At 63.1% G+C, this 57671-nt stretch carries 53 protein-coding genes (1 of these 53 running past the window's edge); 28 read left to right on the forward strand and 25 right to left on the reverse strand.

Annotated elements, in window-relative coordinates:
- Positions 1-195, forward strand: a 195-nt coding sequence (locus tag AC1RJY_RS07265; RefSeq protein WP_146116699.1) for a hypothetical protein, incomplete at its 5' end; no start/stop codon positions are given.
- Between the two features lie 85 nt (positions 196-280).
- Here AC1RJY_RS07265 and AC1RJY_RS07270 read toward each other — a convergent pair.
- Positions 281-472, reverse strand: coding sequence for a YegP family protein (locus AC1RJY_RS07270; protein ID WP_081589157.1), 192 nt, complete (start codon positions 470-472; stop codon positions 281-283).
- Between the two features lie 161 nt (positions 473-633).
- Between AC1RJY_RS07270 and nboR the strand changes: the two genes are divergently transcribed.
- Both nboR and AC1RJY_RS07280 read left to right on the forward strand, forming a co-directional pair.
- A complete protein-coding gene (nboR, locus tag AC1RJY_RS07275) occupies positions 634-1272 on the forward strand; it encodes a nicotine blue oxidoreductase (protein WP_498601987.1) in 639 nt (212 codons plus the stop codon).
- A 20-nt stretch (positions 1273-1292) separates the two neighbouring features.
- Positions 1293-1760 carry a GNAT family N-acetyltransferase gene (locus tag AC1RJY_RS07280; RefSeq protein WP_011776014.1) on the forward strand — a complete coding sequence of 156 codons (468 nt, stop codon included), beginning with the start codon at positions 1293-1295 and terminating at the stop codon, positions 1758-1760.
- 48 nt (positions 1761-1808) lie between these two features.
- On the opposite strand, the gene AC1RJY_RS07285 is transcribed toward AC1RJY_RS07280, so the two are convergent.
- The 5 genes from AC1RJY_RS07285 to AC1RJY_RS07305 form a co-directional block, all read right to left on the reverse strand.
- Complete coding sequence (locus tag AC1RJY_RS07285) at positions 1809-4616, reverse strand: molybdopterin-dependent oxidoreductase (protein ID WP_014922710.1); 2808 nt, start codon at positions 4614-4616, stop codon at positions 1809-1811.
- Positions 4606-5544 carry an FAD binding domain-containing protein gene (locus AC1RJY_RS07290; RefSeq protein ID WP_498601988.1) on the reverse strand — a complete coding sequence of 313 codons (939 nt, stop codon included), beginning with the start codon at positions 5542-5544 and terminating at the stop codon, positions 4606-4608. Before AC1RJY_RS07290 ends, AC1RJY_RS07285 begins: the two co-directional genes overlap by 11 nt.
- Positions 5535-6764: an XdhC family protein gene (locus tag AC1RJY_RS07295; protein ID WP_498601989.1), complete on the reverse strand. Its 1230-nt coding sequence runs from the start codon at positions 6762-6764 to the stop codon at positions 5535-5537. Before AC1RJY_RS07295 ends, AC1RJY_RS07290 begins: the two co-directional genes overlap by 10 nt.
- Positions 6765-7125: 361 nt before the next feature.
- Positions 7126-8709 (reverse strand): NCS2 family permease, encoded by a 1584-nt coding sequence (locus AC1RJY_RS07300; protein WP_011776018.1) that lies wholly within the window; start codon positions 8707-8709, stop codon positions 7126-7128.
- Positions 8710-8715: 6 nt separating this feature from the next.
- On the reverse strand, positions 8716-9210 hold the full coding sequence (locus AC1RJY_RS07305) for a nucleoside deaminase (RefSeq protein WP_011776019.1): 495 nt from the start codon (positions 9208-9210) through the stop codon (positions 8716-8718).
- Positions 9211-9623: 413 nt separating this feature from the next.
- On the opposite strand from AC1RJY_RS07305, the gene AC1RJY_RS07310 reads away from it, so the two are divergent.
- Complete coding sequence (locus AC1RJY_RS07310) at positions 9624-10970, forward strand: 8-oxoguanine deaminase (protein WP_498601990.1); 1347 nt, start codon at positions 9624-9626, stop codon at positions 10968-10970.
- Positions 10971-11069: 99 nt separating this feature from the next.
- Here AC1RJY_RS07310 and AC1RJY_RS07315 read toward each other — a convergent pair whose 3' ends face one another.
- A complete protein-coding gene (locus AC1RJY_RS07315) occupies positions 11070-12119 on the reverse strand; it encodes a hypothetical protein (protein WP_498601991.1) in 1050 nt (349 codons plus the stop codon).
- A gap of 124 nt (positions 12120-12243) precedes the next feature.
- On the opposite strand from AC1RJY_RS07315, the gene AC1RJY_RS07320 reads away from it, so the two are divergent.
- Positions 12244-12555 (forward strand): hypothetical protein, encoded by a 312-nt coding sequence (locus AC1RJY_RS07320; protein WP_498601992.1) that lies wholly within the window; start codon positions 12244-12246, stop codon positions 12553-12555.
- A gap of 473 nt (positions 12556-13028) precedes the next feature.
- Positions 13029-13967, forward strand: a complete 939-nt coding sequence (locus tag AC1RJY_RS07325; RefSeq protein WP_210065983.1) for a type IV toxin-antitoxin system AbiEi family antitoxin domain-containing protein — start codon at positions 13029-13031, stop codon at positions 13965-13967.
- A gap of 243 nt (positions 13968-14210) precedes the next feature.
- Here the strand turns inward: AC1RJY_RS07325 and AC1RJY_RS07330 are convergent, their stop codons facing one another.
- Positions 14211-14387: a hypothetical protein gene (locus AC1RJY_RS07330; RefSeq protein WP_014922716.1), complete on the reverse strand. Its 177-nt coding sequence runs from the start codon at positions 14385-14387 to the stop codon at positions 14211-14213.
- A gap of 370 nt (positions 14388-14757) precedes the next feature.
- Here AC1RJY_RS07330 and pucL point away from each other — a divergent pair, with 370 nt between their 5' ends.
- The 3 genes from pucL to AC1RJY_RS07345 all read left to right on the forward strand — a co-directional run bounded on the left by pucL (position 14758) and on the right by AC1RJY_RS07345 (position 17986).
- Positions 14758-15672, forward strand: a complete 915-nt coding sequence (pucL, locus tag AC1RJY_RS07335; RefSeq protein WP_011776023.1) for a factor-independent urate hydroxylase — start codon at positions 14758-14760, stop codon at positions 15670-15672.
- Positions 15673-15863: 191 nt separating this feature from the next.
- The gene (locus AC1RJY_RS07340; RefSeq protein ID WP_011776024.1) at positions 15864-17372 is read left to right on the forward strand and encodes a nucleobase:cation symporter-2 family protein; all 1509 of its coding nucleotides are present in this window, start codon (positions 15864-15866) and stop codon (positions 17370-17372) included.
- Between the two features lie 131 nt (positions 17373-17503).
- Positions 17504-17986, forward strand: a complete 483-nt coding sequence (locus AC1RJY_RS07345) for a DUF2867 domain-containing protein (RefSeq protein ID WP_498601993.1) — start codon at positions 17504-17506, stop codon at positions 17984-17986.
- A gap of 63 nt (positions 17987-18049) precedes the next feature.
- Here AC1RJY_RS07345 and AC1RJY_RS07350 read toward each other — a convergent pair whose 3' ends face one another.
- A complete protein-coding gene (locus tag AC1RJY_RS07350; RefSeq protein ID WP_011776026.1) occupies positions 18050-18805 on the reverse strand; it encodes an IclR family transcriptional regulator in 756 nt (251 codons plus the stop codon).
- A 221-nt stretch (positions 18806-19026) separates the two neighbouring features.
- Between AC1RJY_RS07350 and AC1RJY_RS07355 the strand changes: the two genes are divergently transcribed.
- Genes AC1RJY_RS07355 through AC1RJY_RS07370 form a run of 4 tightly spaced genes read left to right on the forward strand, consistent with a single transcriptional unit; the run spans position 19027 to position 24135 of the window.
- Positions 19027-20427 (forward strand): NAD-dependent malic enzyme, encoded by a 1401-nt coding sequence (locus AC1RJY_RS07355; RefSeq protein WP_011776027.1) that lies wholly within the window; start codon positions 19027-19029, stop codon positions 20425-20427.
- Positions 20428-20445: 18 nt separating this feature from the next.
- Entirely contained in the window at positions 20446-22044 is a 1599-nt protein-coding gene (aceB, locus tag AC1RJY_RS07360) for a malate synthase A (protein WP_014922717.1), read from the forward strand.
- A gap of 1 nt (position 22045) precedes the next feature.
- Entirely contained in the window at positions 22046-23308 is a 1263-nt protein-coding gene (locus AC1RJY_RS07365; RefSeq protein WP_210065979.1) for a DUF6986 family protein, read from the forward strand.
- 14 nt (positions 23309-23322) lie between these two features.
- Positions 23323-24135, forward strand: coding sequence for a bifunctional allantoicase/(S)-ureidoglycine aminohydrolase (locus AC1RJY_RS07370; protein ID WP_011776030.1), 813 nt, complete (start codon positions 23323-23325; stop codon positions 24133-24135).
- A gap of 73 nt (positions 24136-24208) precedes the next feature.
- On the opposite strand, the gene AC1RJY_RS07375 is transcribed toward AC1RJY_RS07370, so the two are convergent.
- Positions 24209-24505, reverse strand: coding sequence for a hypothetical protein (locus AC1RJY_RS07375; protein ID WP_498601994.1), 297 nt, complete (start codon positions 24503-24505; stop codon positions 24209-24211).
- Positions 24506-24515: 10 nt separating this feature from the next.
- Positions 24516-24824, reverse strand: coding sequence for an MmcQ/YjbR family DNA-binding protein (locus AC1RJY_RS07380; protein WP_498601995.1), 309 nt, complete (start codon positions 24822-24824; stop codon positions 24516-24518).
- 136 nt (positions 24825-24960) lie between these two features.
- Here AC1RJY_RS07380 and AC1RJY_RS07385 point away from each other — a divergent pair, with 136 nt between their 5' ends.
- The 5 genes from AC1RJY_RS07385 to AC1RJY_RS07405 all read left to right on the forward strand — a co-directional run bounded on the left by AC1RJY_RS07385 (position 24961) and on the right by AC1RJY_RS07405 (position 31031).
- On the forward strand, positions 24961-25548 hold the full coding sequence (locus AC1RJY_RS07385) for a DinB family protein (protein WP_498601996.1): 588 nt from the start codon (positions 24961-24963) through the stop codon (positions 25546-25548).
- Positions 25549-25907: 359 nt separating this feature from the next.
- Positions 25908-27347 carry an MFS transporter gene (locus AC1RJY_RS07390; RefSeq protein WP_017200651.1) on the forward strand — a complete coding sequence of 480 codons (1440 nt, stop codon included), beginning with the start codon at positions 25908-25910 and terminating at the stop codon, positions 27345-27347.
- A complete protein-coding gene (locus AC1RJY_RS07395; RefSeq protein ID WP_498601997.1) occupies positions 27337-28035 on the forward strand; it encodes an aspartate/glutamate racemase family protein in 699 nt (232 codons plus the stop codon). Before AC1RJY_RS07390 ends, AC1RJY_RS07395 begins: the two co-directional genes overlap by 11 nt.
- Before the next feature lie 198 nt (positions 28036-28233).
- Positions 28234-28734 carry a sensor histidine kinase gene (locus tag AC1RJY_RS07400; protein WP_167532112.1) on the forward strand — a complete coding sequence of 167 codons (501 nt, stop codon included), beginning with the start codon at positions 28234-28236 and terminating at the stop codon, positions 28732-28734.
- Positions 28735-28841: 107 nt separating this feature from the next.
- A complete protein-coding gene (locus AC1RJY_RS07405) occupies positions 28842-31031 on the forward strand; it encodes a transglycosylase domain-containing protein (protein WP_498601998.1) in 2190 nt (729 codons plus the stop codon).
- A gap of 220 nt (positions 31032-31251) precedes the next feature.
- On the opposite strand, the gene AC1RJY_RS07410 is transcribed toward AC1RJY_RS07405, so the two are convergent.
- On the reverse strand, positions 31252-31983 hold the full coding sequence (locus AC1RJY_RS07410) for a glutamine amidotransferase (protein ID WP_498601999.1): 732 nt from the start codon (positions 31981-31983) through the stop codon (positions 31252-31254).
- A 150-nt stretch (positions 31984-32133) separates the two neighbouring features.
- Here AC1RJY_RS07410 and AC1RJY_RS07415 point away from each other — a divergent pair, with 150 nt between their 5' ends.
- Both AC1RJY_RS07415 and AC1RJY_RS07420 read left to right on the forward strand, forming a co-directional pair.
- The gene (locus tag AC1RJY_RS07415) at positions 32134-33375 is read left to right on the forward strand and encodes an MFS transporter (RefSeq protein ID WP_498602000.1); all 1242 of its coding nucleotides are present in this window, start codon (positions 32134-32136) and stop codon (positions 33373-33375) included.
- Positions 33376-33549: 174 nt separating this feature from the next.
- The gene (locus tag AC1RJY_RS07420; RefSeq protein WP_498602001.1) at positions 33550-34875 is read left to right on the forward strand and encodes an ammonium transporter; all 1326 of its coding nucleotides are present in this window, start codon (positions 33550-33552) and stop codon (positions 34873-34875) included.
- Between the two features lie 68 nt (positions 34876-34943).
- Here the strand turns inward: AC1RJY_RS07420 and AC1RJY_RS07425 are convergent, their stop codons facing one another.
- Positions 34944-35540: a DnaJ family domain-containing protein gene (locus tag AC1RJY_RS07425; protein WP_011776041.1), complete on the reverse strand. Its 597-nt coding sequence runs from the start codon at positions 35538-35540 to the stop codon at positions 34944-34946.
- A gap of 237 nt (positions 35541-35777) precedes the next feature.
- Complete coding sequence (locus AC1RJY_RS07430; RefSeq protein ID WP_498602002.1) at positions 35778-38060, reverse strand: SulP family inorganic anion transporter; 2283 nt, start codon at positions 38058-38060, stop codon at positions 35778-35780.
- Between the two features lie 107 nt (positions 38061-38167).
- Here AC1RJY_RS07430 and AC1RJY_RS07435 point away from each other — a divergent pair, with 107 nt between their 5' ends.
- The 4 genes from AC1RJY_RS07435 to AC1RJY_RS07450 all read left to right on the forward strand — a co-directional run bounded on the left by AC1RJY_RS07435 (position 38168) and on the right by AC1RJY_RS07450 (position 41853).
- Positions 38168-38545 (forward strand): FG-GAP repeat domain-containing protein, encoded by a 378-nt coding sequence (locus AC1RJY_RS07435; protein WP_043470661.1) that lies wholly within the window; start codon positions 38168-38170, stop codon positions 38543-38545.
- Between the two features lie 103 nt (positions 38546-38648).
- The gene (locus AC1RJY_RS07440) at positions 38649-39734 is read left to right on the forward strand and encodes an acyl-CoA dehydrogenase family protein (protein WP_498602003.1); all 1086 of its coding nucleotides are present in this window, start codon (positions 38649-38651) and stop codon (positions 39732-39734) included.
- Positions 39728-41092: a PIG-L family deacetylase gene (locus AC1RJY_RS07445; RefSeq protein ID WP_498602004.1), complete on the forward strand. Its 1365-nt coding sequence runs from the start codon at positions 39728-39730 to the stop codon at positions 41090-41092. Before AC1RJY_RS07440 ends, AC1RJY_RS07445 begins: the two co-directional genes overlap by 7 nt.
- 2 nt (positions 41093-41094) lie before the next feature.
- Entirely contained in the window at positions 41095-41853 is a 759-nt protein-coding gene (locus AC1RJY_RS07450) for a glycosyltransferase family 2 protein (RefSeq protein ID WP_498602005.1), read from the forward strand.
- 26 nt (positions 41854-41879) lie between these two features.
- Here the strand turns inward: AC1RJY_RS07450 and AC1RJY_RS07455 are convergent, their stop codons facing one another.
- The 4 genes from AC1RJY_RS07455 to AC1RJY_RS07470 form a co-directional block, all read right to left on the reverse strand.
- The gene (locus AC1RJY_RS07455) at positions 41880-42458 is read right to left on the reverse strand and encodes an adenylate kinase (protein ID WP_014922733.1); all 579 of its coding nucleotides are present in this window, start codon (positions 42456-42458) and stop codon (positions 41880-41882) included.
- 101 nt (positions 42459-42559) lie between these two features.
- A complete protein-coding gene (locus AC1RJY_RS07460; RefSeq protein ID WP_498602006.1) occupies positions 42560-43057 on the reverse strand; it encodes an SRPBCC family protein in 498 nt (165 codons plus the stop codon).
- Positions 43054-43416: an ArsR/SmtB family transcription factor gene (locus tag AC1RJY_RS07465; protein WP_011776049.1), complete on the reverse strand. Its 363-nt coding sequence runs from the start codon at positions 43414-43416 to the stop codon at positions 43054-43056. The genes AC1RJY_RS07460 and AC1RJY_RS07465 overlap by 4 nt, the downstream gene beginning before the upstream one ends.
- Positions 43417-43485: 69 nt before the next feature.
- A complete protein-coding gene (locus tag AC1RJY_RS07470; RefSeq protein WP_014922735.1) occupies positions 43486-44364 on the reverse strand; it encodes a MurR/RpiR family transcriptional regulator in 879 nt (292 codons plus the stop codon).
- Positions 44365-44472: 108 nt separating this feature from the next.
- Between AC1RJY_RS07470 and AC1RJY_RS07475 the strand changes: the two genes are divergently transcribed.
- The 4 genes from AC1RJY_RS07475 to AC1RJY_RS07490 all read left to right on the forward strand — a co-directional run bounded on the left by AC1RJY_RS07475 (position 44473) and on the right by AC1RJY_RS07490 (position 48485).
- Entirely contained in the window at positions 44473-45861 is a 1389-nt protein-coding gene (locus tag AC1RJY_RS07475) for an MFS transporter (RefSeq protein ID WP_011776051.1), read from the forward strand.
- 5 nt (positions 45862-45866) lie between these two features.
- Positions 45867-46352 (forward strand): GAF domain-containing protein, encoded by a 486-nt coding sequence (locus AC1RJY_RS07480; RefSeq protein ID WP_014922736.1) that lies wholly within the window; start codon positions 45867-45869, stop codon positions 46350-46352.
- A 1-nt stretch (position 46353) separates the two neighbouring features.
- Complete coding sequence (locus tag AC1RJY_RS07485; RefSeq protein WP_498602007.1) at positions 46354-47586, forward strand: metal-dependent hydrolase family protein; 1233 nt, start codon at positions 46354-46356, stop codon at positions 47584-47586.
- A 206-nt stretch (positions 47587-47792) separates the two neighbouring features.
- Positions 47793-48485, forward strand: coding sequence for an SRPBCC family protein (locus AC1RJY_RS07490; protein ID WP_014922738.1), 693 nt, complete (start codon positions 47793-47795; stop codon positions 48483-48485).
- Positions 48486-48601: 116 nt separating this feature from the next.
- On the opposite strand, the gene AC1RJY_RS07495 is transcribed toward AC1RJY_RS07490, so the two are convergent.
- The 7 genes from AC1RJY_RS07495 to AC1RJY_RS07525 all read right to left on the reverse strand — a co-directional run.
- A complete protein-coding gene (locus AC1RJY_RS07495) occupies positions 48602-50635 on the reverse strand; it encodes a rhamnogalacturonan lyase (RefSeq protein WP_498602008.1) in 2034 nt (677 codons plus the stop codon).
- Positions 50636-50869: 234 nt separating this feature from the next.
- A complete protein-coding gene (locus AC1RJY_RS07500) occupies positions 50870-52525 on the reverse strand; it encodes a dipeptide ABC transporter ATP-binding protein (RefSeq protein ID WP_498602009.1) in 1656 nt (551 codons plus the stop codon).
- Positions 52522-53469, reverse strand: coding sequence for an ABC transporter permease (locus tag AC1RJY_RS07505; protein ID WP_498602010.1), 948 nt, complete (start codon positions 53467-53469; stop codon positions 52522-52524). Before AC1RJY_RS07505 ends, AC1RJY_RS07500 begins: the two co-directional genes overlap by 4 nt.
- A gap of 10 nt (positions 53470-53479) precedes the next feature.
- On the reverse strand, positions 53480-54424 hold the full coding sequence (locus tag AC1RJY_RS07510) for an ABC transporter permease (protein ID WP_498602011.1): 945 nt from the start codon (positions 54422-54424) through the stop codon (positions 53480-53482).
- 7 nt (positions 54425-54431) lie between these two features.
- Entirely contained in the window at positions 54432-56069 is a 1638-nt protein-coding gene (locus tag AC1RJY_RS07515) for an ABC transporter substrate-binding protein (RefSeq protein ID WP_498602012.1), read from the reverse strand.
- Positions 56066-57481 (reverse strand): NtaA/DmoA family FMN-dependent monooxygenase, encoded by a 1416-nt coding sequence (locus AC1RJY_RS07520; protein WP_498602013.1) that lies wholly within the window; start codon positions 57479-57481, stop codon positions 56066-56068. The genes AC1RJY_RS07515 and AC1RJY_RS07520 overlap by 4 nt, the downstream gene beginning before the upstream one ends.
- A 49-nt stretch (positions 57482-57530) precedes the next feature.
- Positions 57531-57671, reverse strand: partial view of an LLM class flavin-dependent oxidoreductase gene (locus AC1RJY_RS07525; RefSeq protein ID WP_498602014.1) — the 3' end only. It continues 957 nt past the right edge of the window; the window shows 141 of its 1098 coding nt (coding positions 958-1098); its start codon lies beyond the right edge, outside the window — the gene reads right to left on this strand; the stop codon is at positions 57531-57533.

Consider the following 57671-nt stretch of genomic DNA (forward strand, 5'->3'; position numbering starts at 1 on the left):
TTCGGCTTCTCCGACACCCGCCAAGCCGCACGCCGCTACTTCAAAAACGACACCCACTCCATCGTCGCCAAAACCCTGCAGTTGCTGGCGGCGAGGGGCGAAGTGGAGGAGGGCGCGCCGTCGTACGCCATTGACCGCTACAAGCTGCTGGACGTAAACGCCGGCACCACCGGCGGAGCAGGCGGCGACGCCTAACAACCCGCATCAACACAAATTGGCGGCAGTGTTCGTGAAGAACACTGCCGCCAATTGTCGTTTTGTTGGTGTTGCTTACCCAGGCTTACGTGCCCAGGTTCCTCCGATCGACCACAAAGCCTGTTGCCGCGTTCTCGCGGACGGCGTTGATGCCGGCCACAACGGCTTTGAGACTTGGAAATTGTGGCGACACTGCCACAACCGTGCCGTCCTCGGCTGTGAGCCGGAATCGGAATGTGTTGGTTCCTGCCTTGAGAATCTCGAAACTGCCCGCCATGTTCCCCTGTTCTTCCACGCGTCGTTGCGTATTCGAGCTGACTGCATAGCTCCCCCACCGACAATAATGGCCATTTCCGGCCACCAAAAGACCTACCCACGGGTAATCTGCAACCGATTTAGGTAGATGTAACAGAAAGCAAGCTAGGAGCTAGAGACCGCATGGAACCCCGCGCGTATCGTGAGGATATGACTGACTCCAGCATGGCCCCGACCACGGGCGTGCTGCTCGCTGCGGGTGCCGGCACCCGCTTGGGCCGCGGCCCCAAAGCGCTGCTCCCCTTCCGAGGCCGGACCTTGGTGGAGGTACTCGCCGATACGCTTTTCGAAGGCGGCTGCCGCGAGGTGGTGGTGGTACTTGGCGCGGAAGCCGACCATGTCCGGCGAAGCACCGATTTAGGCACACACCTGGTTGTGGAGAATGAGAACTGGGCCAAGGGCATGGCCGGGTCCTTCCGTGCCGGCATCGAAGCGGCCACGCCAGGGAACAGCATCATGGTGGCGCTGGTGGACCAACCCGGATTGACCCCGACGGCGGTGAGCAGGTTGCTGGGCAGCCACCGTCCCGGCAGGGTCACCGCAGCCGCCTACCCCGATGAGTCCGGCCACCTGAAGCGTCGGCACCCGGTGATTTTCGACGTCGGGCTACGCGAGCAAGCCGCGGCAGCGGCCAATGGCGACACGGGTGCGAGATCATTCCTCAAAGCCCATCCCGGGCTGGTGGACCTGGTGGACTGCAGCGACCTCTGCTCCGGCGAAGACCTGGACACGAAGGATCAACTGCATCTTTTGGACGGGTAGCGGCGGGTAAGTTAGGGTCCATGATCCGCATCGAAACTGATGATCCCGCACGCCCTGATGTCCACCGGCTCCTCAGCGAGCACTTGGCCGACATGTTCGCGACCTCCCCGGCAGAAAGCGTCCATGCGTTGGATCACTCAGCGTTGTCGCACGAGTCGATCACGTTCTGGACGGCCCGCGAGGACGGGGTCTTGTTGGGATGCGGGGCGCTGAAGACGCTGGCCCCGGGGCATGCGGAGATCAAGTCGATGCGTACCACCTCCACCGCACGCGGACGCGGCGTGGCCACCCTGATGCTGGAGCACATCGTGGCCGAAGCTGCCCGGCTGGGTTACGAGCGGCTCAGCTTGGAAACGGGCACCGAGGAGTACTTCGCCCCCGCGCGCCGACTGTACGCCCGGCACGGATTCACGGAATGCCCGCCGTTTGGTGACTACACCTTGGACCCGCACAGTGTGTTCATGGAACTCGCCGTTTCACCCAAGTAGCTGGCATTAGTGGTTGTTCCCAGGGCTGGGAACAACCACTAATGCGAGTCAGTTGGGAATCAGGGTGCGGTCGCGGAGCGCCAGATAGATCTTGTCCCGCGCGAGGGGTAGCTCACCGAAGCGAATCCCGGTGGCGTTGCGAATCGCGTTTGCCAGCGCAGGAGCCACGGGGTTGAACGGGCTCTCGCTCATGGACTTGGCACCGAGCGGGCCGGTGGAATCGTTGGTAGTGGCGAAATAGACCTCGCTCCTGGGCACGTCCGCGAACGACGGGATGTGGTACTGCCGCAGGATGTCCGTGGTGACGCGTCCGGCGTCGTCCACTTTCACTTCCTCGTACAGCACCGCACCGAGCGCCTGCGCAATGCCGCCCTCGATCTGGCCGCGGCACTGCCGCGGATTCACCACAACGCCGGCATCAGCGGCCTGGACACTTTGCAGAATCCGCAGCTCGCCGGTTCCCGTATTAACAGCAACCCTGAAGCCGTGCACGTTGAACGCGACCGACCGCGGCGTTCCTCCCCAGTTGCCGTCCGTGGCGAGCCGAACGCCTTGCAACCGTGCGGCGTCGACGATTTCCTTCAGCTGCACCGTGCGATCACCGCACTGAACCGCGCCGTCCACCAAACGGCAATCCGTCAGGGCGGCTCCCGTCAACGACGCCGCAACCGTCTGGATCCGCGTAGCGAGTTCCAGCGCCGCCCCGAGCGTCGCCTTCCCGGCCACCACCGTGCCGGCTGAACCGAACGCACCGGTGTCGTGCTCCACGAGGTCGGTATCTGACTGACGCACGGTCACCTTGGACGCCGTCGTCGCCAGCGCGGTGGCAGCCAGCTGCGCATGGACAGTTGTGGTGCCGTTCCCGAACTCGGCAGTACCGACGTCGACGGCGAACCTTCCGTCCGCTTCCAAGCTCACCCGGGTGTGGGCGAAGTGGCCCCGGGGCGGGACGGTGTCGATCATGGACAGGGCTGAGCCCTCCCCGACCACCCAGTCCGGCCCGAGATCATCCAGCCCGGCAGCCCGGTAGCGTTCCTTGCCACGGTCCAACGCGTCCCGCACCAACGCCACGCACTGGTCCAGGCCGTAGCTGCCGTAGTGAACGTCTTCCTCGGGCTCGGGTGTTGTGGAGAGCATGTGATCGCCGGGCCGGACCATGTTCTTGAGCCGGAACTCGAGCGGATCCATGCCGATGCCGATGGCAAGTTCGTCAATGGCGGACTCGATCGCGAAGATCATCTGGCTCAACCCATAGCCCCGGAAAGCACCTGCGGGCACGGTGTTGGTGTAAACCGCGTGCGCGTCCACCTTCTTGTTCACGCACTTGTAGACGGCCAAGGACTCGCCGCAGCCGTGGAACATCACGCCGGGAGCATGGTTTCCGTAAGCGCCGGTGTTGGTGAGGACGTTCAGCTGCAGGGCAGTGAGGTACCCATCGCGGCTGGCACCCGCCTTGAGGTGAATGGTGAAGGGGTGCCGGGTGGTGGTGGCCGTAAACTGCTCGGTGCGGGTGAACTCCAACTGCACCGGCCTGCGAAGGGCCAAGGCCGCGAGGGCTACAAGATCCTCAGTGAGAACTTCCTGCTTTCCGCCGAATCCGCCGCCGACCCGCCCTGCCACCACGCGGATGGTCTCCGGGGCCAGGTTAAACACCCGGCTCAGCGTCCGCTTCACCAGGAAGGGGACCTGCGTGGAGGAACGGATCATCAAACGGCCGTCCTCATCCAGCCAGGCAATGGACGCGTGGGTTTCCATGGCTACGTGCTGGACCCGCTGCGTCTGGTATGTGTGCTCATGGATAAAGTCTGCAGCTGCGAAGCCGTCGGTCACGCTGCCCAGTTCCGCGTGGACCTCGGCCACCACGTTGTGATGCGGGCGGGAAATGCGGGAGAAGACGCCGTCCTTTTCCCCATGAATCGCCGGTGCGCCGGGAAGGATGGCCTCCTGCGGAGTGAACACCGGCTCCAGGAGTTCGTACTGCACGGCCAATGCACGGGCACCGGCCTCGGCAGCACCCACAGTTTCGGCCACCACCGCGGCAACCCGCTGCCCGATGAACCGCACCACGTTATCCAGGACACGGGTGTCGTCGGGGTCGTCGGCGAAGTTCTCGTGTTGGGCCGTGGAGAACAGCAGCTGCGGCGCATCTTCATGAGTGAAGACCGCCACGACGCCGGGAACTGCCAAAGCTGGCGCCTTGTCGATGGACACGATCCGGGCATGCGGGTGCGGCGAACGCAGCAGCTTCATATGCAGCAGGCCCGGGAGTTGCTCCGCCGGAACATCAAGGGTGTAGCGGGCGGTTCCGGTGACGATGGCCTGGCCGGCGGGTGCGGGGACGTTGTCGCCGAGCTGGCCGGGGGTCGCTTCCACAGAGGCTGGTGCCTGCGCCCCCGAAACGTCCGCACCGGCGTCGTGCTTGTGGTCGTCTCCGTGACCACAGACCGCGTCGGCGATGGAGCGGTAGCCGGTGCAGCGGCACAGGTTGCCCTTGAGGTTGCGGGGCAGGTTGGCGCGCTGCTCGTCATCGAACGTTGCCGCGGTCATCATCATGCCGGCGGTGCAGAAACCGCACTGGAAGCCTTGGCTCTCCAGGAACTGCTCCTGCACAGGGTGCAGCCCATCAGCGGAGGCGAGGCCCTCGATGGTGGTGACCGCTTTGCCCTCCGCGCGGACTGCAGGGTAGATGCAGCTGTGGACGGGCGTGCCGTCAACGTGCACGGTGCAAGCACCACAGTCGCCGCCGTCGCAGCCTTTCTTGACGCCGAAGTTGCCTTCCTCCCGGAGGAAGGTACGGAGGCATTGTCCGGGGCGGGGTGTGGCCTGCGAGGCAGCGCCATTGATCTCAATTGCCATTCCGGGCCTCCTTCTGCTTGATGGTTGTTGCGGCTGGCTGGGTTGACGGCTGGGGCGAGGTGGCGTGCGGCGGCCAAAAATCGCCGGACACAGTCATTGATTCGCCCAGCAGTTCGGCCCGGATTTCCTCGGCCAACTTGAAGGTCATGTCCCGCCGCCAGGCAGGCAGCCCGTGGATGTCGTCGTGGTACAGCGGCCACGGAATGGAATCGCCGACGGCGTCAGCCAGCGTCCCGGCCTCGGGAACCTGCCCGGCGGGGAACCGCAGCTGTACCGGCCTTTTGGTGGACGCGGTCACGGTGATGACCAGGCCGCCGTCGGGGTCGAGCCGGCCTATCAGCAGTACGCCCGAGCGGCCAAGGTTGCTCAGCGACAAGCGCCGGAAAGCGACCCGGGCTGAGAGCGCGCTTGCGGGCAGATGGATGCTGCGCAGCAACTCCCCCGGCGCGAGGACGGTCTGCATATCCCCGGTCACGACGTCAGCCACCGGGACGTCCCGGCTGCTGCCGTCCGGTCTGAGGATGGTGGCCACGGCGTCGAGTCCGGCGCAAAGCGATGTCATGGGCCCTGCCGGCAGGCCCGTGCAAATGTTGCCGCCCACCGTGGACATGTTCCAGATCTTGAACGAGGCCACGAACGAGTCGCAGCACGGGCGGATCAGTGCCAGGCCCGGCCATTCACGGTTGGCTGTTTCTGCGGCCAGCGGAAGGGAATAGAGCTCGGCGACCGTGCAGGTGGCGGCCAGTTCGAGGCCTTGGTCAGTGACAGTGATGGCGGGCCAGTCGGCTTGGCCCAGGTCAAGGAGCCGTTTGAGGACGGTGCTGCCGTAGGAGAAGAGGACCGTTCCTCCGGCGAGCCAGGCATCGCCGTCGCGCCATTGTGCCGGGTCCGTGGTGGGGACCACGGCCTCGATGGTGTTCATGTCCATGAGTCCTCCTGAGTGAGGTGTTGAGGTGCCGGGTGAATCGGGCCGGTGCTGTCCTTCAGGGAAGGGAAACCGGGTGTAGTGCCTTTTGTGCCGGCTCCGCGCTCGGCGATGATTTCGGCCGTGATGGACACCGCTACTTCCGCGGGAGTCACGGCGCCGAGGTTCAATCCGATGGGTGAATGGAGGCGTTCCAAGGCTTCCGGCGGTGTGCCTGCCTCAAGCAAGGCGTCCACCCGTTGGCGGTGGCTGCGACGCGAACCCATCGCGCCGACGTACGCCAGGTTCAATCGAAGGGCGCTTTCGAGCAGGGGGATGTCGAACTTGGGGTCGTGGGTCAGGATGCACACCACGGTGCGGGCGTCGATGCGTCCTGCAGCGGCTTCGGATTCCAGGTAGCGGTGCGGCCAATCGGTAACCACTTGGTCTGCTCCTGAGAAGCGGCTTTGCGTCGCGAAGGCGGGGCGGGCATCGCACAGGGTGACGTTGTATCCAAGGAGTTGCCCGGCGGGTAGCAGGGCTGCACCGAAGTCGTTGGCACCGAAGACCAACATCCGCGCAGCGGGCAAACGGCTTTCCACAAACAGAGTGATCGGTTCCGGCTGCACTTCTTCGCGTGGAGGCAAAGCCAATCTCTCGGTGGTGACCCAGCCGTCGATGCAACCCTCGGGTGCGGCGAGGCGGACCAAACCGGCTCGGCCACCTTGGAGCAGCGGCTCTACTTGGGCCGCGGCGGCGAAGAGCGTGGCGGGGTGGTCCCCCACCAGCTTGGCCAGTTCCTCCGATTCCATGGCACGGAACCTCGCAGGATCATTGACCACCATGACTCCGCCGCCGGCATCGAGCCGACGGATCAGGGCCGCAGGGCGCTTCGCTTCAGCAAACACGGAAAGTTCGGGCGATCCAGCCATGAGCGGCTGGATGTGGACTTCCAGCTCTCCTCCACAAGTGAGTCCGACGGCGAACGCGTCCTCGGAACTGTAGCCAAAAGACTCAAGGCGAGGGCCGCCGTCGCGCATTGCTTCCAGGGCCGCCTCAACGACGGCACCTTCCACGCAACCGCCGGACAAGCTGCCCAGGATTTCGCCTTTTTCGGAAACCATCATGGAGGTCCCCATGGGCCGCGGCACGGAGCCGCCAGTCCCCACGATCGTGGCCACAGCACACAGTTGGCCAGAGACCGCAGGCCGCCAGCTGCCCAGCGAAGGCATCAGATCCAGCATGGCAACACATCCTTATTCCAGGTGTCCCAGCCAGGAGGCCCGGCCGGAGCAGTGCGCGATCTTGCCTCATATTCTCATTTCCAGAGGATGTTGAGGGGGAGTCGCGGGTAATCAGTAAAAGTTCAATCAGTAAGAGTTCATAGGAACGGGGGCAAGGGCTTCATCTCCCTGCCCCCGTTCCCTGACGGAGCGTCGGCGCCCTTCCCTGAATCATCAGGGCCGCCGCCCGCCGTCGTGCCTGTTGAGAGGGACGACGACGACGGACGCCTATTCGTGCGGTGGGTACCGACGGACCGTCGATCGGAGTACCGGAATTGTGCCCGCCGGTGCGGGGTGCGCCCGGTTACCGGGCAGGTGTGGGCTAGACGCCCATCAGGGCATTGATGGGGCCCCGGGCGAAGTAGATGATGAAGCCCGCCGTGACCACCCACATGAGCGGGTGGACCTTCTTGGCCTTGCCCGACGCCGCGCTGATGACGGCGAAGGAGATGAATCCGACACCGATGCCGTTGGCGATGGAGTACGTCAGCGGCATGGTCACGATAGTCAGGAACGCCGGGAGTGCTATGGAGAACTTGGTGAACTTGATCTCGCGGATCTGCGCCATCATCATCGCGCCAACCACTACAAGTGCTGCAGCAGCTACTTCCAGCGGCACCACCGAGGTGAGCGGGGTGAAGAACATGGAACCCAGGAACAGCAAGCCGGTAACCACCGAAGCCAAGCCGGTCCGTGCGCCTTCGCCGATGCCCGCCGCCGAATCGATATACACGGTGTTGGACGAACCGGACGTTGCGCCACCCACCACTGCGCCCATGCCTTCAACGATGAAGGCCGACTTCAGCTTGGGGAACGTGCCGTCCTTGTGAGCCACGCCTGCGCTCTTGGCCAGACCGGTCATGGTCCCCATGGCGTCGAAGAAGTTGGTGAACACCAAGGTGAAGACCAACATGGTGGCAGCCAAACCGCCGATCCTGGCGAATGAGCCGAAGAGATCGAACTGACCCACCAAGCTCAAATCCGGGACCGAAACCAGCTGGCTCGACAAGATGGGGACGTTGAGGTGCCAGCCGCCGGGGTTGTCGGCACTGCCTGGGCCAATGTGGAACACAGCCTCGACAACTGCGGCGAGGACGGTGGTAGCGACGATGCCGATCAGCAGGCCGCCCTGGATCTTGCGTGCCACGAGGATGCCCATGGTCAGCAGTCCAACAATGAAGACAAGGGTGGGGATGGAGGTAATGGAGCCGTTGTCTCCGAGCTGAACCGGCGGACCGCCCGTGGTGGCGCGGACAAAGCCGGAGTCAACGAAGCCGATGAAGGCAATGAACAGGCCGATGCCAACAGTGATGGCGGCCTTGAGCTCCTTGGGGACTGCCTTGAAGATCGCCGTCCGGGCTCCGGTAGCACCGAAGAGGACAATCAGGATGCCGTTGATGACCACCAGGCCCATGGCTTCCGGCCATGTGACTTCCTGAATGACCGCGACGGCAAGGAAGGAGTTGATGCCCAGACCGGCTGCAAGGCCGAAGGGCAGGTTGGCCACCAGACCGAAAATGATGGTCATGACGCCGGCAGTCAGGCCGGTGACGGCGCCAACCTGTGCAGCCGAGAGCCAGCCGCCGGCAACGTCCGTAGGGGCGTTTTCTGCCGAGAAGCCGCCCAGGATGAGCGGGTTGAGGATGACGATGTACGCCATGGTGAAGAACGTGACCAAGCCGCCGCGGAATTCGCGGGCCAACGTGGAGCCACGCTTGGAGATCTGGAAAAACTTATCCAGGAAGGAGTTCGACACCGGGGGCTTCTTGTTGCCATCTGCCAGGCCGGTTGCCGTGTGCTTTGCCGCTGTGGGCTCTGCGCTCTTGCCACCGTTGGGGAAGAGCGCAGCCTGCTTTTCAGCTGCTTCTTGCATTTCTGCGGTATCCAGGCTTTCCATGTCAGCCACCGGGCCCTAGTAATCAATCCTGGAATCAAGCGTGTTCCATGTGTTGAACGGCTGGAGGGCCTCCGGAGCCTGGGGGTCGCCCAGTTCCAGCTTGGCTACCGGCATCAGCGCGTCCCGGTTGTCGTTCTCGAAGTACTCGTAGAAGACGGCGTCGTCGAAGCCGACGGATGCGGCGTCGTGACGGTCTGCGGCAAAAAACACGCGGTCAACGCGTGCCCAGAGTGCAGAGGCCAGGCACATGGGGCATGGCTCGCAGCTGGTGTAGAGGGTTGCTCCGCTGAGATCGAAAGTTCCCAGTTCGCGGCAGGCATTACGGATGGCCGTGACTTCTGCGTGGGCGGTGGGATCGTTCGTGGCGGTGACGCGGTTGACGCCTTCGAAGGCTCGTCCGTCCGCGGTGACAATGACGGCGCCGAAGGGGCCTCCACTGTTGAGGACATTGGCTGTTGCCAGCTCAATGGATGTGGCCAGGAATTGCTCGGCCGTGACGGTTGTACTCATGTTGCGACTTCCTTAGTGCTGAGGAAGCCAGGTGACCTGTTTGGGGGCGCTACAGAGAGGAGCTCCAGTTAGCTTGGTTACCAGGCTTCAGCATGTGCGATGAAGGTTAAGTTGCGCCTGGTAGATAGCTTCCCGAGGTCCGGGTGCCCGCCTTTGGCAGTTAGAGCGTAGCACCATGTTTGTGAGCCGCGCCATAGTTTTTTGAAAATTTAATTTCGTCATGCGAAATTACTTACTCAGCGGTCCTGGTGCCCGAATGTGACCGCAGCCCGCCCGCAGGCGTTGACGGCCGCCGTCGTGCATTTTACGCTGAGGGGACCGGACCGCTCTCTGGCGGGGCCGGAAACCTGGATCAGCAGACAGGGCCTAACTGAGCTGGAACGCGTACACGCCGACCAGACAAGGAACCTGCAATGACCCCCCTTTGGATCAAGAACCCGCTGGGTATCTTCACCGCGAACGACCTCGACGCCGGCGGCGGCTTGGTGGTTTCCGACTCCGGCACCATCATTGAACTGGTGCCTTCGGGCGGGCAGCCGTCTTCCCCCGCAACCGTTTTTGACGCGTCCGGGCATGTTGTCCTTCCCGGGCTCATCAACACGCACCACCACTTCTACCAAACCCTCACCCGCGCCTGGGGTCCGGTGGCCAACGCACCGCTGTTCCCGTGGCTGCAGAACCTCTACCCCGTCTGGGCACGACTCACCCCACGGAGCCTTGAGCTCGCCGTGCAGGTCGCGCTGGCCGAGCTGCTGCTTTCGGGCTGCACCACCGCCGCCGACCACCACTACCTCTTCCCCGACGGCATGGAAGACGCCATCGACATTGAAGTGGCCGCCGTCCGGGCCATGGGGATGCGAGCCACACTGACCCGCGGGTCCATGACCTTGGGAGAGGACGACGGCGGGCTGCCGCCCAGGACCACGGTCCAGTCACCCGAGGCGATCCTTGCGGACAGCGAAAGGCTGATTCGCCAGTACCACGAAACGGGTGACGGGGCTGTCGTGCAGATCGCCCTTGCCCCGTGCTCCCCGTTCTCGGTGACCAAGGAAATCATGGCCGAGAGCGCAGCCATGGCCGAACGATTCGATGTCCGGCTCCACACCCACCTTGCCGAGACCATCGACGAGGAAGACTTCTGCCGCTCCATGTTCGGGCTGCGGACCGTGGACTACCTGGAATCCGTGGGCTGGTTGGGCTCCCGCACCTGGCTTGGACACGGCATCCACTTCAATGACGACGAGATCGCCAGGCTGGGAGCCGCGGGCACCGCCGTCGCGCATTGCCCCACCTCCAACATGCGCCTCGCCTCCGGGACCGCGCGCGTCTTGGAACTGGAGGCCGCAGGTGTTCCTGTGGGGCTGGGGGTGGATGGGTCGGCGTCGAACGATGCTTCCAACATGATCCTCGAAGCTCGGCAAGCCCTGTATCTGCAGCGGCTCCGCTACGGCGCCTCCGTTCCCGTGGAGCGGGCTCTTGGTTGGGCTACTCGTGGATCCGCTGCCGTATTGGGGCGCTCCGACATTGGCCAGTTAGCCCCGGGGATGCAGGCCGACCTTGCGCTGTTCAAGCCCGATGAGCTGCGATTCTCCGGCAGCCACGATCCCGTCGCTGCGTTGCTGCTCTGCGGAGCGGACCGCGCCGACCGTGTGATGGTGGGCGGTTCCTGGCGCGTGGTGGACGGCGCGATCCCCGGACTGGACGTGGCCGGGCTCATCGCTGAGCACTCGGCCGCGGCGCGGAAGCTGGTGGCGGGGTAGCCCTGGTGTCCTGAGGCCTCGCCCGATTCGATGGTTCCCTGCTCAGGATGCCGATCGCCCGGCACTTTTTGCAGGGAACCATCGAATTGCTCGGCTCAGCTAGATCGTGATCTTGTAAATATGATGCGTGTACTCGTTCGCGAACGAATCAGTGAACTTGCCTTCCGTTACCTGGATAGTCCGGCCTTCGCCCACCACTTCCACCTGGTTACCGGTGATCCCGGCGGGAAGCGTGAACGTCTTTGAGCCCGGAGCACCGTTTAGCCCGATGCCTGCGAAAAGGTACGCGCTGCCGTCCTTGGCCTTGAGCATGGTGTCAGTGCCCGCAGCTCCCGCGTTCCACTCATAGCTTTGTGTGTTGAGGACAGGAGCCAACGCTTGGATCCCTGCCAGCGCGGCCTTGATCTTCGCCCTGCGCTCATCAGGAATGTCCACCAAAGAATAGTTACCGTACGCCGGATCATTGTTGTGTTGGAAGATGCTGATACCGCGCGCTTCGTGGATGATGCCGGACCACATGGCACCCTCCATCTGCTCCGGGGTTATGGTCCTGGCGTTCGACTCACCCAGGTACGGCCGAGCCGATTCCACGAACAGCCAATTCGGTTTCTCGCCAGGGGTTGCCTGGAAGGACCGCATCCGGTCAACCTGCCAGCCATACGCTGCACTGACCGCCGGGTTGGCACCTTCGGGCCACGCAGGGGAAGCTCTGAAAGCATCTCCCACAGGCGGGCTGGTATAGGCATAGTTATCGACGGAAGCGAAATCCACGGCCGCCAAGAAATCGTCCATGGTCCCGCTGGCCCACCACGTCCCCAAGATGCCTTTGCTGTAATTGGCGTTGATGGGCCGGCCGTCACCATACGCGCGTATCTTCTCCACAAGATTGGTCATCTGCTGCAAGTTCTCCTGGGTATTGCTCCCGGAACAACCCAAGCCCATGTCGCACTCGTCAAAGGTCGCCCAGGCGACAACGCCGTCGTTGGCGCCCACCTCGGAACGTGTCCACTCCTGACCGGCGATGACGAGCATTCCGGTGTCAGTGATGGACGTCATCGTGGAGCCATCGTGCTCTGCCTCCTGATACACATTTACGCCAAGGTCCTTCAACCGGGCGGCGTGCTCCGGTTTCCCGAAAAAGACGCTCACGGGGAACAGGTTGGGGTTGTTCAGCCTGGCCGCACCCGGGAACTTGGTCCAGTACCCTGGTCCACCATCCCAGGGAATCCGAGCCAGGTTGGAGAGGGTGCCCGAGGTCGGGGTTGGGGTCGGCGTGACGGTCGCCGTCGGGGTCGGCGTGACGGTCGCCGTCGGGGTCACCGTCGGGGTCGGGGTGACCGTCGCCGTCGGAGTGACCGTCGCCGTCGGGGTCGGGGTGACAGTCGCCGTCGGGGTGACCGTCGCCGTCGGGGTGACCGTCGCCGTCGGGGTCGGCGTGACGGTCGCCGTCGGGGTCGGGGTAACCGTCGCCGTCGCCGTCGGGGTGACCGTCGCCGTCGGGGTGACCGTCACCGTCGGGGTCGGGGTAGTGCTACTGGACGGTATAGGTGCCGAGGTAGTTACCGACGGCGTGGGCTGCGGCTGAGGCGTTGTGCACCCGGAAAGAGCCAACGCCATCACCGCCACGAATATTGAGACCTTGAGTTTCATGACTTGTATTTCCTTTTGCAGGGCAGCCACATTGAGCTGCCTCGGTGCCGTCTCCCCAGCCGGCTCTTTCGCCACCTGCCTTGGCAGGGTTTCAGCCGGGACATTGCCCGGCACGGCGCGGCGATGCGCGTCGGATTCTCGATCTCTGCCGTGCGCCGCCTGTAGCCGGTGCCGTTCGAGCGAGATGTTGCGGCCCGTGTCCGGTCAGGGCCGCGACGACCAAATGCCCGTAGGTGGTCGTCGACTCAGCATACGGGAAGCCCACATCCGCCATGCCGCTGGTTTAGATGGTTCCCTGCTCAGGATGCCGTGCTCACGGCATCCTGAGCAGGGAACCATCTGAACGGGTTCTCCACATAGACAAACCCGCCCCTGTGCCGGCTTTCCCGCTCGTTCCAGTCTTGACCCATGACCAACAGCACTCATGACCAACTGCCCCCGGGAATGGATTTGTGGCGAACCAACGAGCTGTATGAAGCGGGGATCCACCATCGAAGAATTGCCATGCTTGTCCGTTCCGGCGAGCTGGTGCGCCTACGGCGCGGTTGCTATATCCGAGGCAGCACCTGGACAGCCCAAAAGCCATGGATCCGCAGTCTGCAACTCATTGCCGCGCACGCACACGGGACACTTACGACGTCGGCCGGAAGCTTGGTCTACAGCCACACCTCGGCCGCGCGCCTCCATGGCCTCTTCCTATGGAACGTGGATGACAAAATCCACATCACCACGGAGACAACCACCTCATCCACGTCACACGGCGGGGATGTTGTTCCGCACACACGTTCGCTGGCGGTGACTGGCGACGTTGTTTTTGTGAGGGGCATGCCTTGCACCACCGTGGAACAAACCGTGGTGGATTGCTGCCGGATGCTGAGCTACAAACAAGCCTTGGTCCTGATGGACCATGCTCTCAGAAAGGGCGCAGATCCTGTGAAGCTTCAGCAAATGTGCACGTTGATGGCCGGCCGCAACGGAGTGCTCACTCTTCGCCGGGTCCTGGAGAATGCGGATGCCAGGTCAGAGTCCCCCGGGGAAACCCTCACCCGGGAGTTGCTCCAGCGGTTGGGGATCGAACTTCCCGAATCGCAGGTGGAGGTCGCGTCACCGGAAGGTCGCCATCGGCTGGACTTTGCGTGGAAGAAAAGGAAGGTTGCCTTGGAGTTCGATGGGAGGGTGAAGTACTTCGACTACGCCCCTACTGACGAGGTGATCTACCAGGAGCGGCTGCGCGAAAAGGCCTTGACCGAGCTTGGCTGGAGGTTCATTCGCATCAAGTGGCAGCAACTGTTCAAGGAACAGGAGTTCAAGACCAGCGTGCTGAGAGTTTTGCGGGGAACAAGCTAGCGCCGGATTCGGGGGTTTACTGCCAACAGTGCCGTGGGCACGGCATAGTGAGCAGGGAACCCACGAAACGGCGGCGGAGAGGAAGGGGCGCAAGGGCAACGGAAAGGCGGGCAATACCTCCCCAGGTATCGCCCGCCTCTTTGGCTCTGTTGCGCAGAGTCCGCGCTCCTGAAAATTCCCGCAGCGGCAGAGTTCCCTGTCCGAGCTTGCGAGGAAAGGGGGGCCGCTGAGGACGGAAAGATCCTAGGGGCGCTGCCGGCCGAACACCGGGAGTGCGCGCAGCCAGCGGGAGAACCCGCCGGCTTTGCGGTCACAGTCGGCCGGAATGTAGAAGTCCGGATCTGTCGCACCGAAAGGCAGGTACAGCTCCTGACCCGGCGCCGGGAATTCCACGACGTTGTTCGTATCCTTCGAGTCCATCTGTTCCTCCTCTTTCTCATGCAAGCAGTTTCCGCTCTTCGGAAAACTTTTATTGTTATGTGGAAAGTGTAGGCAGGCGTCAAAGCAAGCGTCAAGACCCCCGAGGAACCAAACTGAGTTGCCCCGGTCACATTTGGATGGTTCATAACGATCCGCCGGAACCCGTATACACAAGTCGAATTAGTGCGCTACTCTCGAATGAGTTCGTGGCGTACGTCACGTAACCTGAGAGCAGCAGGCAGGGTCGTAATGAGCTGGCATCAATGGATGTCGGCTCTTTTTTGTTGGGTCGGCTCCACCAGAAACGCAGTGGAAACACGCGCTTAATTTCATTGATGGAACCTAGGTTCCACCTCACAGAAGTTGGGATATGACCATGAGCAACAACATCGTCCTCGGCGAAAACCAGTACGGCAAAGCAGAAGTCCGCGTCGTCAAGGTCACCCGGGATACTGACCGCCACCACATCGAAGACTTGAACGTCACCTCGCAGCTGCGCGGCGACTTCCAGGCGGCCCACCTCGAAGGCGACAACGGACACGTCGTTGCCACCGACACTCAGAAGAACACGGTCTACGCCTTTGCCCGTGAAGGCATCGGCTCACCCGAGTCCTTCCTGCTTCGCCTCGCAGACCACTTCACCGGCGGATTCGACTGGGTCACCGGCGGCCGCTGGGAAGCCGAAGCCTACAGCTGGGATCGCATCCAGGCCCACGGCGAGGGACACGACCACAGCTTCGTCCGCAACGGACAAGAGGTGCGTACCGCCGTCGTCGTCCGTGATGGCGCAACCACACACCTCATCAGCGGCCTCAAGGACCTGACCGTCCTGAAGACCACGCAGTCCGGTTTTGTCGGCTACCCGCGCGACAAGTACACAACCCTGCCGGAGACCACCGACCGCATCCTGGCCACCGACGTATCCGCCCGCTGGCGCTACAACACCAACCTGGACTTCGCCGGCACGGACTTCAACAAGAGCTACGAGGACATCAAGGCACTCCTGCTTGAAGGCTTCACCGAGAACTACTCCCACGCACTGCAGCAGACGCTGTTCGACATGGGCAAGAAGGTCCTGGAAGCTCACAGCGAAGTGGACGAGATCAAGTTCTCCATGCCCAACAAGCACCACTTCCTGGTTGACCTGAGCCCGTTCGGCCTGGACAACCCCAACGAGGTCTTCTTCGCCGCGGATCGCCCGTACGGCCTCATCGAAGCAACCGTCCAGCGCGAGAACATCGAGGCTGCACCGGTGGCATGGAGCGGCATCGCCGGCTTCTGCTAAACCCGCACCAAACGCGGACTAAGCCGGACTAAACCCGCACCATCTCAAGGGTTTGTGTGCAGGTCCCCCCAACGGCGCCCCGTCAAGGCCGGACCTGCACACAAACCCAACCCCAAAAACAACCCAAAGATTTGTTAGCCAGACACAGTTAGCCAGACGAAGACGTCTGCCATGAACCCAGAAAGTCTGCCATGAACATCAAGAAGAAATCCCGCTCTGCGAATACCACCGCTTCGCAGACGAACAAGCCGGAACGGCCCGAGGACAAGCGACTCTCCATCGGAAGCACCTTCGCCTACGGCTTCCAGCACGTCCTCACCATGTACGGCGGAATCATTGCGCCCCCGCTGATCATCGGTGCCGCTGCAGGCATGTCCTCGCAGGACATCGGCCTCCTCATCGCCGCTTGTTTGTTCGTGGGCGGCCTGGCCACCATCCTTCAGACGGTGGGCATCCCGTGGTTCGGCTCGCAGTTGCCGCTGGTTCAGGGTGTTTCCTTCGCCGGTGTCTCCACCATGGTGGCAATCGTCCAAGGTGGCGGCGGGATCCAGGCGGTGTTCGGCTCCGTGATCGTGGCCTCGCTGATTGGCCTGGCGATCACTCCCCTGTTCTCCAAGATCATCAAGTTCTTCCCGCCTGTGGTCACCGGCACGGTGATCACCACCATCGGCCTCACGCTGATGCCGGTGGCGGCCAACTGGGCCATGGGCGGCAACGCCAAGGCTGACAACTACGGCAGCATGGCCAACATCGGTCTCGCAGCAGCCACCATGGGCGTGGTCCTTCTCCTCAGCAAGGTTGGCAACGCCGCCATTTCCCGACTCTCCATCCTGCTGGCCATGGTCATCGGTACCATCATCGCTTTCATCGCCGGCATGGCTGACTTCTCCAAGGTGGGCCAGGGTGACATCGTCGCTTTCCCCACGCCCTTCGCTTTCGGCGCTCCCACCTTTGAAATCGCTGCCATCATCTCCATGCTCATTGTCATCCTGGTGACCTTGACCGAAACCTCGGCCGACATCATCGCAGTGGGCGAGATCGTGGACACCAAGGTTGACTCCCGCCGCATCGGCGACGGCCTCCGCGCCGACATGCTCTCCAGCGCCATCTCCCCGTTGTTCAACTCTTTCACCCAGAGTGCCTTCGCACAGAATGTTGGACTCGTTGCCATCACGGGCATCAAGAGCCGCTTCGTTGTCAGCGCCGGCGGCCTCATCCTGGTGGTCCTGGGCCTCCTGCCGATCCTGGGCCGTGTTGTCGCGGCGGTTCCGACGCCCGTCCTGGGCGGCGCCGGCGTCGTGCTTTTCGGTACGGTGGCAGCCAGCGGTATCCGCACCCTGGCCAAGGTGGAGTACAAGAACAACATGAACCTGATCATCGTGGCGGCCTCGATCGGCTTCGGCATGATCCCCATCGCGGCACCTTCCTTCTACGACGAGTTCCCGTCCTGGTTCTCCACGATCTTCCACTCCGGTATCAGCTCGGCAGCCGTCATGGCCATCCTGCTGAACATCCTCTTCAACCACTTCAAGGCCGGCAACTCGGACAACCAGTCGGTGTTCGTGGCGGGCACTGACCGGATCGTCAGCGAAGAGGACATCAAGTGCCTCAGCGAGGGCGACCGCTTCGAGAACGGCAAGCTGATCGACGCCGACGGCAAGGAAGTCCCACTCAAGGCATCCAGCGCGTCAGAGCACTAGCTTCCGCACGCGCGGATGACAGCAGGCGGCAGTGTTTTCCTTGGGGGACACTGCCGCCTTTTGTCGCCTCGCGGGGGGAGGGTCGCCCCTCGGGGCATGTACGACGCCGGCACTCACCGTAGGATCAGGCCATGACCGAGAAGCCCATGACCAACCACGCGCCCTGCTTCCACTCGCTGGCCTTCCGCGAGATCCCGAGGCCGGACTATGCGGACGTTTGCCTGGCCACTCTCCCGAACGGCGCCGGCACGGACCCCACGGAATGGGCGGAGCGGTTGTTCTCCTTGGAGTCCATGCCCCGTTGGGTCGCCGGGGCAATGGGCTTGCGTCAGGCGCTTGTGCCCTTGATCGGAATTCCCAGGGCGCCTCAGGACACGTTCAAGGTGACCGACCAGTCGGGCGAAGAAGCCCTGATCTTTGTCCGGGACAAGCACCTGAACTTCGCGGCCGCCGTCGGGGTTGATCCTGTGAGCCGACTGATCAGGGTGACTACCGCCGTCGAACTTAAAGGGTGGCGCGGGAGACTGTACTTCGGCGTCGTGCGGCCCGTTCACCCGATCGTGGTGAACTCCATGCTCAAGAAGGCCACCCGCTCAAAACCCTCGCCGACATAACAAAAGATGGCAATGTTCGCGAAGAACATTGCCATCAAATGCCAACTCGACGAAGTGGGAAAGCTAGTTTTGATTGAGCTCCGCGGAGATCGCCATGGCAGCCTCGCGCAGCATGGGCACGGCGCGGTCAGCGAAGCTCTGGTCAACGCGGGTGATCGGTCCGGACACGGAGATCGCGGTGGGCGTTGGCGCGTTGGGCACGGCCATGGCGAAGCAGCGGACGCCGAGCTCCTGCTCTTCCTCGTCAATGGAGTAGCCGCGTTCGCGGATGAGCTTGAGATCTGCCAAGAGGGAGTCGATGTCGCCGATGCTCTTGGCCGTGGGAGTGGGCATGCCGGTGCGGGCCACGATGCCGCGGACAACTTCGTCATCCAGCTGGGCGAGGATGGCTTTTCCGACTCCGGTGTCGTGCGTGTGGGCGCGGCGCCCAACCTCGGTGAACATGCGCATGGAGTGCATGGACGGGACCTGGGCCACGTAGATGACCATGTCCGAGTCGAGGACGGCCATGTTGGAGGTCTCGCCGAGGCGCTCCACCAGAGTCTTCAGCTGCGGCCGGGCCACGGCTCCGAGCTGCTTGCTGGCACCTTCACCCAGGCGGATGAGCCGAGGGCCCAAAGCGTAGCGGCGGTTGGGCAGCTGACGGATGTAGCCGAGGGACACCAACGTGCGGAGCAGGCGGTGGATGGTGGGCAGGGGGAGGTCCGTGGACGACGAAAGTTCGCTCAGGGTGACGTCGCCGCCTGCGTCCGTGATCAGTTCCAGCAGTTCAAAGACGCGCTCAACGGACTGCACGCCTCCGGAGGCTTTTTCAGCCATTCCCTTGTCTCCAATGACTCAGATTCCGACAACTCTTATCCGCATCGTGAAAAGAATTGCTTAGAACACCCAACATACAGCACAACCCGCACCTGCGCGATGACGCCAAACATGACCAAGCAGGGGGTTGTGTTTCCACTTTGTAGATAATAATATCCATAATACGAAAACATTCAGTTTGGAACGGCGGCCCGGGAACGGGCCTTACAGGAGGAATTTCAATGGCGAATCCGAGCCCCGGAAACTCGATCACCCTGCGCGTCGCCGCACCGTCGAGCTTCACAGCTACCAGTGAACTGGCAGCAGCCGTCGGCGCAGCCGGTGCAGCGATCACCGCACTGGACGTCACGGAATCCCACCACGAGACGATCGTTGTTGACGTCACCTGCAACACCACGGACGACGACCACGCAGGCCGCGTGAAGGATGCCCTGAACGCCCTCGACGGCGTCACCGTCCAGCACGTCTCGGACCGTACCTTCCTCATGCACCTCGGTGGCAAGCTCGAAGTCGTCCCCAAAGTAGCCCTGCGCAACCGTGACGACCTCTCGCGTGCCTACACTCCCGGCGTCGCCCGCGTCTGCATGGCCATTGCTGAGGACCCGGCCGCAGCCCGCAACTTGACGGTCAAGCGCAACACCATCGCCGTCCTCACCGACGGTTCGGCCGTCTTGGGCCTGGGCAACATCGGCCCCGCCGCTGCCCTTCCCGTGATGGAAGGCAAGGCAGCGCTCTTCAAGCAGTTCGCCAACGTTGACGCCTGGCCCGTCTGCCTGGACACCCAGGACACCGAAGAAATCATCATGATCGCCAAGGCCATGGCCCCCGTCTACGGTGGCATCAACCTCGAAGACATCGCCGCACCGCGCTGCTTCGAAATCGAGAACCGCCTCCGCGAAGAACTCGACATCCCGGTGTTCCACGATGACCAGCACGGCACCGCGATCGTCACCCTCGCCGCCTTGGTCAACGCCCTCCGTGTTGTAGACAAGAAGCTGTCCGAGGTCAAGATCGTGGTTTCGGGCGTCGGCGCTGCCGGCTCGGCCATCATCCAGCTCCTCAAGGCCCAGGGCGCGCAGCACATCATCGCCGCTGGCCGCTCCGGCGCCATCCACTCCGGCGAGGAATACAACGACGAGCACCGCAGCTGGATCGCCGCGAACACCAACCAAGAAGGCTTCTCCGGAACCCTGCACGACGCCCTCAAGGGAGCGGACGTCTTCATCGGCGTCAGCGCCCCGCACGTGATCGGCGAAGAGCAGGTCGCTTCGATGGCCGAGGACGCGATTGTGTTCGCCATGGCCAACCCGACGCCGGAAATCGACCCCGTTGTCGCGTCCAAGCACGCAGCCGTGGTTGCTACCGGCCGCAGCGACTTCCCGAACCAGATCAACAACGTGCTGGCCTTCCCCGGCTTCTTCCGGGGCCTGTTGGACGCTGGGGCCTCGGACATCACGCCGAACATGCTGGTGGCCGCTGCCGAGGCAATTGCCAACCGGGTAGCTGACGATGAGCTCAACGCGAGTTACATTATCCCCAGCGTCTTCGATCCCCATGTTGCCGCCGATGTGGCCACCGCCGTAGCCAACGCTGCGCACGCCAACGCCGCCAGCGCACTCTAGAAAAAGGAATCCGCTCACATGGCTATCACAGTCACCGATCCCCGGCCGATCGATCGCGCCGAGGAAATCCTTACCCCCAAGGCACTGGCCTTCATCGAGGAACTGCACAAGCGCTTCGCCGGTACCCGCAACGAGCTCCTTGAGGCCCGGCAGGTCAAGCGTCAGAAGGTTGCCGACACCAGCCGGCTGGACTTCCTCCCGGAGACCCAGGAAATTCGCGACGGCGACTGGAAGGTCGCCGAGGCACCGGCAGCTTTGCAGGACCGCCGCGTCGAGATGACCGGCCCGGCAACCCCGGCCAAGATGGCCATCAACGCCCTGAACTCCGGCGCCAAGGTGTGGCTCGCGGACCTCGAAGACGCCAGCACGCCCACGTGGCCCAACGTCATCGACGCCATCCTCAACCTCCGCGACGCCGCCCAGGGAACCCTGAGCTACACCTCGCCCGAAGGCAAGGAATACCGCCTCCGCACCGACGCTCCCCTGGCCGTTGTTGTGGCCCGCCCGCGCGGCTGGCACATGGAGGAGAACCACCTGCTGGTCGACGGCGAACCCGCCGTGGGTGCGCTGGTGGACTTCGGCCTGCACTTCTTCCACATCGCCAAGCAGCTTCTCCTCAACGGCCAGGGCCCGTACTACTACCTGCCCAAGATGGAGAGCCATCTGGAAGCCCGCCTCTGGAACGACGTCTTCGTTTTCGCACAGGACTTCCTGGGCATCCCCCAAGGCAGCGTCCGCGCCACCGTGCTCATCGAAACCATCCCTGCAGCTTTCGAAATGGACGAGATCCTCTACGAACTCCGCGACCACGCCTCGGGCCTGAACGCCGGGCGCTGGGACTACCTCTTCAGCATCATCAAGTACTTCCGTGATGCCGGTGAAGAGTTCGTCCTCCCGGACCGCGCCACTGTTGCCATGACGGCACCGTTCATGCGCGCCTACACCGAACTGCTGGTCAAGACCTGCCACAAGCGCGGCGCCTTCGCCATGGGTGGCATGGCCGCCGTCATCCCCAACCGCAAGCAGCCGGACGTCACCGCCGCCGCCTTCGACAAGGTCCGTGCCGACAAGACCCGCGAAGCAAACGACGGCTTCGACGGCTCCTGGGTTGCCCACCCGGACTTGGTCCCCACCTGCCGCGAAGTCTTTGACTCCGTGCTCGGTGACCGTCCCAACCAGCTCGATAAGCAACGCCCCGAGGTGAACGTCACGGCCGAGCAGCTCATCGACGTCGCCTCTGCCGGCGGTACCGTGACGGAGGCCGGCCTTCGGCTGAACCTGTACGTCGCCGTCGCCTACACGGGCGTCTGGATCTCCGGCAGCGGCGCAGTTGCCATCCACAACCTCATGGAAGATGCAGCGACAGCGGAAATCTCCCGCTCACAGGTGTGGCAGCAGATCCGCAACAAGTCCGTCCTCGCAGACACGGGCAACACTGTGACCCGCGAACTCGTCACCCGCATCCTGGGCGAAGAGACCGAGCGCCTGCGCATCGAGTTCGGCGACGAGAACTTCACAAAGTACTACGAGCCGGCATCCAAGCTGATCGAGGACATCTGTTTGTCCGACGATTACACGGACTTCCTCACCACTCCCGCGTACGAGCTGGTGGGCTGAGATGGGCTCATTCTCTGCATCCGATCTGGCCCACATCGAGTCCCAGCTCGAGGCGACGGACCAGTTGCTTGACCGCAACTACCCGGGCGACGACGGCTCACGCCAGCCCATCCACACCGTCTACATCCCGGCCGACCGCTTCACGCCCACCTTTGTGGCTGATTGGGGCACACAGGCACTGGCGACGGCGGAAGCTCACGGCGGTCTGGAAAAGCTGGGTCAGCTTTTGGGCCAGGAGCCCCATCTGGCTGCCGCTGTTGCGGAGCGCGTCGCCGCAAAGCTCGCTGCCGAGCCCATCGAGGACCTCCGTTTGGACTTTGAAGACGGCTACGGAGACCGCGGCGATGAGGCAGAAGACGCCGACGCCGTTGCTGCCGCCAAGGCTGTTGCCGCCGCGGTTGCGGCCGGAACAGCTCCGCCGTTCATCGGCATCCGCTTCAAGTGCTTCGAAGCGCCCACCAGGGCCCGCGGGCTGAAGACGCTGGACCTGTTCGTCTCCACATTGGCTGAGGCAGGCGAACTACCTTCCGGTTTGATCCTCACCCTGCCCAAGGTCACCACGGTGGCACAGGTCCAGGCGATGGACTTCGCGGTGTCCCGCCTTGAAGAAGTCCACGGGCTTCCCGCTGGCCGGCTCCGCTTTGAGGTGCAGGTGGAAACACCGCAGCTCATCATCGGTGCTGACGGAACCTCCCCTGTGGCGCAGCTCCCCCACGTTGTTCCGGGCCGCATCAGCGCCCTGCACTACGGGACCTACGACTACAGCGCTTCACTGGGAATCTCCGCGGAATACCAGTCCATGGAGCACCCGGTGGCCGACTTCGCCAAGGAAGTCATGCAACTCGCCGTCGCTGGAACGGGCATCCGCCTCTCCGACGGTTCCACCAACATCATCCCCGTGGGCGATGCCGTGGAAGACGCATGGAAGCTGCACGGCCGCTTGGTTCGTCGCTCCCTGGAAAACGGCTACTACCAGGGTTGGGATCTGCACGCCGCCCAACTGCCCAGCCGCTTCTCGGCGTCGTACGCTTTCTACCGCGAAGGCCTCCCTGCCGCGGCCCTGCGCCTCCGCAACTACGTGGAGCGCACCGAAGGCGGCGTCATGGATGAGCCCGCCACCGCCCGCGCCCTGGCCGGCTTCGTCCTCCGCGGCGTCCAGTGCGGCGCAGTGGGGACCGACGAGGTCAAGGCGCTTGCCGGCGTCGAACTTTCACAGCTGACCGCACTGGCGCACCCGCGGCTCGCGCAACCAACTTCGCACTGATAGGAGCATTTCGCATGGGCAAGTACTACTACCCGCAGGGCGGTCTGCCGCCGCAGACCCAACTGACCACCGAACGGGCAATCGTCACCGAGGCGTACACGGTGATCCCCAAGGGCGTCATGACGGACATCGTCACCAGCAACCTGCCGGGGTTCTCCAACACCCGTTCGTGGATCATCGCGCGGCCGATTTCCGGCTTCGCCACCACGTTCTCCCAGCTGATCGTCGAAATCGCCCCGGGCGGCGGGGCTCCCAAGGCCGAGTTCGAGGCCGGCGTTGAAGGCGTCATCTTCGTCACCAAGGGCCAGGTCAACCTGACCCTCGACGGCGAACTGCACCACCTCGAAGAGGGCGGCTACGCCTATCTCGCTGCCGGCGCTGAGTGGGGCCTGGAGAACGTCTCCGACGACATCGTCTCCTTCCACTGGATCCGCAAGGCCTACGAGCGCCTTGAGGGCTTCGAGGCCAAGTCCTTCGTCACCAACGAGAAGGACGTGGAGCCCACCTCCATGCCGGACACGGACGACGTCTGGAAGACCACCCGTTTCACGGACTCCAGCGACCTCGCCCACGATATGCAGGTCAACATCGTCACCTTCCAGCCCGGTGGTGTGATCCCCTTCCCGGAGACCCACGTCATGGAGCACGGCCTGTACGTCCTGGAAGGCAAGGCCATGTACTTGCTCAACAACGACTGGGTTGAGGTGGAGGCCGGCGACTTCATGTGGCTGCGCGCGTTCTGCCCGCAGGCTTGCTACGCGGGCGGTCCGGGCGAGTTCCGCTACCTGCTGTACAAGGACATGAACCGCCAGGTGAAGCTCACCTGATTTGCGCCGAGATCGCCGGAAAGCTGCCAGTTCGCTGGAGGCTTCCCGGCGATTTCGCCGTTTTCCGGCGAACTCAGCGGCGGCGGCCGATAGCGAGCCCCGCCCAGAACGCGAGGACCAGCAAGCCCAGGACCGTCACCGCGAGCCCGAACTGCGTCCCTTGGCTGACCATGGCTCCACCGTTCCCCATGAAGACCGTGTCGCTCAACGGTGCGTAGGCGAACCAGCCGAAGCTGGTGCTTTGGTTGGTCCACGCCACGATCAGCCCCACGATCACAGCGATCAGCCCCAGCAAAGGCACGACGACGGCTGCCGGTTTGCGGGCAGGCCGCGGTGTGCTCTGTTCCCCAAGTTTGTTGTTTTCCCCCATGCGGCCGAGTCTAGCCTGCGCGCCCGCCGGCGATTCTGTACGACTCCTGCAGCAGTTCGTCGAGCTCGTCCACGTCGATGTTGTCCAGCCGGATGAGCATCAGCTTCGGGGATTGTTCGTGATGCGGTGTCCAGAAGAAGGTGTCGGGTTCCATGGCTGCGAGCGCTTCCCGTTCCTCAGTCTTGACGGTGCCGACGCCCTCCTCCCACATGCGTGCCATGAGGGTCTTGGCAAACCATGCCGGCTGCCCCCAACTGGGGCGCTCAGTGACTCCGGGCATGCTCAGGCAGATGCGTCTTACGTCGTCCTCCGTGGCCATGGTTCACTGTCGCATTCGCCCCGGGGCAGCGACAAGCGAAATCGCGGGAATGCTGCGACAACGCTGGAGCTCATCGGACTGGTTGGCACGTTTCCCGCGAACCCGGCGCCCGGACCTCTTCGGTAGAGTCCTGACCATGGATGAAAAAGCGACGCTGCTCACATATTTGCGCCTCCGTAGGACCGATCTGCTCGGGAAACTGGATGGGCTGAGCGAATACGATGCCCGCCGGCCCATGACACCCACGGGAACGAACCTGCTGGGCTTGGTCAAGCATGTGGCCAGTGTGGAATTGGGGTATTTCGGTGAGACCTTCGGCCGGCCCAGCGGCAGGGAGCTCCAGTGGTTTGCCGACGATGCAGCACCGGATTCGGACATGTGGGTTCCGGCAACGGAGAGCCGCGAAGAAATCCTGGAGCTTCACCATTTTTCCGCCAAGCACAGCGACCAGACCATCGAGTCCCTCCCTTTGGACGCTCCCGGCGTTGTGCCGTGGTGGTCGGATGAGAAGAAGAACGTCACTCTCCACCAGATCTTGGTCCACATGTGCGTGGAAACGTCCAGGCATGCGGGGCACGCGGACATTATTCGCGAACTCATTGACGGCAACATTGGGCAGAGACCGGGCGATCCGAACGTCCCGGGCCGATCTACGGAAGAGTGGGCAGCCCACCGTGCCCGTATTGAGCAGGCGGCGCTGCAGGCAGGCGAAAGCAGCGCCTAAACCTTCACAGGTGGCCTGTGAGGCGCTGGCATACTAACGGGCTCACAGGCCACTATTGCCCGGGTTGTCTTGAGTGAGGTTTGGCGGTTGAGGGCGGCGACTTTCAGACCTCTTTGGCTTCGACGATGCCCGAAAATCAACCTCTTGCGGGTGTATTCGTTCTAAAGAGGCTCATAAAGCAGCAGACCCCACCCCTCGATGAACTTCCGGTCACATTCTGTTTACACGCCAACCATGGCCTTTTGGTATCCCAAAGTGTAATCTCCATCACATTCCCTCATGTGATATTCGCATTCCGCATGACGGAACCATTCGCGTGGCAATGAATGAACCCTTCAGAGCTCAGATAGGAGCGCACTGTGGAAAAAGACCTTGCCCAGGAGGCTGCAACACCGCGGACCGGATCCCTGGCCAAACAAATCGAAGGCGCGTATCAACGGATAGGGGTGACTGGCGCACATCGCCAAATTGTCTTCATGATCCTGCTGGGCGTCTTCTTCGACGCCCTCGAACAAAATGCCGTAGGCATCACCGGACCCATCCTCCGCCAGTCGTGGGGATTGGGCGCCACCGAAATCGGCTTGCTGAACACAATGACGTTTACGGCAACCGCACTTGGACGGCTCGCGACGGGCCTCATCGTCGATAAATACGGCCGGCGGCACATGCTGGTCATCAACCTCATCATCTTCGCCGGCGGTTCATTGCTCTGCGCCGTTGCTCCGAACTATCCCATTTTGGCCGCAGGCCGCTTCATTGTCGGCTTCGGGCTCGGTGGTGAAATAGCCGTTGCCGTGATCATGATGGCGGAGTTCTTCGCCGCCAAACACCGCGGCACCGCAGTGGGACTAATCAACGTCACCGCAGCGGGTCTGGGCAACATGCTGGCACCGGCCTTCGGCATCCTCGTCTTCACGCTCTTCGACGGCCCGGACAAGTGGCGCTGGGTTTTCGGCCTGCTGTTCATCCCCGCCCTGCTGGTGATGTTCTTCAGAAGGTACGTCCCGGAAACGCCGCGCTTCCTGGCATCCCAAGGCAAAATCGATGAGGCAAACCTAGTCATCACCCGCCTTGCCCGCAACAAGCTCTCCGGCCCCATTAAGGATCCGGAAACATACATCACAGCAGTACCCGATCCTGTGGTGGTGAAATCGTCCGGGCACTGGAAGGATGCCCTCCGCGGAAAGCTCCTCAAGCGTACGGTGCTGCTGTGCGTTGCCGTTTGCATGTCCTACGCCGCCCAGATCTCCATGCTGACGCTGATGCCCACCATCCTGGTGTCCCGCGGTTATGCCGTGAACACGAGCCTCTGGTTCACGCTGATCATGCAGTCCGGTTCATTGCTTGGTGCCTGCACAGCCGCCTACCTCGCCAGCCGATTGCCCCGGAAGAAAGTGCTCACAGCGGCCGCAATTCTTGGCTGCTTGTCCGGGCTGTCAATGGCCTTCCTTGCCACCGACATCGTTCTCGTTGTGATCTTCGGAGTCCTCTTCAACTTCTCGGTGATCATCCTGAACACCACCATCTGGCTATTTGCTCCGGAGCTCTACCCCACGCGCACCCGTGGTTTCGGTACGTCCATCATTCTGGCAGCGGGTTCTTTGTCCGGAGGCCTGTTCCCGCTCATCTCCGGGGCCGTGTTCGACTCCGCCGGGTTGCCGGGTATGTTCACCACGCTGGCAGTGCTGTTCGTCATCCTGGCGATCGTGGTCCAATTCCCGCCCGAGACCTTCAACAAGCCCCTGGAAGAGGACGCTGAACCGGGCGATGACGAGGAAGCTGCGATCTATGGACACTAGCGTTCCCAGCCCGGACACCGTCCTTCTGGTCAATCCGAACACCAACGGCAACACCACAACCATGATGGTGGACCTGGCTGAGGAAAGCCTGGCGCCGCATGGTCTCCGGGTTGTGGGCATTACCGCAGCCGCCGGGCCTTCCATGATCGTGGATCCGGTCTCCTTGTCCGAGTCTGAGGCGCACGTCCGCAATGCCGTGCGCAGCTACCTTTCCGGGCCCGACGGCGGACGGGTGGCCGCTGTGATCGTTGCAGCGATTGGTGATCCGGGGCGGGCACAGTTGGACGACGAACTCAACATCCCGGTGATCGGCATAGGACAAGGCTCCGTTTACGCCGCGGCACAGAACTCCCACGGCGGGCTCCGTCACTTCGGCATGGCAACAAGCACGCCATTGTTGGCGGACGCCCTGGGCAAGCTGGTGGCGGACCATGGGTTCCAGGAGCAGTTCACCGGTGTCCGCCTGACGCTGTCAGAACCCTTGGTCTTGGCGGCAGACCCTGAACGTCAGTTCCAGGAGTTGGCGCAGGCCGTCACGACAGCCACGGAGTCTGACAAGGCTGAGGCAGTCATCATCGCCGGAGGCCCACTCAGCGCCACCGCCCGACGGCTGGCAAAGGCAACCGCCGTCGACATCATCCAACCGATCCCCAGCGCCTGCCAGCTGGTGCTCACGGCCCTGTCTTAAACGGCAAAAGCAGCGCCCGACGACGGCACCCAAGTGCCGTCGTCGGGCGCTTTAAATAACCATGCAGGGGGCCCGCAAGCCTCCCCAACAAACTTGATGGGAACTTGAGCCAATCGAAAAGCTTCCTTGATATAGCAGCGCCACGCTGGAAACAGGCGAAGCACCAATACCAAGGGGTTTCGGCAACGAATTCCAGATATGAAACACAACGATGTGGGGGAAGCAATGGAACAGGCATCAGCACTAACCGAGGTGGTAGCCGTCAAAGGCATCATCCAGGACCAACACCCCGTGGATTTCTACACGCTGGGTGTCGCAGGATGCATCGACCGGCTGGCCGCACCGCTCCGGCGCGAGGGCGTCACGGTGCACTGGCACACACCGCATCACGGCATCGAGATCTCCTCCTCAGCCGCCGCCCTTCTCTATCACGTGGCTCAGGAGACCTTCAGCAACACCCTCAACTACGCCAACGCCAGCGAGCTCACCGTCCGGCTCAACGCCGTCTACCACGGCATCCAGCTCACCATCACGGACGATGGCAGCGGATTCGAGATTCACGCCGCCCCCAGTGGTCGGCGGCACGGTTTCGGACTGCTGCTGATGTCCATAGCAGTCCACGACGCCGGCGGGACAGTTGACATCGACTCTGCCGTTGGGCGGGGCACCAGCGTGAGGGTTACGCTACCGCTGGATTGAGTCCGATTTGGGACCATATTTGGGCGTCCAAACCATAGCCCCACAGCGTTGGCGGACGTATTCTGTAGCTACTTTTCAGCCTGACATCCCTAGGGAGTGGCACGAAAATGGCACGGAACAAGGGTCCAAAGACAGGTCTGGGCAAGGTCCTTTTGAGGGTCTTCGGGTTCTTCTTCGTGAGCACTCTCTGCGGGGTGCTGATCACAGGATTCCTTGCCCCCGTGGTTGCGTTCACCAGCACCACGCTGGGCGGGTCCGTGGGGTTCTATCAAAGCCTGCCGGCCGAACTCGACGTCGACTCCCCTTCACTTTCCAGCAACGTGCTCGCTGCAGACGGCACGCTCATTGCCACCTTCTTCGCCGAGAACCGGGTGAAAGTCCCTTTGGAGGAGATGTCTCCGTTCATCCGAGAGGCCATCATCGCGATCGAGGACAGCCGTTTCTACGAGCACACTGGTGTGGATGCCCATGGCATCTTGCGGGCGCTCAGCTCCAACTTGACCCAGGGCACCCGTCAGGGCGCCTCCACGCTGACCCAGCAATACGTCACCAACGTGCTCAACGAGTCACGCCTGTCCGAAGGGCGCCCGGAAGATGTGGTGCTCAGCGGCCAGAAGACCGTGGGCGACAAATTGCGCGAAATCAAGCTTGCCCTGGAACTGGAGAAGCGCTTCAGCAAGAACCAGATCCTTGAGGGCTACCTGAACATTGTGTTTTTCAACCGGAACGCCTACGGCATCGAGGCCGCGTCCCGTTACTTCTTCAGCACCTCCGCCATGGATCTGACCTTGCCCCAGGCGGCCCTCTTGGCCGGTTTGGTGAATGGACCCAGCATCTACGACCCCATTGCCGATCCGGAAGCTGCGCTCAAGCGGCGCAATCTGGTGCTGGACCGGATGCTGGAACAGGGCAAGATCACACCGGTGGATCACGGAGTGGCGGTGGCTACGCCCATCGAGCTCAACATCACGCCTTCCCTGCAAGGTTGTGCGGGCACATCGTTTGCCACGTACTTCTGTGACTACGTCTCCCATCTCATCCTGAACAATGAGGCGTACGGTTCAACCGTGGAGGAACGTGAACGGCTTCTCTATCGCGGCGGCCTGACCATCACCACCACACTTGACAGTCGTCTTCAGAACCTCGCCCAGCAACAAGTGGATGCATCCGCCGGAGCCAACCCGGACAAGTGGGGCGCCGCGATGACCACAGTGCAGCCTGGCACCGGGAAGATCCTGGCGATGGCCCAAAACACGGTGTTCGTACCCCAGGAAGGAAAATACGATACCCAACTGAACTTCAACGTGGATGCCAAAGATGAGAACGGCTACGACCTCAACGGTGCGGGAGGATTCCAGCCCGGCTCCACCATGAAACCGTTCATCTACGCTGAGTGGCTCAACGAGGGCAAGCACCCCACCGCCGTGGTTGACGCCTCGCGCAGGGTGTACCCGGTAGGTTTCCCGTGGCGTTCGAGCTGCGGCAAGGTCCTTGGCGGTTACAGCACCGCCCAAAAGGCCCAGAACCTTGGGGCCGACGACGACCTTCAAAACAACGACGACGGCTACTACCGGCCGATGCCCATCAACTACGGCCTCTACAACTCCATCAACACGGCCACGTTCGCCACCGCGGCCCAACTGGACTTCTGCGGGATCCAGAAAATGGTGGACACCGTTGGACTGCATAGCGGCCTGGATAACGCCCCGGTGAACATGCACCAGATCGGCAACCTCCTGGGTTCCATTGGTGTTGCCCCCTTGGTCTTGGCCAGCGCCTACGCCACGTTCGCCAACGACGGCACATATTGCGAACCCATCGCGATCACCCAGGTCAGCGATTTCCAGGGCAGGGAGTACGAAGCCCAAACGCCGGAGTGCCGGGACGCCGTGAAACCGGCCGTGGCCCGCGGCGTGAATGCCGTCCTTCAGGATGTGATGAAGGTGGGTTCCGGCGTGTGGATCGAACCCAAAGTCCACACCAAGGTCCCTGTTGCCGCCAAGACCGGCACGTCCAACAACAACGGAGCCACGTGGGTAGCCGGCTACACCACCACGCTCGCCACGGCGTCGTTCTTCGGGGACACGACGGCGGGACAGCAGCGCGCGGGCCAGAACGTCACCATCAACGGCAAGTTCTACAAGTCCTTGGACGGGTACATGATCGCCGGTCCGCAGTGGGCCAACTACATGGTGGAAGCCGTGGCACTCTACCCGAGCGGGCCCTTCGTGGCGCCGGCTCCACCACCGTCCCCGGCGCCCACCGTTCCGGCGCCGCCGCAGCTGACGGCCCGGTGACCCCGCGTTGCGAGGCCCGATCTGCGCACTATTCCTTCGCGAAAGCGCGCAAAGCAGGCCCCACAACAACCCCCCCCGTTGCGAGGCCCGATCTGCGCACTATTCCTTCGCGAAAGCGCGCAAAGCAGGCCCCACAACAAACCACCCCGCGTTGCGAGGCCCGATCTGCGCACTATTCCTTCGCGAAAGGCTGCAAAGCAGGCCCCACAACTCGAGGGGGCTAGCGGGCGTAGCGCTCCGTGAAGTTCCGCAGTACTCGCATGGGCTCGGTCACGGATGATCGGCGTGCCGTCTCGATGAGTTCATCGGCTGTGTGGGGCGGGAAGTATCCGGCGTTTTTGTAGATGTTGATGCGCGTGATGAGTCCGTCGGCATCCAGTTCGGGGTGGAACTGCGTGGCGTACAGGTTGTTCTTGATCCGGAACATGTGCACCGGGCACGCAGCTGAACTGGCCAAGAGGACAGCGTGTTCGGGAAGTTGGCTGCACGCTTCCTTGTGTCCGACGAAAGCCTCAAAGGTGTGCGGGACACCCTGAAGCATGGGATCGCGTTGTCCCTCGGCCGTCAGCGTGATCTCCGTAGCTCCTACCGGCTCTCCGAAGCGGCGATCAATAACGGCGCCCTGGTGCACGCCCAGTGTGCCGACGCCGTAGCAAGCACCAAAGAACGGGAAGTCCTCGGCCACGATCCGGTCCAGGAGCCCGGAGAGTTCCTTCTCAACCCGGATCTGGGCTGCACTCTTCTCCTCCACAGGATCGCTCGAGGTATAAGGGCTGCCGCCGACAATCACGCCGGAATAATCGGACAGGTCGAGGGGCGGCAATGGCGCTGATTCCAGCCGAATACGGACCAGTTCCTCCGGTTTCAGTCCGCAGTACCGGAGATAGGCCAGGTACTCGTCATCGGCTGCGGCGTCTTCGGCGCGGGTGGCCAGCAATAAAAAGGGCTTCACAGGGCCAGTCTGCGTGAGGAATGGCTGACGTTCAAAGTGTGTTGCTAGCGGAGGGGGTTTCTGACAGAGACTCCCTTGCATCGCCGTGGCTGCATAACGTTGTAGGGACCCCTATGAAACAACAATGACTCATCCCAGAGGAGCAAATCTTTGAAGCAGGACCCCGTGGTCGTCGGAACGCCATCACCCGAGGCGTCGCGTGCTGAAACGCAGCAGCCGAAGAAGATCCCGTGGGGCGGACTGTTGGTGTTGGCGGCTGCGGGTTTCACCGCAGTAACCACCGAATTGCTGCCCTCGGGCCTGCTTCCCCAAATCAGCCGGGACCTCGGTGTGGACGAGTCGGCTGTGGGCTCGCTGACTGCGGTCTACGCTGCCATCATCGTCTTCACGGCCCTGCCGCTCTCCCGATTTCTGGCCGGAAGAGTGCCCCGCAAGACGCTGCTGATCGCCACTGTTCTGGCGTTTGCCCTGAGCAATGTGCTCCTCGCGCTCAGCCCCACGTTGGGTTGGGCGATCGGGGCACGCCTCCTTGGCGGTATCGCGCACGGCATGCTGTGGTCCAGCATGGCACCCTACGTGGCACGTATCGTTCCCGCTTATTCGGTGGGCAAGGCCATGGCTGTTGTGTTCAGCGGCACCAGCATTGCACTGGCGGTGGGCGCTCCTATCGGAACTCTCATGGGTTCACTCATGACGTGGCGGGCTTCGTTCATGGTCCTTGCCGGAGTCGGTGCACTCCTGGCAGTGATGGCCTTCTGGCTTCTCCCGGGCGCGCATGACCAGGCCAGCCAGAAGACTCCCTCCCTGCGCGCAGCCATGAAACTGCCGGGCGTGATTGCTGTGGCCATCGCTTGGCCACTCTTGTTGCTGGCCCACTTCACACTGTTCACCTATGTAGCCCCGTTCCTTCTCGCGTCCGGATTACCGGAATCCGCCACCAGCATCTCCCTCTCCGTGGTGGGAATCGCCAGCCTGGTAGGTATCTGGATTGCGGGCATGACAGCTGACTCGCGCCCACGCACCTCGGTGATTGCCGCCGTCGGACTCTTGACGCTTGCGTTCGCCCTGCTGCCTGCGCTCGGTGGCACCTGGGTGGGGGCTTTTGGACTGATGACGCTGTGGGGAATCGCTTTTGGTGCGGTGGGCATCTACAACCAGGCCGCGATCCTCCGTGCTGGTGGTGAGCACAAGGATGCTGCCAACGGCCTCACCGTGGTGACTATTCAGTTGGGTATCGCTGTGGGGGCTGTCTATGGAGCTCTTGCCCTCACCACAGTAGGTGCGGAGCTGGTCCCGTTGGCCGCCGCTTTGCCCACAGCGATCGCCTTGGTGATCATCATCGCCAGCCGTCGCGGAGGTTACCCCGCCGGGCCACGCGAGAAGCGCCGTTAACATTCCTGAAACATGGCAGTGACGTGATCTTCACGAACGAGGGATTTCTGTAACTTAGCTGCAACTTAGCTCTTCTGAGTCGGAAACATAGCTCACCGAATATTGATCGGGGGGTTGGCGTGGGCCGGGAACAACGGCCCCGTTTCGGACAGGCTCAATGAGAAGGGAACGCAGGTGGAGATCTCTGCGCAACACGTCTGGATGATGTTGTCGGCGGCAATGGTGCTGTTCATGACCCCCGGCCTCGGCCTGTTCTACGGTGGCATGACGCGTGCCAAGGCTGCGCTCAACATGATCATGATGAGCTTCATCTCGGCGGGCATCGTTGGCGTGGTGTGGGTTCTATGGGGCTACTCGATGACCACCGGCGAAGGGTTCCTCGGCCTGTTCGGTAATCCCTTTGCACACTTCGGCCTGCAGGACCTGATGGGGTCCCCCGATCTCATCAAGGCAGGCTTCGCCGCCACGTTCGCCATCATCACCGTTGCCCTCATCAGCGGTGCCATCGCCGACCGCGCCAAGTTCGGCGCCTGGGCACTGTTCGTACCCATCTGGGTGACCGTGGTTTACTGCCCCCTGGCGTACATGATCTGGGGCGGGGGCCTCATGAGCGCAGGCGGTGCGCTGACGGACATCTTCGGCCAGGTCATCGACTTCGCCGGCGGCGCAGTGGTTGAGGTCAGTTCCGGAACCGCCGCTTTCGTCCTCGCATTGATCGTGGGAAAGCGTCACGGATTCGCCAAAGACCCCAACCACCGCCCGCACAACGTCCCGTTCATCATGATCGGCGCGGCCATCCTCTGGTTCGGTTGGTTCGGTTTCAACGGCGGTGCAGCAACCACGGCAGAGCAGGCCGGCCTGATCTGGGTCAACACCTTGGTGACACCGGCGGCGGCAATGCTCAGCTGGCTCGTGGTGGAGAAGATCCGCCACGGACACCCCACCTCCCTGGGTGCGGCATCCGGCGTCGTGGCCGGTCTGGTGGCGATCACCCCTTCCTGCGCCAACATCAGCCCTGTTGCAGCTCTCGGCCTGGGCCTGGTGGCCGGCGCCGCCTGCGCTGTGTTCGTTGACCTGAAGTACAGGTTCGGTTTCGACGATTCCCTGGACGTGGTGGGCGTGCACTTCGGCGCCGGCGTCATCGGCACACTGTCCTTGGGCTTCATCGCCTTCCCCACCGACGGCACGGCTGGCGGCCTCCTCTACGGCGGTGGCCCGCAGCAGCTCGTAGCCCAGACGGTTGCCGTGTTAGTAACCATCGCCCTCTCCGGTGTGGGCACGTTGGTCATCGGCCGTGCGATTCACAAGACCATAGGATTCCGCGTCCCGTTGGAGCACGAAGTCACTGGTGTAGACCTCACCCAGCACGCCGAGTCCGCTTACGAGTTCGGCCTCACCGCCCACGGCCACTTCCGCCAGCAGCACGCCCACCTGTCGGCCCTCATCAGCCGGAAGCCGGCTGCAGCCGCCCCCGAAGCCAAGGAAGACAGCTTCGCCTAAAGACCCCAACGCACAACAGCAGACGACGGCGGAACTTGGGTTCCGCCGTCGTCCGCTGTTTGTGCCCCTCACCCGGAGCCGTTCCAGATCCGCTGCCACCACGTTCGTTTGCCCGGAGGCTCGGGCTCCGGCTCGGGAGGTGCAGCTGCGGCCCTACGCTCCCGCCACTTTTCCACCTCGGCGTCCACGTCGCGGAGCTTGGTGATCACGGGCGGGCCGCCTTGTAGCTGCCGACGGGCCTCGATCACGCGCTTGTTGAAGTCCTCAAGGATGTCCCGGACTTGTTTGTCCGTGTACTGCTGATCCAGCTTGGCGTCGAGCTCCGAGTCCTCGATCCGCAGCAAAATGGCGGGCGGACCGATCCCGCTGAGCCGTTCGCGCTGAATGAGACCCTTGACCCACCAATCGGGGTCGTAGTGCTCCCCCAAGCCGGGAATTGGCTTGCCGGCGTACTTCAGGTTGTCGAACTTTCCCTGGTTCATGGCGTCCCGGATGAGGTACTCAACGCGGGCGGCGTCGTCTACCTTTCGGCGTTTCTCGCGTTCTTCGGCATCCGCGGCCTCAAGCTCCGCGTCTTCCTCGGCATTTCCGCCCCAAGACCGGACTGCCCGCAGTTCCGCACCCCGCTCGAGCTTCCGCCTGAACGCGTTGTTCTCGGCGTTCACGTTCCCGCCACCTCCTCACACGGCAGCCTCGCCTGCCGGAAATCGTGGTTCCGAATCCAGTATTCCGCACGTTGCTGACGTTAATCCCCGTACCCCGGCGCTCGTTGGTTGAAACCCGCGGCTGCGCACGTACCGCCACCACCCACTACGAAACTGCAGCAGCCCCGACACACCGTCTGAGGGGCGCGTCGGGGCTGAATGCAGCTCAATGTGGGTGGTGGCCGTCCCCCGGCGGAATCAGGAACGGACTGCCATGCTCGGATCCAGTTGCTCGATGCCTTCCGGCGTCACCAAGACAACGCGCGCCGTGCAGATGTCATAGAACAAACCAGTGGCCTGCACCTGGCCGGAAGCCAGGACCGGGCCGGTGACCGGGTGTTGCTCCAGCTTCCGGAGTTGGAGGGCAACGTTCACCATGCTCAGCTGATCGAGGCGGCTGTAGCCCTCAGCGGAGGCAGCAATGGCCACCGGGTGACCGGCCAGCAGGGCAGAGTAGCTCGGCCGCGCGTGTTCCAGCCACTCATCGAAACCGTCGCCCATGTCAGGCGAAGCCCCCTCAGCATCGGCAATGACGGCCTTCATCGCACCGCAGTTGGAGTGGCCGCAGATCACGATCGAGTCCACGGACAAGCCCTTGACGGCGAAGGACAGTGCGGAGTCGATCGAGGCATCGCGCCCGTCATTGCACACCACGTTGCCGATGTTACGGAGCGTGAGGAGATCGCCCGGTCCACTGCTGGTGATCAGGTTGGGGTTCACCCGGGAGTCCACACATGCAACGAACAGAGTGTCGGGGTTCTGACCGTCGGTGAGGTCCTGAACCAACGGCCGGACTTTTTCTGCGTGCCGCCGGTGATACTTATCGATGCCAAGAAGGATGGACCGCAGCGGCGGCTGCCCGCCGTCGTCGTCATCAGCCGCAGGGTTGACTCGGGCGGAAAGCGACTGCCATGAAGTACGGGGCGGCAGCGGGAATTCGCGCGGGTCCTGGCGCTGTGGCGTGTTGTCCTCGGCGTCACTGAAGGCAGTGGTGCCGTGCTCCTCAAGGATCACGGAGGCGCCGGAATTCCGTTGCTGCTTCTGCCACGCGACCAAGGCTTCGCGGAAGGCGTGATCGAGGTAGTCGGCGTTGAGTTCCACCACGACGTCCTGGCCTTCGGGCACGGAGTGGAGGACGCGGTTGAGCCGAGGCAGCGCGAAGAAGCTGCACGAGCCGGCGATGGTGACGCGCCACGGCAGTGCCTCAGCAGAGGGAGTATGCGCGTGGATCTGCGCCCGGAGCACACGCCAGAGCACGCAGAGAGCAGCAAGTGCGAGGCCAATAATGACGCCTTCGAGCAGGTTGAGGACCACGACGCACACCAGCGTGACGCTGTAGACCAGGAGATCGCCGGTGCGGAGACTGGTCCGGATGTCGGCGACTTTGACGAGTTTCGCACCAATGACCAACAGCAGGCCAGCCAGAACCGACAACGGGATCAGTTGGATGAGGCCGGCAAAGAGTGCAGAAAACACCAGAACCCAGACGCCGTGCAGGATGGCCGATGTGCGGCTTGCGGCTCCGGCTTCAACGTTGGTTGCGCTGCGGACGATCACACCCGTGACGGGCAGGCCGCCAAGCATGCCGGAAACGACGTTCGCGGAGCCCTGGCCGACGAGTTCGCGGTTGAGGTTGGTGCGCGAGCCGCCCATTTTGTCCACGGCAACGGCTGACAAAAGTGACTCGATGCTCGCGATCAGGGCCACCGTGATGACGGCCATGGCGGCCGCGCGCCAATTGCCCTCGGGCAGGCTTGGGAGGGCGATGGCGTCGAAGATGGATCCGCTGAAGCTGATGCGCTCAACGCCCGGCGCTACGGCAACAGATAGTGCCGTAACCGCGACCACGGCAGCAAGCGGCCCGGGGATCTTCCGGACTGCGGCGGGGAGGAACTTCCACGCCAGCAGAATTGCGACGACTGCCAGGCCCAGGAGCGCCGAGTGGAGCTCAACGTTGGTAATTGCTGCTGGGAGAGCGGTCAGGTTTTCGACGGCGGACCCGGCGGCCTGACCGCCGAGCAGCACGTGGATCTGCTGCAGGATGATGGTGATGCCGATGCCGGCAAGCATCGCCTTGACCACCACTGGCGACACTGCCAGGGCCGCCCGGCCTATGCGGCTGACACCCATGAGTAGCTGCACGACGCCGGCAGCAGCCGTGATGGCGCACGTCACCTGCCAGCCGAACTCGTCTACAAGACCGGCAACGACGACGGTCAGTCCGGCGGCCGGACCGCTCACCTGCAGTGGGGAGCCGCCCAGGCTGCCTGCCACAATGCCGCCGACGGCTGCGGCAATGAGACCGGCCATGACGGGAGCACCTGAGGCTGCGGCGATGCCGAGGGAAAGCGGGAGGGCGACAAGGAAGACGACAAGTGACGCGGGGAGGTCTGCGCCGAGGTTGCTCAGGAAGGTGGGAGTCTTTCCCGGCGGGCTGTGGGAGTCGGTGGGAACTGTGGCGGATTGGTTGGGTTGCGGCATGGGTTCTCCTAGCTCGGGACTGCTGGACCCTTCCAAGCTACGGAACCTGTCACCGTTAATGACAACAAGATGTGACAAGCGTGACAAAAGCTGTGAAGGTGCGCTTCATGTTGGGACCAATGGGAACTTTGGCGGGGGTGGCGCACGTTGGGGCCTGGAGCTCCCCCGCGGCTGTCGGCTCCGGGTGGGACCTCCCGCCGTCGTCCACTTCCGGAGCCGGGTCCTTGCGTTTGTACACCGGTTACGCCACGCCGTATCCCTGCGGCACCTCTGCCGGTTTCTTTGGTCCTGGCACAGTGGGTAACGGCTGGAACGCCATGACCGCAATCGTGGGCCCCGGTGACTTCAACAGCGACGGCAACGTGGACCTCCTGGCCCGCGACGCTGGGGGTGCCCTCTGGCTCTACCCCAGCAACGGCCAAGGAGGCTGGCTCCCCCGCGGCCTGGTCGGCTCCGGCTGGAACGCCATGAACCTGATCATCTAGCACCGCAAAACAAAGCAAAGCGAACGACGGCGGGAACCTCCCGCCGTCGTTCGTTTGGTTTACGCACACATAACCTAAGGTTCCTTAGTTTAGGCTTGGCATCATGAGCTATTCCGAAGCCCAGCCCGTACGCCTCAGTTCCGAACCCGCGCAGCTGCAAGCACTGGAACCCGTGCTCGAAAAAGTGCGGGCATCAGTGGGCGACGTGCCTACTTTGCTGACCATAGCCGAGGACATCGGACGGACTGCCCCAAAGCCAGGCGAGGGAAACACCGCCAAGCTGTGGGAACTGTTGGCCTCCGTGACAGCCGTGGACGTCGCCGCCGGGCGGGTACTCGAACCGCACCTCGACGCTCTCGCGATCCTCGCCCAAGCCGGAGTTCAAGCCGGGGCTGACGGCGAACACGAAGGAGCATGGGGAGTCTTCGCAGCGGAAGGCCCCGGAATGAAGCTCGAGGCCAAGCGCACCGCTGACGGCTCCTACGTCCTCAACGGATCCAAGCCCTGGTGCTCACTCGCCGCGCAGCTGGACGGCGCCGTGATCACCGCTCACACAGAAGACGGCAGTAGGGCTGCCTTCGCCGTGAACCTGAAGGACGCAGGAGTCTCCTGCGAAACGCCAGTGTGGACCAGCCGCGGCCTCCAAGAGATCCCCAGCGGAACAGTCCACTTTGACCAAGTCGCGGCACAGCCCGTGAACCAAGGAAGCTGGTATTTCCAGCGACCGGGCTTCGCCTGGGGTGGGATGGGTGTGGCTGCCTGTTGGTTCGGCGGTGCGGTGGCCCTAGCGCGGGACTACGCGGATGCGTTGAAGAATGCCGCAGCCAATGGGCGCGAACCAGACCAGATTGCGCTGGCGTCCCTGGGCGAGATAGACCGCATCCTTGCCACAACCACCAGCTACCTCGCACAGACAGCTGAACGCATCGACGCCGGCGAGCTGGAGGGCTCTGACGAGGGCAGCCCGAGCGCCTGGAGCGAGGCCCTCCGTGTCCGCGGAACTGTTGCCGCCGCCGTCGAGCGTGTCCAAACCTTGGTGACGCAGAACCTGGGCCCCGGGCCGCTGGCTTTCGACGAAGCGTATGGCAAGCGCATGGCGGACCTGTCTCTGTACATCAGGCAGCATCACGCCATGCGGGACGATGCCCAACTGGGTGCACTGGCTCTGAAAGGGGACCGCGGATGGTAGCTTTCTCGCACACGGACACCGGCACGTCGGAGTCCGAATGGGCTACCAGCGGAGTTGCGGCGTTGCCGGAGCTGCCGCTGAGCGCAGAAGAGCTCGCGGCCACGGCCTTTGTGGTGCTGGCCGCGCACCCTGACGACGAAACCCTGGGTGCCGGCGGCTTCCTGGCCAAACTTCATGCCGCCGGAGCGGCAGTGGAGGTTCTGCTGTGCACGGCAGGCGAAGCGTCGCACCCGGACTCGCAAACCACGACGCCGGAACAGCTTGCCGCTGTCAGGCTCAGAGAGTTCGGAACGGCAGTGTCCGGGCTGGCTCCCAACGCCACGTGGCGGTTCTTGGAACTCCCGGACGGGAAATTGGCGGCCAGCGCGGAGAGCGTTGCCGACGCCATACGGGCCACGATTGCCGAGATCGGGCGGCCCGACGAGGAAGTGACGATTGTGGCCCCCTACCGCCACGACGGGCACACGGACCATGACACTCTTGGCGCCGTCGCCGCGGAGGTCGCGATGCAGGGCGGCCACGGTCTCTTGGAATACCCCATCTGGTACTGGTTATGGGCCGGTCCGGAAGACGCGACGTGGGAGTCGTGGGTACGGGTGCCGCTTAGCCCGGAGCAGCAACGGGCCAAGACGAAGGCCATGGGCGCCCACGCCTCGCAAACGGAGCCGCTTTCCGATCAGCCCGGTGATGAGACACTCCTTTCGGACACTTTCCTGGAGCACTTCGCCAGGCCATGGGAAACCTTCGCTTGGCATCCTTCCAAGGCCGGCACCAACAGCGCCGCGGACGCGGAGCGCATCTTTGATGAGGTTCATGCCGGAGCAGATGACCCTTGGAGCTACACCACCAGCTGGTACGAGCGACGCAAGCGAGCGCTGACGCTTGCAGCCCTACCGGAGGAATCGTATGCATCCGGCCTGGAACTGGGTTGCTCCATCGGCACCCTCAGTGAGGAGCTCGCGCAGCGCTGCCAGCGGTTCCTGGGAGTGGACGCCAGCAGCGCAGCACTCGCCCAGGCAGCTGAGCGGCTTTCACGAATTCCGGGTGCGCATACCCGGCACCTGACCATGCCCGGCGAGTGGCCTGAGGGAACATTTGATCTGGTGGTGTTGTCCGAGACGGGCTACTACCTCTCACCGGATGAGCTCGGCGAATTACTGGCTCGGATTGAAGCGTCCACCCGGCCCGGCGGCACGTTGCTCCTGTGCCATTGGCGGCACCCCATCTCCGGCTGGCAGCTGGATGCCGACGGCGTCCATGCGATGGCCCGCAGCCAACTCGGCTGGCCAACGCACGGACTCTACCGCGAGAAGGACTTCATGCTGGAGGTTCTTCTTGCCCCGGACGGGACGCAATAGCCATGCCTGGACAGCGGGAGATCAAGAGCGTGGCGGTAGTGATGCCCGCCCACAACGAAGACCAGCACATCGGCAAAGCCCTGCTCGCGCTGAAGGCTGCAGCGGACGTGCTGCAGCGGGACTACCGGGACATGGCAGTCAAGATCGTGGTGGTTCTGGACCATTGCACCGACAACTCGGCTGAGATCACCGCCGCGCATGTTGCCGGCGACGCGCGCTTCAGCGTGGTGGACGTGGAGCTGCGGAGCACGGGTGCCTGCCGTGACCTGGGTTTCCGCACCGCACTGGAATGCCTTGATGTTGACGGGACCGCGAGTACCTGGCTTGCCACCACCGATGCCGATTCGGCCGTCCCGCCACATTGGCTGACACGGCAAGTGGAACTGGCCACCATGGGAGCAGACGCCATCCTTGGATCCGTGGAGCCCGACCCGGCGGACATGGACCCGGCCATTCATCGACGATGGCTGGAACTCCACCCCTTCCGGGAGGACCACCAGCACATCTACGGTGCCAATCTGGGCATCCGCGCTTCGGCCTATCTCAGTGCGGGCGGCTTCCCTGGGCTCCGCGCCCACGAGGACCGCGTCCTGGTGGAACGGCTCCGCCGCCACGGTTTCGCAGTCACCGCCACGGACACTATCCGTGTTGTGACCTCGGGCCGGACATATGCCCGCGCGCCGGAAGGATTCGCCGCGTATCTTCGCTCCCTCGCAGCGGAGCTTCCGACTGCCGGGCTCCCAAATCCTGCAAGTGGCTAACCCTGCCAGCGGCCAGCACTTGCCGGCTAACCCGCCAGCGCTCCCTCCAACGCGGCGACCGCGGCCTTCGTGATGGTTTCCCGCTCGCCGGATCCGTCAACCGTGAGCAGAATCCCGCGCTGAGAGTACGCCGTCAGCACCGGCTGCGTCTCGGCCCGATACAGCTCCAGCCGGCGTTGGATCACCGGTTCGGTGTCATCGGCACGCCCTTGCTCCTGCGCTCGGAGCAGCATCCGGGACACCAACTCATGGTCCGGTGCCGTCAGCTCGAGAACTACCTCCAATGTCTGCTGGCGGTCAGCGAGCATCTCGTCCAGCGCGCCTATCTGGATGACCGTCCGCGGGTAGCCGTCCAACAGAAACCCTTCGCTGGCGTCCTCTTCCTCGAGCCGCCGCCGGAGCATGGCTGTGGTGACGTGGTCAGGCACGAATTCTCCGTGATCCATGTACCCGCTGGCCTCTACGCCCAATTCGGTTTTGTCCCGGACGTGCGCACGGAACAGATCCCCGGTGGAGATGGCCGGGATGCCGAAACGCCGTGCGATGTGCTCGGCTTGCGTGCCCTTGCCGGAACCAGGAGGGCCCATGATGATCATTCGCGCCATGACACTGGTCCGTTCCGAGAGGCAGCCGGGACTTAACCATACGCCGACGACGGTGGGAGGCACCCGCCGTCGTCGGCATCTTTTTGCGTGTGGTTCAGCAGTCAGGCGTTGGCCGGTTCCGAAAGCACGGCGTCGATCTGCTCGATCGCCTCGCGCATTCCTTCTTCCATTCCCATCTCGGCCATCTTTTGCATCTGCTCTTCGGACTCAAAGGTGGAGGTGATGGTCATTCGTGTCCGGTTTTCCAAGGGCTCCAGCTTCACGGTGGCATGGGTGACACCCAGTTCATCCACGGGTGCGCCGTGCTCGTCCGCGAAGCCGTCGTCAAACTCGAGGTGGTCCGGGGCGTCGATGGTGGTGAACTGCCACCAGCCGCGGGCTTTGGTGCCGTCCGGGCCGGTCATGTAATAGGCGGCCTTTCCCCCGACGGTAAACTCGTGGGTCTCAAAAGTTGCCGGCCAGGTGGGCGGTCCCCACCAGCGTTCCAGCTGCCGGGGGTCCTCCCAGATAGCCCAGACGCGCTTCACGTCGGCATCGAATTCAGCAACAATGCTGAAGCTCAGGGCCTCAACATCCTTGTCTACGCTGACAACAGTCATGGCAGATCCCTTTCATCGTCTTCGGCGAGTATGTCCGCGATCCGGCTGGCACGTTGCCGCCAGATCAGTTCAAGTTGGTCCAACAGATGCCGGGCTTTTTGCAGCCCCTCATGGTTCCCCCGCACAATCTGCTCCCTCCCACGCTTCTCCTTGGTCACCAGGGAGGCCCGTTCCAGGACCGCAACATGTTTCTGCACGGCCGCGAAACTCATGGTGTAGAGCGCAGCCAGACCGGAGACGGAGTACTCTCCAGCCGTCACTCTGGCCACGATGTCCCTGCGCGTGGCATCGGCCAGTGCTTGGAACAGGCGGTCTGTTTCGTCGTCAGAGAGACTTCTGCGGAGCTGATCTACAACCATTTGGTTGTACGATATCTCCGACGCTGAATGGTGTCAACGGGTTTCCAAAGCGACATTTCGCTGGCGAAGCTAGGACGTAGACCGTGGATGCATGATGCGCATCTGGTCCCAGGTCCGCTCCGAGGCGGCGATGTTCTGGTTGGATCTCTCGCGATCGAGGGAGGCAAGCTCGACGGCGATCGCCTGGACCGCGGCCACCGCACCTGTTAGGGACGGGAAGAAGCCGGCACCCTCCGTGGGCACCACAATCCTGTGGTCGGCATGCACCGCAACGGGCGAGCCCGCGCTGTCGGTGATGGAAACGATAGGCGTGCCCAGATTATGGGCGATCTCGACGGCCCGCATGGTGCTGTCGTAAACCCGCCAGAGACTGATGGCTATGACCAGATCCTCTGCACCGAGCCGTGCAATGGCATTGGTGAGGGCTGCGACATCGGCATCAAGGAGCCGGACGTTGTACCCGGCGATGATCGCGTTGTGCTCCAGGGCCTTGCCAGGGATGGCGTAGCTTCCTGCTGCCACTATGAAGGTCTGCCGCGCACCGGCGATCGCCTTCGCAATATTGTGCAGGGTTTCGGCGTCCAATGTGCGCTCAAAATGGGCCAAATTAGCCCGGTCAGTGGACACCGCAGCCTGCGCAGGACTACTCACGTGGCCGTTGTGTTCGGCCGCAACTTCCACTGCGCTGAGCGATGCCAGGAACCGCGACCGGAGCTCAAACTGGAAGTCCGCCCAGCCCTTGAATCCCAGTGTTTGCGCGGTTCTGGTCACGGTGGAAGCGTTCGATGCGGCCACGGCGGCGATGTCACTGACAGAGCCGTAGGACGCAAGCCGGGGCTGTGAACGGAGGATGCCAATCACCTGCATTTGGCGCGCCGCGAGCTTACGCCCCTGGACGCGGCTGTCCAGCCACTCGGTCAACGTTGACGAGTCGAAATCTTCTTCCACCTATTGACCTACCTCACACTTTGGCCGTAACTTCGATACATCGCTTCTGCACAGACTTGTGCATATTCCTCAAAATGTACAACTTGGCCCACTTTGGCAGGAACCACCATGTCTCTTACAGCACGCTTGGATCGTCTGGCTCTCAGTCGACCACACTACAAGCTTCTCCTCATCGGAGGCCTCGGCTACTCGTTCGACGGTATGGACGGGGCAGTGGTCGCCTTCCTGCTCCCGCGCATCCAGGAATTGTGGGGCCTCAACACCGCCAGCCTCGGATTGGTTGGCTCGGCGGCCCCGTTCGGCTTCTTCTTCGGCGCGATCCTGGCCGGTTGGATGGGCGACCGCTTTGGCCGCAAGAAGGTCATGCTCTGGGCCCTGGCCTTCTACTGCCTCATGTCAGTGGTGGCGGCCATGGCCCCCAACTTCGAAATCTTCCTGATTGCACGGATCTTTGCAGGTTTGGGCGCAGGCGCTGAAAGCGTGATCATCGCGCCGTTCCTGTCCGAGTTCATTCCCCCGAAGCGTCGCGGCTGGTTCATCGGAACATTGGCCGGGTTCTTCTCCTTCGGATTCGTTGGCGCCGCCCTCATTGGCCGCTTTGTTGTCCCGCTGGGCGAGGACGGCTGGCGCTGGGCGCAGGTCATCACCGCCATCCCCATCCTTCTCCTCCTGTGGTGGCGACGCAGCTTGCCGGAATCACCGCGGTATCTCATCAGCCGTGGCCGCATAGCCGAGGCCACGGAAGTGGTGGATCGCTTTGAGCAGAGCGTTGTGAAGGCAACCGGCAAACCACTCTCACCCCTGCCGGCCGCGGAGGAAGAGATCACCAAGCACGAGCAGAAGATCAGCATATGGAACGCCCTCAAGTTCATGTGGTCCAAGGCAATGCGCCGCCGCACTGCGGTGATCTGGTTGATCTGGTTTGTCATCACGTTCTCCTACTACGGCTTCTTCTCCTGGATTCCCACCCTTCTTGTAGGCCGGGGCATCACCATCACCAAGAGCTTCGAGTTCTCGATCCTCATTTACCTGGCGCAGATCCCCGGCTACTTCTCCGCCGCGTGGTTGTGTGACCGGATTGACCGCAAGAACACCATCGCCCTGTACTTGGCGGGATCGGCGATCAGCGCTTTCTGGCTGAGCCAATCCAACGACTCCGGCATGATCCTGGTGGCAGCCGCAACGTTGTCCTTCTTCCTGAATGGCACCTACGCCGGTGTTTACGCATACACTCCGGAGCTCTTCCCCACATGGATGCGCGCCACGGGTGTCGGCCTGGCCAGCGCGGTAGGCCGCATCGGCAGCATCCTGGCCCCGTCCATCATCGGCATCTTCGCTGCATCCCTTGGCTTCGGTGGAGTGTTCACCATGACCACAGTGGTTCTGACCATCGGTGTCCTTGGCGTCGTGATCTTCGGTGCCTCCACCGCGGGCAAGTCACTGGAGGACATCAACGCCCGTGCCGAGCATGATCCGGCAGCGGCAGGAAGTAAGTGAGCGCGATGATCACAGACGCAGTGTTTCAACAAACCTTCCGGGCCATGCAGCAGAAACCAGGAGTCATTCTGTTTACTGCCCTGCAGTGGATCCCGCAGCGTTCCAGCCTCAAGCGGCTCTTCACCAGCCACCCGGCCGAATACCCTGTGGGCGGCGAGAAAACGGTGGAGATCTCCCCCGGCTGGTTGGGGACAGTCATCGAGGACAAGAAGCCTTTCCTTGCCCCCGACCTGGAAGCCCTCCGGGAAGTCTTCTCCGACTCCCAACTTATTCAGCAGCTCGGCTGCGGCGCCGTCATCAACGTGCCCGTCCTCGACCAACAGCACAATGTTGTGGGCGTCCTCGCCCTCTTGGACGCGGAAGGCAAGTACACGCAGCAAAGTGTGGAAACCGCCGTCGACGTCATCAATGCGAACCTGTCTGCACTCGTCCAGGCCTTTGAGGCCCATCCCACCGAATCCCCCGAAGCACCCGCGAAGGACACCGTTTAACGTGAGCACCACCCCAGAAACCACCCCGCTGTTCATCCGCAACGCAAGCGTCCTGGACGTTGAGGCCGGCACCTACTCCACCGCCGACGTCGTAAGCGTTGACGGCAAGATCAGCAGCGTCGGTCCGAACGCCGAGGCGCCAGCCGGCGCGCGGGTGATCGACGGCACCGGCAAGTTCGTCATCCCCGGCCTGATCGATGCCCACGTCCACGTGGTCGCATCCAGCGCCGACTTCCGTTCACTGACCTACACGCCGGCGTCCTATGTTTACGCGCAGACGGCACGGATCATGGGGCAGATGCTGCGTCGCGGCTTCACGACTGTCCGCGATCTCTCCGGCGCCGATTTCGGGCTGGCCATGGCTCAAGGAGAGGGCCTGCTTGAGGGTCCGAAAATCCATTTCTGCGGACACGCGCTCAGCCAGACCGGCGGTCACGGCGACATGCGCCTGCCCGGCGAAGACCATGACCCCAACGGCCGTGGATGCTGCGGCATCGGGCGCGTAGCCGATGGCGTGGACGCAGTCCGCGCCGCCGCTCGCGACGAGATCCGCAAGGGCGCCCACCACATCAAGATCATGGCGTCCGGCGGCGTCTCCTCCCCCACGGATCGCATCGACTCCACCCAGTACTCCATGGAAGAGATGCGCGCCGCGGTGGAGGAAGCCCAGGCCGCCAACCGCTACGTTGCCGCCCACGCCTACACCGCCCGCGCCATCAACCGCGCCCTTGAAGCCGGTGTCCGCTCGATCGAACACGGCAACCTCCTGGACGACCAGAGCCTGAAGCTGTTCCTGGAAAAGGATGCCTTCCTGGTCCCCACACTGGTCACGTATTGGGCGCTAAAGGAAGAGGGCAAGGAGTTCGGGCTCACGGAGGAAATGTGGGCCAAGGTGGATTCCGTCCTCACCAGCGGACTCGAAGCAATTGCCCGCGCCCACCAAGCCGGGGTGAAAATGGCCTTCGGTTCGGACCTCCTGGGCGGAATGCATCGCCATCAAAATGAACAGTTCAGGCTGCTCGGCAAGGTCCAACCGGCTATTGACGCCATCCGCTCCGCAACCACGACGGCGGCCCTGCTGCTTGAGCGCGAAGGTGAACTTGGCGTGATCGCGCCTGGTGCAGATGCCGACATGCTGGTCCTGGGCGCCGACCCGGTGGCTGACATCTCGGTGCTGGCCGACATTTCCGAGCATCTTGAGTACCTGATTCAGGATGGCCGGGTGATCTCCTAGGGCCCGGCCGGGCACAGTCCCTCCCGACGCTCTCTCACATAACGCGCCATTTCCGCCGACGCTCTCTCACCAGGTGATAGAGCGTTGGGCGGAAGGGGCCGTTATGTGAGAGAGCGTTGGGGCTGACCGGGCCTGTTATTACCCTCCAAAAAGCTCGATAATGTAAGCATGCTGATCAATACCGAGTCGAGCAGGAGGAGGACATCGTGACCACGAAAGTAAACAAGACAATCATGGTCAACGTTCCGGTTAGTACGGCCTACAGGCAGTGGACCAAGTTCGAGGAGTTTCCGCACTTCATGGGCGGAGTGGAACGCGTAACGCGGCTCAGCGAAGACCGGCTGGAGTGGGTGGCCGAAATTGCAGGCGTCCATCGCCGCTGGGAAGCCAAGATCGTTCAGCAGGACCTTGACCGCGCGGTGGCATGGGCCGCCGTGGAAGGTGCCAAGAATGCCGGCTGGGTTGACTTCAAGGAAGCCGGCCCCAGCCAGACATCCCTGCATCTGTCCTTGGAATACGAACCGCACGGCGTCCTCGAGTTCCTGGGCGACAAGTTGCACATTGTTGAAAGGCAGGCTGAGTCAGACTTGAAAAAGTTCAAGGAGTACATCGAAAAGCAGGCGCCCGAAGCCGCAACTCCGGCTCCTGGGACCGCGACTACCGCTACCCCGACGACGGGAGCTGCTGCCGCCACGGGCGCCAGCGCAGCCTCGGATTCAACGCCGGTGATCGACCCCGCAACGCACGTGTTCGACCAAACCAACGGCTTGGTGGACCTGGAGGGCGACTCCGACGAAACTGCTGACAGCGACACCCGCAGCGCAGCTGAGCGAAAGGCAGATGAGGGCCGCGGCGAAGGCTTCATCCCACCGCTGGGCGGGCTGCCAGGACAGCGGTAAGCCCTTCACACCGAAATGCCGCCCGGGTCAACGCGACCCGGGCGGCATTCTCTTGTCGAGCACTCACGTGTTGCAGGGACTTCCCTTACAGGGAGCCGGTTGCTTCCCCGTGTACGCTACTTACCCGTGTAGACGACGGCGGGAATCGCCGGAGCCTGCATGCCCTCACCAATGAAGAAGCTCGGGTGCGGGGGCTGGTTGTAGGCCACGTTTTCCCGTGCCACAGCTGTGCGGTAGACCGTGTCATGCATCAGGGTCCGCAGGCGAACCTCGGTGGGAGCGGTGGTGGTGTAGATCCGCAACTCAGTGCTGTCTGTGGACGGCCAGGCGATCTCTTCGCGCCAGTCGCCCAGGATGTCTGCCTGGATTGACGGGTTGCCCTTGGTGGTGTTGTTGCTGCGTGCACCCTCTGCCGTCAGCAGCCGATCGCTGGACTCGGTTTCCCAGTTCCACTTGGAGATGGTGGGAACGCCGCGGGACAAGGTTGCGTCGTAGTCGTGGTCCACCACTTCGCGGAGCAGGTCACCGTCCCACCATGCCAGGAAGTTCGCGGCAGGGATCTTCTCGGCGATCAGCTCGCCCTTGGCCGATACCAACTGGCCAACGGGGGAATCCCAGGCAGCCGTACCTCCTACGGCCCATCCTTCAGCCCCGGCGTAGCGGGGATCGATGTCGCCTGCCGCACCGCGACCGGTGTCCCTGGCGGCGGGGATGCTCCACAGGACTTCACCGGTTGCGGCGTCGCGGAAGGTTGCTCCGCGGTTGCCACTCTGGCTCATGCTCTCGTGGACGGCGAACGTCTCCAACCCGGGCCTGGACGGATCAAGGTCGCTGGTGTGGATGGCGTCGCCGTGGCCGAGCTTGGTGTTGTAAAGCGGCTGGCCGTTGTCATCAATGGTCATGGAGCCGAAGACGAACTCGTCTTTGCCGTCCTGGTCCACGTCGGCTACGGACAGGTTGTGGTTGCCCTGCCCCTTGTATTCATCGCCGGCGAGGTTTGAATCGAAGGTCCAGCGCTTCACGAGCTTGCCGTTGACCAGGTCGTACGTGACCAGGACGGTGCGCGTGTAGTAGCCACGGCTGAACATCATGGACGGGTGCTCGCCGTCGAGGTAAGCCACGCCGGCCAGGAAACGGTCTACGCGGTTTCCGTAGTTGTCACCCCAGCCGGTGACAGAGCCGCGCGGGGGCTCGTAGGCCACAGTGTCCATGATTGTGCCTGTCTCGCCCTTGAAGACTGTCAGGAATTCGGGACCGGACAGCACGTAGCCGGCACTGTTGCGGAAGTCGGCGTCGGCGTTTCCGATCACCGTTCCTGCAGCATCGCGGGTGCCATCGGCTGTCTTGAGGGAGACCTCAGCCTTGCCGTCGCCGTCGAAGTCGTAGGCCAGAACCTGCGTGTAGTGAGCGCCGGCGCGGATGTTTCGGCCCAGGTCGATGCGCCACAGCTTGGTGCCGTCCAGCGTGTAGGCGTCCACGTAGACGTTCCCCGTGTAGCCGGATTGGGAGTTGTCCTTGGCGTTGGATGGCGCCCACGTTTGGATGACCTCGTACTTCCCGTCGCCGTCGAGGTCCGCCACCGTGGCGTCGTTCGCCGAGTAGCTGTACGGCTTTCCGTCAGGGGTGACTCCGTCTGCTGGCTTGTCCAGCTTGATGGCCAGGTAGTTCTGCGCGAGCGGCGTTACCGCTTGGGTCAGTTTGTCCTGCCCCTGCCCGTTGCCGACGGTTTTGATGACGTAGCTGGATTCGGCGGTGCCATCCGGGTCCACGAACATCGTGGCATTTCGGATGGGTTCCGGGGTGATATTGACGCCGTCGCGCAGGACTTGGAAGCCGATGCTGTCCTTGTCCAGGCCGAGCATACGCCAGCTCACTGTGACGCCTTGGTCAGTCAGGACAGCCACCGGCGCCCGGTCCAGGTTCTCCACTTGCCGCTTGAGGGCGGAGGGATCCTTCGCGGCAGGCACGACGCCGGGGAGTCCGGTTTGCGCTGCCGGCGCGAGTTGGGCGGGCGCTGCTTGAGCCAGCGGGACGCCCGTCAGCGCTATGACTGCAGCGGCAAGTGACGCCGAGGCTGCCAGGGGGACGGCCTTCAATGCACGGCTACGGGTACGGGTACTGCGGTAGGAACATTTCGAGGGGTAAGCCAAAGAACATCTCCTTTGATGCAGGGCGGCAGTGGGTCTGCCGCTCCCATGTTTGGAACGTTTCACACACGCGTCAAGTAGAGCCACGCCTAAAGAATGGGAGGTGGCTGGGCGATGCCAGAAAGCGCTTTCCGCTCACAAGGTTTACCAGTGCCTCAAGTGCCCGGTCAAGGGTTTGACAGGAAATGACTGTCCGGCTTCGTTAGGAAATGTTCGGATTTGAGGCCGCCACAATCGTCAGATTGACACCACCACTCGCCCCGGAATGGCGGAGATCAGCTGGCGGGTGTAGTCCTCCACAGGGTTCTCCAGCACGTCTCCCGCATCGCCGATCTCCACCAGTTTGCCAGCCTTCATGACAGCCACCCGGTCCGAAATTTGCTGCACCACCGCGAGGTCGTGCGAGATGAAAAGGTAGCTCAGAGACTCCTGTACCTGCAGTTCAGCCAGCAGCTTCAGGATCTGTGCCTGCACGGAAACGTCCAGCGCGGATACCGCTTCATCCAGGACCACGAGTTCGGGCTTCAGCGCCAAAGCCCGTGCGATGGCGACGCGCTGCCGCTGGCCGCCCGACAGTTCCGCTGGTCGCCGTCCTCCATAGTCGGAGGGCAGATGCACCTCTTCCAACAACTCTTTCACCCGGCGCTTCCGGTCAGTTGGAGAGCCCTCCGAGAAGGCCCGCAGTGGCTCGGCGATGATCTCTTCCACGGAGAAGCGAGGATCCACGGAAGCGTAGGGGCTCTGGAACACCACCTGGAAGCGACGCCGAAGCTGGCGGAGCCGCTCGCCACGGACGGAGGCAAGGTCCACGCCGTCGAACTCCACCGAACCAGAGGTTGGCTTGTCCAAGCGCAGCAGCAAGCGGGCCACGGTGCTTTTTCCCGAGCCCGACTCACCCACCAGCGCCAACGTCTCGCCGCGGTTGATCCCCAGCGAAACATCGTCGACTGCGATCAAGGTCCTGGCGCCTCCGGCTGTCCGCGGCAGCGTGAAGACTTTCCGGAGGGACTTGGCCTCCACAAGAGGCGAGCTGGGCACTACGTCACTTCCCGCCGTCGAGCTCTTTGCCGCCAGCGAGGGCCGCAGTCTTCGGGGACTGAGCCCCGGTGCCGCCGCGATGAGTTGCTGTGTGTAGCTGTGCTGCGGGCTTCCCAACACAGCTGCGGCGGACCCTTCCTCCACAATTTCGCCGCCGCGCATCACGATGATCCGGTGGGCGCGATCAGCTGCGACGCCGAGGTCGTGGGTGATCAGAAGGACCGCTGTGCCACGCTCGGCGGTAAGGGCTGCGATGTTGTCCAGGATCTGCCGCTGGACCGTCACGTCAAGGGCGCTGGTGGGTTCATCGGCAATCACCAGCTTGGGCCGCGCAGCAAGCGCTGTGGCTATGAGCACGCGTTGTCGCATGCCGCCGGAGAATTGGTGCGGGAACTGGCGGGCGCGGGTTGGGGCGTCGCGGATTCCTGACTCCTCAAGAAGCCGCACGGCGCTTTGGCGGGCGGCCTTCTTGGGCTGGAGTTTGTGGATGGTCAGGGCTTCGGCCACCTGCTCCCCAACGCGCTGCAAGGGATCCAGCGATGCCGTTGGATCCTGCGGAATCAGCCCGATCTCCTTCCCGCGCACCCCCTGCCACTCCTTGCTCGTCAAGCGGGTCAGGTCAGTGCCGTCGAATGTCACGCTCCCGGAGGAAACCCGGGCATTGCCGGGGAGCAGGTTGATGATGGAATGCGCCGTGGTGGTTTTGCCGGACCCCGACTCCCCCACTATCGCCACCACTTCACCCGCCCGGACCTCAAAACTCACACCGGCCACCGCTTTCCGCGGCGTCCCATCCACCAGGTAGTCGACCTGCAGGTTTTCGATCCTCAACAGCGGTTCAGCGTTGGTGTTCATCGCCGGTTCCTTTCAGCGTCCTGGAAAGCATGCGAAATACGGTTGGTGGACAGCACGACGGCGGCAATCACCACGCCCGGCAACGTCACCAACCACCACGCCGCCACAAGGTAGTCGCGGCCTCCGGCCACCAGCGATCCCCACTCGGCGGCAGGTGGTGGTGCCCCGAAGCCAAGGAAGCTCAGGGAAGAAATGGACAGGACGGCCATGCCGAACTCCAGCGCGGACAGGGCGAGAACCGGGCCGGCGGCGTTGGGAAGTATGTGGCGCAGCAGGATGGAATGCCAGCGGACACCTGAAGACCGTGCTGCTTCAACGTAGACGGCTGTACTCACGCGGAGGGCTTCGGCACGCATGATGCGGGCGAAATTGGCCACGCTGGCAACGCCCACCGCGATGGCAATGTTGATGGTCCCGAAGCCCAGCACTGTGATGAGGGCCAAGGAAAGCAGGAGACTTGGGATTGCCAGCAGGACATCCATGACGCGCATGATGGCGTCATCCACCCATCCCCTGATGGAGCCTGCCAGCAAACCCAAGGCGGATCCTGCCACCAAACCGACAGCGACGGCCACGGCGGTCGCAGCCAAGGAGGTCGCCGAGCCGTGGACCACCCTGGAGAACAGGTCGCGTCCCAGGCTGTCTGTTCCGAACCAATGCTCCGCGGACGGTGGCTTGAGCCGGTCCGCGGGAACCCCTGTGTCCGGCGGCCAGTGCGTAAACGCCGCGGGAATGAGCGCCCAAAGGACCACCAACACCAGAACGGCAACGGACAACACCAACCCCGGCTTGCCGAAGACGTGGCGGATCCTGATGACCCAACCGGGAACGGAAGCCTGGCCTGAGGCAGTTGGAGCTGAATCGGAGATGGCGGAGCCCGCGAGCTTCGCCTCCGGGGAGGCCGTATTTCCGGACGTCGTCTCCCTGACAAGTTGCTGCGTCATGTTGGCCCTCCTAGGCCTTGGCCCGCGTGGTGTTGATGCGCGGATCCACGAGCGGGTAGATCAGATCCACAATCAAGCTGGTGATCACGAAGATTGCTGCGGCCAGCACCACCAGCGTTTGCACCACAGGGATGTCCCTGCTGTTCACCGCCGTCACTGTGAGGCGGCCAATGCCTGCACGGGAGAACACTGTTTCGCTCACCACTGCACCGGCAAGCAGGTTTCCAACCAGGATGCCCAGCATGGTGAGGGTAGGAATGGCCGCGTTCCGCAGAGCATGGCCGAAGTTGATCAGCGCTTCACTGGCTCCCTTAGCCCGGATTTGTTCGATGTACGGCTCGCCCAACGTCTGGCGCAAGCTGCGGGTCAGCAGCTGGGCGATCACGGCTGAGGTGGGTATCGCCAGAGTCAAGGCCGGAAGCACCAGGCTCTCGCCGCCGTCGTTCCCTATCGCCGGGAACAGCCTCAATCTGAACGAAAAGAACTGCAGCAAAAGGAGGCCAATCCAGAAGGTGGGCACCGCGATACCCAAGGGCGGCAGGGAAGAGAAAGCGTGGCGGATCCAGCGGTCGCGGCTGAACGCCGCAACCACTGCCAGGGCACTGCCCAGGAGAACCGCCAGGGCGAAGCCCGCCATAGCCAACTTGATGGTTTCAGGCAGGACTTCGGCCACCGTCTGGGTTGCAGGGACACCATTTTTGATGGAGAGCCCGAAGTCCAGCTGGAGCGCCTTGAACAGGGCTACGAAGTACTGCTCGTGGATAGGCCTGTCCAAGCCGTACTCAGCCCGCAGCTTCTCCACGAGTGCCGGATCCACCGCGTTCTGTTCGTCGCCGCTGGCCATGATGCTCACGGCGTCGCCGGGCAGCAAGTACAGGATGAGGAAGGACACTGTGTAGGCGGCCCAGAGGACGAAGGCGCCCTGCAGCAACCGTTGGCCGATGTAGCGGATCATGGGATTCCTACTTGCTCAGCCAGGCGTCGTAGAAGTCCAGGCGGCTGGAGGCTTCAAAGGTGAGGCCCTTGACGTGCTCGCTGGCGGAGATGGTGGTGGACAGTTCATACAGCGGGATGGAGTGGGCGTCCTTGATCAGGATTTCCTGTGCTTGGTCCACCAGCTTCTGGCGTGCGTCCTTGTCCAGCGCCGCGGCCTGCTCGCCCAGGACGTCGTCCACGGGCAGCTTCTCGCGCAAGTTGCTTCCGCCACGGGCTGTGGTGGAGGCAAACACCGTCCGAAGGACATCCGGGTCGCTGCGGGTCAGGTTGCCGTAGGAGAAGTCATAGCTCTTGTCGGCCTGGGCAGCCGTAACGTCCGCGATGGTGGTGAACTTCAGCTGCAGGTCCACGCCAATCACTTTGAGCTGCTGCTGGACGAGTTCCAGGACTTCCTTGGGCGACTGCCAGTAGGTGACCTTGAAGGAAAGCTTTTCACCGTTCTTTTCGCGGATGCCCTCTGCGCCCTCTTTCCAGCCGGCATCGTCCAGGAGCTTCTTGGCGCCGACAGGATCGTGCTTGAGCAGCTCGCTGTAATCCTTGAAGTACGGCGTTGTGTGGGAGAGAACACCCTTAGCCGGCTGGTCCGCTTCCGTCAGCAAGGTCTTGGTGATTTCCTCCCGGTTGATGGCCTTGGAAATGGCTTGGCGAACAGCCGTTTCCTTGAGCTTCGGGGTGGACTGGTTGGCGTACAGGTTGTAGACGACACCCGGGTTGGCGCGGGTTTCGTTCCAGAAGCCGTTGCCGTTGAACAGGGTGATGTCAGCTGCGGAGATCGCTGCCGTGGCGTCTATCTGCCCGGACTGCAGGCTGCCCGTGCGGTTTCCCGCCTCCGGAATGATCTTGAAGGTCACAGTGTCCAGATACGCCTCGCCCTTGTTGCTGTTGGTGGCGGCGGGCCAGTTGTAGCCGGCCCTGCGTTCCAAGACGGCTTCCTTGTCCACGGTGTAGCTCTTTACGCTGAACGGGCCGGAGCCGGAGAACTTTCCGGCGCAACGGTCCGCCTCGGAGAGAGTGGCAGACGCCGGGGACAACAGGCCGAGCGTGAACGTGGACGTCGCTTGGAGGAACTGCGCGTTCGGCTTGGAGAAGTCCACCACCACGGTCTGCGGGTCCTTCACGGTGATGGCGCTGACGTCGCTCAGGTACGTGGACCCAAGTGTTGCTTTGGCACCGAGTGCCTTGATGGCCTCGAAGTTGGTCTTCACCGAGGCAGCATCAATCGCGGTCCCGTCGGCGAAGGTCGCACCGCTGCGGAGTGTGAACGTGAAGCTCGTGGCATTGGTGTTGGTTTCGAACTTCTCCGCAAGCCACGGGACGATCTCGCCCGTCTTCGGATCCTGCGACGTCAACGAGGCCACCGTCTGGCGGGCAATCGCGATCGCATCGTTGTTTCCCACCTGCTGCGGGTCGATGCAGCCACGGTCCACGGACACGGCGAAGTTCAGGTTGCCACCCGAGACCGGCGTGGCGTCGGCACTTTGCTGAGTGCCGGCGTCGGCCCCTCCGGCGCAAGCTGAGGCGAGGAGCGCAACGGCTCCCAGGACGGAGACGACGGCGGCAGGTTTCCGCAGCTTGCGGTCTGCGGGATGGTTGGGGACGCTCATGCGACTTCTTCGCTTTCAGTGAGTTGGGTGCTGGTGAGTGATCCGCGGCGGGTCAGCGGGGCGCGGAGGCCGAGGTTTTCGCGGAGGTTGGTGCCTTCGTATTCGGTGCGGTAGACGCCGCGGTCCTGCAGCCGCGGAACCAGTTCGTTGACGATGTCGTCCAGGCCGCCCGGAACGATCCACGGAGTGATGTTGAAGCCGTCAACGGCGCCGGCGTGGGCGTATTCGGCGAGTTTGTCCGCAATATCGTCGTAGGATCCCACCAGGCCACGGCCATTGAGCCGGGAGCGGGCAGCGACGAACTGGCGGATCGACTGGCCGTTTTCCTTGGCGTCAGCTCGCCACTGGGCAGCGAGGTCCTTGGCGCTCTTCCCGTGGAAGGCGTTGCCGCGGGTGGGGTTGGTGACGTCCACAATCGGGTCGATGTCCGGCAGCGGACCGTCGGGGTCGTATTCGGTCAGGGTTCGTCCCCAGAACTGTTCCAAGTAGGCGATGGCCGTCTCAGGGCCCACCTGCAGGGACCGGACCCACTGGTGTTTCTCCTCAGCTTCTGCCGCTGTGGCACCGAGGATAAACTCCTGGCCCGGAAAGATCTTCACGTCATCCGCCGGGCGGCCGGCCTTGAGGGTGCGGGCCACGATGTCGTCCCGGAATTCCTTGGCGTCTTCCAGTTCCGGGTGCGCAGAGAAGATCACATCGGCGTTTCGAACAGCGAAGTCGCGGCCGTCCGGTGAGTCGCCTGCCTGGAACAGGACCGGGTGCTGCTGGCTGGAACGCGGCAAGCGCCCGGTGATTTCGACGTCGAAACTCTCGTCGTGGCGCTTGACCGTGCTGATGGCGTCCTCGCGGAGCCAGCGCGGATCATTCCGGGACCCGGCGATTGCACCGTCGGCCCAGGAATCCCAAATAGCCTTGGCCGTCTGAACGAACGCTTCGGCCCGGGTGTAGCGGTCCTCGTGCTGGAGAAACCCGCCGCGCCTGAAGTTGGCACCGGTCCATGCGTTGTCCGTAGTGACGATGTTCCATGCCGCACGGCCGCCGGACAGTAGGTCCAGGCTGGCCAAGCGGTGGGCAAGGTCCGCGGGATCGTTGTATGTGGTGTTTTGCGTGGCCACCAGACCGATGCTGGTGGTGACGGCTGCGAGCGCGGCGAGTGCGGTCTGGGCGTCGGGACGGCCGACGACGTCGAGATCGTGGATCCGGCCCAGGTGTTCCCTAAGGCGCAGTCCCTCTCCGAGGAAGAAGGCGGAGAAGAGGCCGCGTTCAGCTGTCTGGGCTACCCGGCGGAATGATTCGAAGTCAGTTTGCGAGCCGCTCTGCGCGTCCTTCCATACGGTGGTGTGGTTAACGCCTTGGAAGAAGACACCGAACTGGATCTGGCCGTTGCCTGCGATGCGGTGATGATGGGTCATGGTTCTGCTCTCTATGTCTGGCTCGTGGGCTCTTGGCGGCGGGCGATGGTCAGGCCGCGGCGAAGCGGTTCGCGGGACGGGGAAGTCCGAAGGTTTCCCGCAACGTGCGTCCCGGGGCCGGCGGTACCACCAGCCCGGTGCGGCGCAGTTCGGGCAGGACCTTGTTGGCCAGTTCGGGGAGGTCCACGTC

It is taken from the genome of Arthrobacter sp. GW822-FHT05G07 (genome assembly GCF_058799755.1).

Coding starts and splice junctions, on each gene's coding strand:
- AC1RJY_RS07270 (WP_081589157.1), bottom strand. CDS start 472: ATGGCGGGCAGTTTCGAGATTCTCAAGGCAGGAACCAACACATTCCGA.
- nboR (WP_498601987.1), top strand. CDS start 634: ATGGAACCCCGCGCGTATCGTGAGGATATGACTGACTCCAGCATGGCC.
- AC1RJY_RS07280 (WP_011776014.1), top strand. CDS start 1,293: ATGATCCGCATCGAAACTGATGATCCCGCACGCCCTGATGTCCACCGG.
- AC1RJY_RS07285 (WP_014922710.1), bottom strand. CDS start 4,616: ATGGCAATTGAGATCAATGGCGCTGCCTCGCAGGCCACACCCCGCCCC.
- AC1RJY_RS07290 (WP_498601988.1), bottom strand. CDS start 5,544: ATGGACATGAACACCATCGAGGCCGTGGTCCCCACCACGGACCCGGCA.
- AC1RJY_RS07295 (WP_498601989.1), bottom strand. CDS start 6,764: ATGCTGGATCTGATGCCTTCGCTGGGCAGCTGGCGGCCTGCGGTCTCT.
- AC1RJY_RS07305 (WP_011776019.1), bottom strand. CDS start 9,210: ATGAGTACAACCGTCACGGCCGAGCAATTCCTGGCCACATCCATTGAG.
- AC1RJY_RS07310 (WP_498601990.1), top strand. CDS start 9,624: ATGACCCCCCTTTGGATCAAGAACCCGCTGGGTATCTTCACCGCGAAC.
- AC1RJY_RS07325 (WP_210065983.1), top strand. CDS start 13,029: ATGACCAACAGCACTCATGACCAACTGCCCCCGGGAATGGATTTGTGG.
- AC1RJY_RS07330 (WP_014922716.1), bottom strand. CDS start 14,387: ATGGACTCGAAGGATACGAACAACGTCGTGGAATTCCCGGCGCCGGGT.
- pucL (WP_011776023.1), top strand. CDS start 14,758: ATGACCATGAGCAACAACATCGTCCTCGGCGAAAACCAGTACGGCAAA.
- AC1RJY_RS07340 (WP_011776024.1), top strand. CDS start 15,864: ATGAACATCAAGAAGAAATCCCGCTCTGCGAATACCACCGCTTCGCAG.
- AC1RJY_RS07345 (WP_498601993.1), top strand. CDS start 17,504: ATGACCGAGAAGCCCATGACCAACCACGCGCCCTGCTTCCACTCGCTG.
- AC1RJY_RS07350 (WP_011776026.1), bottom strand. CDS start 18,805: ATGGCTGAAAAAGCCTCCGGAGGCGTGCAGTCCGTTGAGCGCGTCTTT.
- AC1RJY_RS07355 (WP_011776027.1), top strand. CDS start 19,027: ATGGCGAATCCGAGCCCCGGAAACTCGATCACCCTGCGCGTCGCCGCA.
- aceB (WP_014922717.1), top strand. CDS start 20,446: ATGGCTATCACAGTCACCGATCCCCGGCCGATCGATCGCGCCGAGGAA.
- AC1RJY_RS07365 (WP_210065979.1), top strand. CDS start 22,046: ATGGGCTCATTCTCTGCATCCGATCTGGCCCACATCGAGTCCCAGCTC.
- AC1RJY_RS07370 (WP_011776030.1), top strand. CDS start 23,323: ATGGGCAAGTACTACTACCCGCAGGGCGGTCTGCCGCCGCAGACCCAA.
- AC1RJY_RS07375 (WP_498601994.1), bottom strand. CDS start 24,505: ATGGGGGAAAACAACAAACTTGGGGAACAGAGCACACCGCGGCCTGCC.
- AC1RJY_RS07380 (WP_498601995.1), bottom strand. CDS start 24,824: ATGGCCACGGAGGACGACGTAAGACGCATCTGCCTGAGCATGCCCGGA.
- AC1RJY_RS07385 (WP_498601996.1), top strand. CDS start 24,961: ATGGATGAAAAAGCGACGCTGCTCACATATTTGCGCCTCCGTAGGACC.
- AC1RJY_RS07395 (WP_498601997.1), top strand. CDS start 27,337: ATGGACACTAGCGTTCCCAGCCCGGACACCGTCCTTCTGGTCAATCCG.
- AC1RJY_RS07400 (WP_167532112.1), top strand. CDS start 28,234: ATGAAACACAACGATGTGGGGGAAGCAATGGAACAGGCATCAGCACTA.
- AC1RJY_RS07405 (WP_498601998.1), top strand. CDS start 28,842: ATGGCACGGAACAAGGGTCCAAAGACAGGTCTGGGCAAGGTCCTTTTG.
- AC1RJY_RS07430 (WP_498602002.1), bottom strand. CDS start 38,060: ATGCCGCAACCCAACCAATCCGCCACAGTTCCCACCGACTCCCACAGC.
- AC1RJY_RS07435 (WP_043470661.1), top strand. CDS start 38,168: ATGTTGGGACCAATGGGAACTTTGGCGGGGGTGGCGCACGTTGGGGCC.
- AC1RJY_RS07440 (WP_498602003.1), top strand. CDS start 38,649: ATGAGCTATTCCGAAGCCCAGCCCGTACGCCTCAGTTCCGAACCCGCG.
- AC1RJY_RS07445 (WP_498602004.1), top strand. CDS start 39,728: ATGGTAGCTTTCTCGCACACGGACACCGGCACGTCGGAGTCCGAATGG.
- AC1RJY_RS07450 (WP_498602005.1), top strand. CDS start 41,095: ATGCCTGGACAGCGGGAGATCAAGAGCGTGGCGGTAGTGATGCCCGCC.
- AC1RJY_RS07455 (WP_014922733.1), bottom strand. CDS start 42,458: ATGGCGCGAATGATCATCATGGGCCCTCCTGGTTCCGGCAAGGGCACG.
- AC1RJY_RS07460 (WP_498602006.1), bottom strand. CDS start 43,057: ATGACTGTTGTCAGCGTAGACAAGGATGTTGAGGCCCTGAGCTTCAGC.
- AC1RJY_RS07465 (WP_011776049.1), bottom strand. CDS start 43,416: ATGGTTGTAGATCAGCTCCGCAGAAGTCTCTCTGACGACGAAACAGAC.
- AC1RJY_RS07475 (WP_011776051.1), top strand. CDS start 44,473: ATGTCTCTTACAGCACGCTTGGATCGTCTGGCTCTCAGTCGACCACAC.
- AC1RJY_RS07480 (WP_014922736.1), top strand. CDS start 45,867: ATGATCACAGACGCAGTGTTTCAACAAACCTTCCGGGCCATGCAGCAG.
- AC1RJY_RS07500 (WP_498602009.1), bottom strand. CDS start 52,525: ATGAACACCAACGCTGAACCGCTGTTGAGGATCGAAAACCTGCAGGTC.
- AC1RJY_RS07505 (WP_498602010.1), bottom strand. CDS start 53,469: ATGACGCAGCAACTTGTCAGGGAGACGACGTCCGGAAATACGGCCTCC.
- AC1RJY_RS07510 (WP_498602011.1), bottom strand. CDS start 54,424: ATGATCCGCTACATCGGCCAACGGTTGCTGCAGGGCGCCTTCGTCCTC.
- AC1RJY_RS07515 (WP_498602012.1), bottom strand. CDS start 56,069: ATGAGCGTCCCCAACCATCCCGCAGACCGCAAGCTGCGGAAACCTGCC.
- AC1RJY_RS07520 (WP_498602013.1), bottom strand. CDS start 57,481: ATGACCCATCATCACCGCATCGCAGGCAACGGCCAGATCCAGTTCGGT.